Here is a 49,349-nt window from a genome sequence, read left to right on the forward strand (position 1 = left end):
TAATATTTTTACATAAAAAATAGTGACAAGCTAGTTTAGGTATAAGAAGAGGAATTGATTGTGTGGTCAGGATAGCTTCAAACAAAGAAACTGCGCAAGAGAATGCACGAAAATTTCTAAAGCTTTAGCCCCCTTTAACAATTTGTAAGGAGCATTTATATGAAAAAGAAAGCTTTAATTTTTTCTGGGGTCATAGTATTTATTGGATTTATTTGTTTCTTTTTTTTCTTAAAAAAAGATAATGATAAAAAAATTGAAATCCAGAAAAAAGAAAATAGTTACGTGACAAAGATTAACTACGGTCAGACTTATACTTATGATGCAACTAAAGATGGTTCATATGATCCATCCTATATAAAATTCATCGACAGTTCTCATTATGTAGCGGTGCCTGTATTAGATATAAAAGAAGACCCAGAAGAAGACGATGGTCCTGCGATCTATTTCATACAAGGTAAATATCGAAAAGATGAAAAAAGCAGATTTCAATTAGGAAAAAGTATTCGTAATACAACTCTAATCTTTGATAGCTACGCAGATTTTGAAAAAGGCGACTTTAAAAAGAATGAATTGAGTGAATCTCAAGCTCGAAAATTTATGTTGCCCTTTGAAGAAAACTTTGTCCAGAAAAAGGGAAAGTATTACTTCTATCGTTGGAAAACAATGCAAGGTGATTATCCCTATCATACTAGAAAAGGATTTGTGCATTTAAGAAAAGCAAAAAAGGATATTCCAACCACAGAAAAGGAATTTATTCGGAAGTACCATAAGAAGCAGTAGTAAAATCATTGCGTTTCTACACAGCCCCCTCAGAAAAACAGTATACTCAAGCTGAAAGGTATAATATTAATGGAATGTCTCCAAAAAAGGCTACAAATAACTTGAAACGTATTTTTTATAAGAGCATACCCAAGCATAAAACGATTCCTTCTTTGGACAATTATTCGATAACATGGGGAGTAGGTGATCTTTATTAAAAAGAAAAGATTTTTGTCTCTGTTGGCTGCAATTTGTGTTTTAATTGCAATTTTAACATCGTTAACAATATGGAAAACGAATAGTGTAACAAAACTCAAAACCAATCAAACATACATGTTGGACAATAAGCAAACAGGAGGAGATCCTCCTTCATATATTAAATTCCTGGATAATTCTCGATACGTGGCCATACCCCTGCAAAATTTAGATGAAGATAGTGATCAGATAGTTGGAGTCACTTTTATCCAAGGTACTTATAGTCAACGTCACAACAGGTATATCCTTGGAAATAATACAAAAGAGACTTCTTTAGTTTTTAGTAATTATCAGGATTTTGAGAAAGGTGACTACACTTTACAGCACAAAAAAGTGTCTCCTCAAGAAAAAAATTATATTTTTGTAGGTAATTATATAAAAAAAGAGCATGGTGCATTCTGTTATAAATGGGCGATAAAAATTAATAATGCAGATAAACCTGATAGGTATAAAAGCAAATTTGTGCGTCTAAAAAAATCCAAACTTGACATTCCAATCACAGAAAAGGAATTTATTCGGAAGTACCATAAGAAGCAGTAATAAAATTCGTACGAGAACTCACAGGCGCAATTGTAGACTTATGGCCTAATATTAGACGAAGAAATGATTGGAAATAAAATTCTTTTGTAGAAAGTATTATCTGCAAAATTGTGACTATTAAACGGATGAAATAAAACGGCAACAAAAAAGATGAACGCACTTTGGCAAACACAAGCAGCAACCAGCAACCAGCAACCAGCAACCAGCAACCAGCAAGTTATCTTATGATGGGCTGCAAACATTCGCTGATTTTACTAGAGGGCTAAAGTCAAACCTATTCAATAACTTGGGGAAAGTAGGTGTTTATTATTAAGTTGAAAAAATGTCTAGCTTTAACAATACTAATTTTTTTGTTGATAACAAGCGCTGTTTTCTTAATAACTTGGCAATCGGTGAGTGTTACCAAGATCAATAGAAATCAGACGTACACGTATAACGGAAAGAAAGTAAGTCCTGATGCACCATCATATATTAAGATAGTTGATGGTTCTCATTATGTGGCGATTCCAAACTTAGAAATGAGAGATGATAGTAATCAAGCCTTTGGTATTACGTTTGTCCAAGGTGTTTACACAAAAAAACACGATGATTTTAAACTTGGGAAAAATGCTCAAAAAACAGAATTATGGTTTGACAGTTATGACGATTTTAAAGATGGCAGATATACAATAAGTAAAAGCCGCCAAATCAAATTAAAGAAGACTGTTCCACCATTTGAAGAGGGCAAACTAACGAAGAAAAAAGGAATATATTATTACAAAAGCAATCGCATCAATACGTATAGTTTAAAGAAAAAATTTTTATACTTACGTCTAAGGAAGGCGAAGATAAATCTTCCAACCACAGAGAAGGAATTCATTCGGCAATACCATCAGAAGCAATGATCAGGATTGCTTCACAATAAAGGAAAACCCTTGAGCAGAATCAGGGGCAGCTAGTGTAGACTTAAACTATCAGAAAATAGAATATTTTTATTTCAAGGAAGATGATGGCCAGGAGCATAGCGAGCGGCTGTCCTCTTCCTTGTTTAGTTCTGGTTCTTAAAAAATAGAGAATTTTACTTAACCTTTCACAAAAAATCTGCGTGCTCAGTGAATGAAGTTACCTTATGTTTCAAGCTGTAAATCCATTTTATTGAATATCACCTTTCCTTTGTGTATCTTATGTCATAACTAGAATTTCCTAATGGTCAAGCTGAGCTGAATCAATTGATGCAAGAAAGTTCAGTTAGGCATATGAAACAAAATGCACAATGTAAGCGCTACAATAAAATTGGTTCTTGAGAAAGGCGGTGTCACATGCTTTATCGCGAATACAGGCTCATTAAAAAGTTTGTAAATACAAATTCATTGTTGACGATTGCTCAAATCGCTGACTTCCTGAATGTCTCTGCCAGAACAGCATATTTAACGATCAATGGCGTTAATGACTGGTTAGCCGCACATGACCTAGCTGAAATTCAAAATGTGCGGGATTGCGGCTATCATCTGGCGCCTGAGAACTACGATCAGGTCAGTCAGCTGTTAGAGTCGGAAGTTCGGCAAGCCAATGTTGATCTGCCCAGAACTGAAAGGGTCATGCTGATCGAGTTTGCCGTCCTGTGCCAGGCCGAACCGATCTCCTTGCAGTTTCTCCGGTCTTTGACTGGAGTCACCACCAGAACGGTCCAAAGCGATTTGGCAGAAGTCAGGAAAAAGTTGGTCAGCGCAAAATTAAAACTGCTTTCAGTCAAGCAGCATTTTGCAGTTCAAGGTCAAGAAGAAGAGCTGCGCAAATACACTCTGCGGTTACTAAATGAGATCCAGGACACCATCGTGCAAGATAAAATCGCAACGCTGATGCCATTTGACGAAAAGCAGCGGGCAAAAGTGGAGCGGGGCTTGCTCCATTTGGAACAGCAGACTGGTCATTATTTGACTGACGACTCACTTTTTCAGGTGAAGCAGTTCATCTACTTTTCGCTAGTCAGATACCGAAATCATTGTTATTTGACAGCCAAAGCCGACGATGTGAACGCGCAGAGGTATCATGTGGCAGAACTCTTGGCCGAGCTTGGGGTCAGTCAGGAACACCTGGCAGAAGAAAGCAGTTTGCTGGCCAAGGTGATCCGGTCCAGACAGGCTAGTTATCCCTTAAAAATTCAGGGTTCAAATGAGCTTTACTTGTTGGCGGGCCGGATCATCAAAAATTTTGTTGCTATTTCCGGAGTCAAACTGGCTAACAGCAGTTTACAAAAACAGCTTTACACGCATTTGATCGCCGCCAAGCACCGGGTCAAATACCAGATCCAGTTTCAGAATTCGGAGACGATCAAGGTGCAAAAGAAGTACCCGGAGCTTTATCTGATGACCAAGCAGTCTGTCAAAGTTTTTGAAGAATACCTGGGAGCAAAACTGACCACGGCTGAGATCGAATTGATCGCCCTCTACTTTGGCGGGGAACTTGAAAAAGTTAACTTCGTTGAGCAAAGAGCAGCTAAACATCGCGTCCTGTTAGTTTGCGGCAGCGGGATGGGGACTTCACGCTTTCTGCAGATCAGACTGGAAAAACTTTTCCCCAAGCAGCTGGAGATCCAGATCGTCACTAAGCAAAGCTATGAACAGGCTGATCAAATCGAGGCAGAACTGGTCATTACAACTTTGCCGCTGACTGAAAAGAACTTACCGGTGATCAATATTAAGGCGGATCTGACCGAGTCTGACATTCAAGAGATCCAAAAGTACTTGCCGAGTCTAGCTAATAGCGAAGTCAAACATGCTTCGCCTTACGTTAAAGCCACGCAAGTCCTGGACATTGTGAGTGAATATGCCCGCGTCGAGAACTTCCCCGGTCTGACTGCTGCTCTCCAAAGCTACTTCTTAGACGGACCTGAAAATCAGGCAAAAGCTGAACGGCAGCTGGGACTGAGCGATCTTTTGCCAACCAACCGCATTGTTTTCAAGCAGGGCAAGTATTCCTGGCAGGAAGCTGTCCAATTGAGCGGAGAGTTATTAGAAAAAGATCAGGTGACCGAAGCAAAATATACTCGACTGATGCAAAAACAGATCGAAAACTATGGCCCCTACATGGCGATCATGCCGGATGTGATGCTGTTACACGCCAAACCCGAGATCTCGCCGCAATACAAGCAGCCGGGAATGGGCTTGATATATTTTCAGCAGCCGGTGAGCTTTAATGCTCAGACTAAGGCCAGGTATATCTTCAGCCTTTATTCGCCAACGATGGATCTGCACGTCAACGCCTTAACGCAGCTGACCGAGATCTTGTCGAACAACAAGCTGGTTGGGCAGTTTAAAGATGCACAGACACCTGAAGAATTGACCCGGCTGTTCATACAGGCCACCCATAGAGGAGAGGAGAAATAGTGATGGCATTTATCCAAGCAGAATTGATCCAACTAAACGTTCAAGCAGATAACTGGAAGGATGCCATTTTGAAAGCCGGACAGCCGCTGCTGAACCAGCAGTATGTAACCAAGGATTATCTGAATGAGGTGATCAAAATTGCAGAAGAAACAGGACCGTATATTGTATTTACGCCGCATGTCGCGCTCTCCCACGCCAAAACTGAGGACGGCGCGCTTAAAGATGGGATCGGGCTGACGACTTTGAAACAGCCGCTTGCTTTTGGCAATAAAGACAATGATCCCGTCAAATATATCTTTACGCTGAGTTCAACTCAGCCCAACGGACACTTAGACCAGATGGCACAATTAGTGAACCTCCTATCCAAAAAGGATTTTTTTGAACAGATCGACCAAGCAGCGAATCCAGCTGTAGCAGCCGATTATCTCAATCAAATAGCAAAGGAATGAGTAAAAATGAAAAAAGCAGTTATTACTTGTCGAGCAGGAATGGGAACGAGCACGATGTTAACGGTTCAGGTCAAAAATGTGGCGCAAAAAAACAACTGGGACTTAGAAGTCGACCATGCCAGTGTCGATGGAATCGGCAGTTTCCAAGGCGATATTATCATTGCTTTGAGTGATGTGGCCGATGACATTCGCGCCAAAGAAAAGAATAAGGCAGTTGTTGGGATCAAGAATATGATGGATCAACAGGAAATCGAAGATAAACTCACGCCACTAATGAAAGAGTAGGTGACTGACATTGTTAGATTTTATCATTAGTTTTCTCAGCCAGCCCGCGGTGCTGTTGGGCGTGGTCGCTTTTATCGGGCTAGTTGCCCAGAAGGATAAGGACTGGTCAGATGTAACTAAAGGGACTTTCAAGACGGTGATCGGCTTTTTGATCTTTCAAGTTGGTGCCAGCACACTGACCGAAGTTCTGCAAAGCTTCAATGTGATCTTTAAGGCAGGCTTTAACTTGCATGGATTGATCGCATCACCGGAAGCAGCAACGGCCGCGGCTCAGACCAAATACGGCTTCGTGGTCGCGCTGATCTTGATTTTAGGATTTGTCATGAATATCGTCTTCGCCCGGATCACACCTTTCAAAAACATCTTCTTTACCGGCCAGCACAGCTTGTATTTTGCCTGTGTTTTAGGGCTGATCCTCAAATTTAACGGTGTGAACGATTTCTGGTCGATCCTGGTGGGCGGCTTGATCTTGGGCTTTGCAGCGAGTGCCTTGCCGTCCTTGTGCCAGCCCTTTATGCGCAAAATTACCGGCAATGACAACCAAGCAATCGGACATTACAACATGATCGGTTATGCCTTGTCCGGGGCGATCGGGCTTTTGTTCAAGAAACACAAAGACCAAACGACTGAGAACATTCACTTTCCCAAATATTTGTCGATCTTCAAGGATTTCTTGATCGGTTTGGCAATTGTGATGCTGGTCTTGTTCTATGTTTCAGTTTTAGCTGCCGGACAAAGTGTTACAACCAAACTTTCCGGTGATGTGAACTGGTTGGTTTACCCATTTATTCAAGCGCTGACCTTTACTGCCGGAATGGGTGTCTTGATGTATGGTGTCGGGATGTTCTTAGAAGAGATCACCAATGCTTTCGTAGCGATCTCATCCAAGTTTATTCCCGGTTCGCGCCCCGCATTGGATGTCCCGACAGTCTTCCCCTTTGCACCAACAGCTGTCTTACTGGGCTTTGTCAGTTCATATACGGCGGGCTTGCTGTCAATTGGTGTGATGATCTTATTCCACAGTCCAACGATCATCATTCCAGCGGCGCATATCTGTTTCTTCTCCGGCGGGACCGCGGCAATTTTCGGCAACGCAACTGGCGGTTGGCGCGGAGCCCTCGTTGGGTCATTTGTCGACGGCTTGCTGATCTCATTTCTGCCGTTGATCTTGGTTCCCGTTTTCCAAGACATGGGGATCGCCAGTTCAACCTTCCCGAATATTGATTACAACGTTGTTGGGTCCTTGCTCCACGCATTACTCAGCGCATTTCACTAGTAGGATAGACATTTAGAGAGGAAATGAGGCTATGGATATCATTGCTAATTTGCAAAATATAATGGACGACGAGCTGGCGGCTGTCAAATATGTTGAAAGTGAGATCGACGCGCACCGTGATGATTATAAAAGTGTTGTGGCAGCGATTGCCCAGTTGAAGGGTAATCTGATCATGATGGGGGTCGGTAAATCTGGCCATATCGGCAAGAAGTTATCGGCGACCTTTGCCAGCACTGGAACACCTTCGTTTTTTGTCCATGCCACAGAAGCGATGCACGGAGATCTCGGGATGATCACCAGCGATGATCTGGTCGTGATGATCTCGAATTCAGGTGAAACTAAGGAGTGCCTGGCACCCCTGAAGCCGATCCACCGTATCGGCGCGAAGATCGTTGCGTTCACGGGTGAAGAAAAATCCAGTTTGGCAGAGGATAGCGATTATCTTGTGCTGGTTAAAGTGAAACGCGAGGCTGATCGATTCAACTTGGCTCCAACGAACAGTTCAACTGCAGTGTTAGTCACCGGCGATGCCTTGGCTTTGACTGTTTCAGAAATCAAAGGTTTTTCCGAAAAAGACTTCGGCATGTTTCATCCAGGCGGCTCTTTGGGCAAACGACTGTTGCAGGAAGGCATTCTCAAGTGAAGAGGATTCATCGGTTGGTTTTTAGGCAAAAGACCAACCGAAAGAGAAGCAATTGGTTGGTCTTTAAGCCAAAGACCAACCGAAAGAGAAGCAATTGGTTGGTCTTTAAGGCAAAGACCAACCGAAAGAGGAGTAATTGGTTGGTCTTTATGCCAAAGACCAACCAAAAGAGAAGCAACTGGGAGCATTCTTTCAATAATTTGGTTGAACTACTGGAGTCGCAAATCTATACCAATTTGCCAAAGCCAATAACAATTAGAGGTTATCATTTAGTGTCCGAAAAAGTAAGCAACAATAGGCACTAAAACTTGGTTTAAAAGATAATGGTTAATTTCATAATACGAGGAGAGATAAGATGTTTAAAGGCATTATTACGCCAATCGTGACACCTTTTAACAGAGATGAGGCACAATCGATCAACTATGAGGCAACTAAGGAACACATTGAGCGTTTGCTGGCTGCAGGGGTCCAAGGAATTTTTGCCTTAGGCAGCAATGGCGAGTTTCACGTCCTGACTCATGCAGAGAAGACGGCTTTTGTCGAGAAAGTCGTGGGGTTCGTTGACCACCGGGTGCCAGTTTTTGCCGGTGCAGGAGCCTGTTCCACTAGGGAGACAGTTTCATTAGCCCAAGAGATGGAGCAGTCGGGCGCAGATGCACTCTCAGTTGTTGCTCCCTACTTTATCAAACCAACAGATGCTGAGCTGGTGGAACATTACCAAACGATTGCTGCGAGCGTCAACTTGCCGGTCATTTTGTACAACATCCCGAAAAATACTGGTTACAGTTTGCCGCCAGCGGTCGTAGAGCAGCTGGCTCAAGTCGAAAATATCGTTGGCATCAAGGATAGCAGCGGTGATTTGGAACTGTTGCAGGCATACACTGACATTGCTGCTGCCAATGATTTCCAAGTTCTGATCGGTTCGGATTCCAAAATTTCGGTTGCTTATCAGATGGGCGCAAAAGCAGCAATTGCTGGGACCAGTAATTTGCTCCCAAAGACGCTGGTGGCTCTGGATCAAGCTTTGGCAGCAGGAGAGTATGAAACAGCCAACCAACTGCAGGGCAGCATTGATGTTTTGCGAAAAGCACTGAAGTTGGGCACTGTTCCGGCAATTCTCAAGCGTTCGATCGAACTATCCGGACTGGCTCAAGTCGGTCCAGCACGAAAACCAGTGACTGAACCAAATCAGCAAACGGATGAAGAAATAGTCAAGATGTTGGAATTTTATCGTTAGGTAAAATCCTCAACAAAATAGATAGGAAAAAGGACCTTTGCACCCTCAGTTTAATGAGGCGGCACAGGTCCTTTTTGATGTCTGCTTTGGGAAAAGAAATTTGTTGAGTAAGTAACGCAAGAAGAACTGGTAAACTCCTCCAAGTCAGCCGAAGTAGGAGGAGAATAGGAGCCAAACTCCTCCAAGTCTGTTGAAGTAAGAGGAGAAAGAGAGTCAAACTCCTCCAAGTCGGTTGAAGTAAGAGGAGAAAAGGAGCTAAACTCCTCCAAGTCAAAGTAACGCGAGAATAGTAGTTAAACTCGCTTAAGTTTGCCAAAGTAACGCGAGTTTAGGAGCTAAACTCACGTAAGTCGGTCAAAGTAACGCGAGTTTATCAAAATAATTGTCCAAAAAGATGGTGAGATTAACGCTTAAACTACACCTGTTTTGCCAAAAGAAGGTGAGATTAGCGCCTAAACTCCACCTGTTTCGCCAAAAGAAGGTGAGATTAGCGCCTAAACTCCACCTGTTTCGCCAAAAGAAGGTGAGATTAACGACTAAGCTACACCTGTTTTGCCAAAAGATGGTGAGATTAGCGCTTAAACTACACCTGTTTCGCCAGAAGAAGCAGCCGCACGCATCTCAACGAAGAAACCTTACTGGTACGCTCCGAAGCTGACCTTGTCGTTGACGACTCGTGCTTTGCCGGCCAAATCTTTAATGCCCAGCCCCGACTGTAGTTTGGCGGTATTCTTCGCTGGCGACCCTTGCTCAAGGCGGAAATCACCATCCTGTGGCGCGACGAAATGCGGCTTGCCGGTATAATTTGGTTTCTGTTTGATCTTCCCCAGTTTGCCAGTAAACTGTTTTCCGTCGGCAAAGATGTTGTTTTGGATCACATTGAAGCTGTCTTGAGCATAGTGCTGCACCAGAATCTGGGTTGGATTATTGACTAAGGTGTTGTTCAAGATCCGAATGCTGCGCGCTTTACCTCTTTTTTTGTCATAGCCGCCAAATGAGATCCCGGCGATTGGCCTGCAATCGACTACCAAATTGTTGCGAATCACTATTTTTTTGGTTGTCCTGCCATGATGTTCGCTGGCCGCCTCGATCCCAATATCTGCCTTGTGGATCTTGTTGCGCTGAATCTTGATGTTGCGAGCGCCATCGGCGTATATCGCCGCAGAAGAGGGTGCCTGATAAGCTGGATTATCCTTGGTTGAAATATTCCAAATCTCATTTTGGGTCACGACTCCATCACGTGCGTAGTCGTGCTTGGCGGCTGTCCTTTCGTAGCCGATCAGATCAATGCCGATGTTGTCATTATCGTGGATCCGATTTTTGCTGATCTTGAACTGGCGGACGTTTCCATTGACGGCGACTGTTTCACTGGAACCTAGCCGATTATGGTCGATTTCATTGCCAATCAGCGTAATTTTTTGCAGGGGCTTTTTACTGCTAGTCCCATAAATCGCGATCGCATGTGCGTTGGCCTGCGCCGTATCTTTGGTCAAAGCTGCAATGTTTCCGACATGGCAATCTTTAATTGAGATCCCCTTGCTAGTCCCTGTGATCAAGATCCCGGCAGGAACTTGTTGATTGCGGGAAGTAAAGTTTTGCACTGTCAAACCTTGGACCTTGAGGTAACGGCGGTTTCTGATCGTCAGCAAGCCTTCCATGTCGCCGGCCACATGCAGCTTGCTCCCATCGACCACAACTTTGTCAGACTGAAAATTGCACAAGGTGATTGGCAAGCCATTCCTCCCAGAGTGGGGAAAATGAATTTTTTCGTGGTAGGTCCCGCCATGCACCACAACTTTGTCGCCAGCCCGAGCTTTTTTCAGCGCCGAATTGATCGCTTTAAACGGCTGGGCAGCCGAGCCAGTGCCAGCTTGCGTCGCGGCGAGAGAAACGTGGATCGTTTGGGCATTGGCACTAGGTAATTTAAACAACAAAGCTAAGCTTAAGGCGAGGATAAACTTAAGAATGTTTCTCATGGTTGGTCTCCATTTCTGTTCGGATTATACCGACTATCTGCTTATTCATGGTGTCCCAATCTTTCCAAATATTCGCCAAATCCTTCATCTTCTTCGATAATGCCGGTCTCTTTTGCTTCATACCAGTTGATTTTGTCGTTCAAAATTTGGAGATGATGTTGAATTTCTGCAAATTGCTCTAAAAAATTGCTTTTGGTGGTTCTTAAAAGCTGGAGTCGCTGGGGAATGGTGCTGTCTCCTTGTTCACGCCAGATAATATATTGCTTGAGTTCTTTGATACTCATGCCCGTTCCTTTTAAGTGGTTTAAGAACTTCAACCAGCTGACATCTTCTGCCGTATAGCAGCGCCGTCCATGAGGATCTCTTTGCGGTTTGATCAAGCCTTCGCTTTCATAGTATCTTAAGGTGGAAGCCGGCAAATCAAACTTCCGGCTGAATTCCCCGATATTATATTTTCGAGCCATTTTATTTCTCCTTAAAGTTAACTTCATTAAATATTATACAAAAATAGGCTGAAAAGCAAAAATCAGCGTATCTATTGACTTAAAGTATACTTGAAGGAGTATGCTCTTTTCAAATGGAAGGAATGGAGGTCAGTCAATGGCTAAACAGTGGACAAAAGAACAATTGAATCAATTCACGGATGCTGATGACATGTATGTTTCGCCTTTCTACGCAGACGGGAAAACCTTTGGCACGCCAACGTGGATCTGGTCAGTCGTGGTAGGGCAAAATTTATATGTGCGAGCCTATAATGGTCAAAATTCGCGCTGGTACCAGTCAGCGATGACACAACAAGCCGGCAAGATCAAACTGGCAGGGCAAGAATTTGCAGCCGAATTTATTGATGCAGCCGGAGACCAGGAGCTGGATGCAAAAATCAACGCTGCCTATCAAGCAAAGTACCAGGACAGTCCGTACTTACCGCCGATGTTAAAAACAGGTCCCGTCAGTGCCACTGTTAAAATTTTGCCAAGATAAGTCTTGAAGGAGGAATTTTGTATGGCCAAGAAACAAACAGCCGGGCAAGAACAATTAGGTGCTTTTGCCCCACAATTTGCCCATTTGAATGATGACGTGTTATTCGGAGAGGTCTGGAGTAAAGAAAACGAGTTATCTGCCCACGACCGTTCATTGATCACGATCGCGGCGCTGATCGCGATGGGGAGCACTGAGCAGTTATCCGCCCACTTGCAAATTGGCAAAAATAACGGCATTACTCAAGAAGAAATCAGCGCTGAAATTACTCATTTAGCCTTTTATGCCGGCTGGCCCAAAGCTTGGTCAGCTTTTAACCGAGCAAAAGAAATTTGGCAGGAAAAGTAATTTGTCTTAAGTAAGGAGAAAAAAATGACAGCGAAAAAAGTTGAACAGCCTGGAGTCTTTGCGACTGGACCCAAAAACGATGCCTATGCTCAATACTTCATTGGCCAGAGTTATAACTAGACCTTAGTTATTCCTGAAAAAGACGTGAGTGTTCCGGTCGGAAATGTCACCTTTGAACCGGGGTGCCGGAATAACTGGCACATCCATCATGGCGGCAGTCAAATTTTACTGGTGACGGGCGGTGAAGGCTGGTATCAAGAAGCAGGGCGACCAGCTCAACGCTTAAAGCCGGGCGATGTTGTGATCGCACATGACGGCGTCAAACATTGGCATGGGGCAGCTAAGGATTCCTGGTTTAGTCATCTTGCCATTACCACAGGGACTTCGGAATGGCTTGAACCGGTGACAGATCAAGAATATTTCGCGTTATCAGAGGAGGCTGAAAATGACAATTCTCACTGAAAATTACACCTTAAATAATGGAGTCAAAATCCCGAAATTAGGTTTTGGAACCTGGCTGATCGGAAATGACCAAGCGGCTAAAGCGGTCCAACAGGCTGCCCAAGTCGGGTATCGTCACTTTGATACCGCACAAGCTTATGGAAATGAGGAGGGTGTTGGTGCCGGTTTAAAGGCAACTGGCCTGAAGCGCGCTGAATTGTTTGTGACCACGAAGGTCCAAGCTGAATTCAAAGACTATTTGACGGCAAAAAAATCAGTTGACGGATCGTTGCAAAAACTCGGTTTAGACTATGTGGACCTCTTGTTGATCCATGCGCCTGAACCGTGGGCAGAATTTCACGGCGAAAACCATTACCTCGAAGAGAACGTGGAAGTGTGGCGCGCGATGGAAGAAGCGCTGCAAGCGGGCAAGGTCCGGGCGATCGGGGTCTCTAATTTCTTGCAAACGGACTTAACTAATATCCTAGAAAATGGTTCAGTTAAACCAGCTGTGAATCAATTGTTGACCCACGTTGGGCATACTTCCTTTGATCTGCTGGAACAAGCACAGCGAAATGATATTTTGGTTGAAGCCTATTCACCCGTAGCCCACGGCGAGATCTTGCAAAACGAGCAAATCAAGCAAATGGCACACAAATATCAAGTGACAGTCCCGCAATTGGCCATTCGTTATTGTTTGGAATTAGGGACCTTGCCTTTGCCCAAGAGTGCCAACCCAGAGCATATTGCCAATAACGCGGACGTTGATTTTAAAATAGCCGCAGAAGATATGCAGGTCTTGGAAAAATTACCCCAAATTAAAGATTATGGTAATTCAAGTGATTTTCCGGTCTTTAGCGGAAAGTAATTTGTCTGTGAAATCTTGCGTGGGAAGTGGATGACTAGACAGTAAAGTTTAAAATCAAAAAGTCTTTTTGGTGAAGTTTTGCTTTACCGGAGAGACTTTTTGCTTGAGTTGAATGATCCAAATTCTTGATGCAGAGGTTGAAAAATTTTAGTGGGCTGTTTGTGGTTGCTAGTTCAATTGACTTTGATCCAGACTGCAACAAATCGGATTAATCTTTTCCCGACATTGAGCCAGCTTCCAAAGCAACTAGATAATAATCCAAGCCTCTGTACGTTATAACTTGCAACCTTTAGTTCGTAAATTCGATCCTAATTGTTTTGCCCGTGGCGTGCGCAATTTCTGCCAAATTATCGAAGGCCATGCTCAATGCGAGCGATGGTAGATTGAGGTACTCCCGCTCTTTTTGGCTAAATCTTCTTGGGTTAAACCAGCTTCTTCACGTGCATAATATAAGGCAAGATCACTGGCAGAACGTTCCTTTTCAGCACGGTAATTTTTGGCAAATTCTGGATCTTTTAACTCACGTTTTAGAATATCATTGATTTTAATTTTGATCTCACCATTCCTTTCTTAGTGCAGGGGCGTGCTTTATCTAGAATAGAAATCGTAATTATTGTCTCGTTTGGCGCCTGTTGGCTTGCATCACTGCTGGTGCCTTCAGTCGTAGTTTTCAATCTTAGTTCTGTCACTACGTTAATTATTATGAACATCGCCCATGCTGTGGGTGTTTTCTTCTGGGGCAAAAGTAAAAACTAGGATAAACTATCCGTAGCCGTGTTCGTTAATGCGAATACGGTTTTTTTCGGTTTCTTTTGATCAAAAAGGAAACACATTACGAGATTGATCAAAGATAATAAAAATATTTTTCCAACTTAGTATACAAAAACTAACTAGACAAAACGAAACTATCAGCCTATAATATTAATTTGTAAACCGATTTCAAAAATGAACGGAGAAACTAAATGAACGAAAAGATAAATAATAAGCTATGGAGCATAGCCAACAAGTTACGGGGTTCAGGAGTCAGCCCAGAGCAGTTCCTACATGTGATCTGCATGGTGCTATATGTCGGGCATGAAGATAAGGAAGTCTTGCGCAAATTAATGTTGGCAGATAAGGAAGAGCTATTGACTGCAATTGCCAAGGTGCAAGTCGACCAGCCAACAAAAATTATTGGGCTTGCTGACGAGGATCTGCTGGCAGCAATTCCGACTAATGTTTTGGTCGAAGTTTATGACCTTGTTAAGTACCTGGATCCGCAAGAGGATGCTGAATTTTTAGAAGAACTGATGAGTCAGATGCAGCAGAATGCTGGCAAGCGGGGCAGTATTTTGGATGATTTCCCACAAACGGGAAAATTGATGATGGAACTAGCGGCACCAACTCCACAAGAAAAAATTTATGATCCGTATTTCAGGACAGGGATCAGGTACAGCGAGTTATTAGCAGCCAACCCTGATCAGCAAATCTATGCTCAAGAACCAAACCAGTTAGCATATGTAGCAGGGCAAGTGAGGTCATATCTGCGGCAGGCAGGTAATGTACAAGTTCTCCACCAAGATGTTTTACAGGAAAAACTGAGTCCAAAAATTAATGGCGTTGTGGATCTGACTTTGGCTTCACCGCCAATGCATCGCCGCATGAGACCAGAGGATCTGGATAAAGAGCGGTACCGTTTTGGCAAGCCGTCAAGCATAGTTGATTGGGCTTATGTGATGAGCGGCCTCGATGTATTAAACGACACTGGACGCGCAATCTTTAATCTCAGTAATTCGGCTGTCTTTCGGGGCAACATCGACGCTGAGATCAGGGAAAAAATCGTGTCAGCTGATTTGATTGAAGCAGTGATCGCCCTGCCGGATGAACGCAAAGTTGCCAGTGGAGTTCCTCGGGTCCTTGTCTTGTTTAGGATGCATAAAACAAGCCACCAGGGTCAAGTGTTGATGATCAATGCCCGGCATTTGTCCAAGAAAAAATTTGATTTTAGCCAAGCAGTACACCAGCAGATCAAGCAAATTCTTGAGCAAGGACAGGAAAAAGAGGGTGTTTCCGCTTGGGTGAACAACGAAACGATCACGAAAAATAACGGGATCTTGGTGCCTGACCAGTATATCGAGCAGGATGTCTTTAAACTCAGCCCAGACCTAAAAATTAGGTTAAACCGGGAGAAAATCGGCCAGGTGCCAATGCTTGAGTTAGGACAAGTCGCCGAGCTCTACCGTGGCTTTAACGTCACCAGCAGTGATGAAGAACCAGATGGCAGCTATGGATTGATCAAGATTTCAGACCTCGCTGGAGGAAAAATTAATTATGCGCAGTTGGCGCGGACGAATGGCAAGGCTAACACTCGCGTTGAAAATTATCAGGTTCAAAAAGGCGATGTTCTTTTGCCAATCAGGGGCGAGCTCAGAGCTGCCGTTGTAGTGACAGAGGCTCACCCGAATGTCTTGTTGACACAAAACATCATTGGAGTCAGACCGATTGAAGGAAAGCTGGATAGCCAGTGGTTGGTTGAATATCTGAACAGCCCAGTTGGTCGCGCATTGTTGAGCGGCATTAGTGTTGGAACCATGATCAAGCAAATCCCACTGCAGCAACTGAAAAAGCTGGCGATCTTGCCGAATCAAACACAAGCAGTGGCTGACTATCGTGAAAAGAAGGATGGCTTGGAGGAGCAGTTGAGGCAGATCCAGCTGCAAATGGAGCAGGCTAAGAATGAGTTCTATCAAGCGAGCGGGATTGGAGAATTGTTTGAAAAAAGTAACTAATTTTTTCAAACGGATCTCAAAATAATTTGATTTTGTCCGATATTATCTATAGAAAGCTTTATAATAAAAATAGTTAAAAAGTCGATAGTTGAAGTCCGGAGAAAATTAGAGCTATTCAATTATTAAATAAGATTATCAGATGAATTGCCGCAAAGCTTGCAGCTTTTTAAAGCCTATGTTGAAGCCGGCTACGTAATTAAATTGTAATAAAAATCCCCCATAGAGTGAGGATACGTTTTATGATCAGGAGGCAAACTATTGGACGAGAAACCTTTAATGAAATCCAAAGAACGCGTTAGACAGCACGGTGAAGTATTTACTCCTAAATGGATCGTTGACAAAATGTTAGATCAGCCTGGAATAAAAGAAGCAACTGAAAACTTAAGGGCGACTTTTTTAGAACCTTCCGCTGGTGAGGGTGCATTTCTAGTCGAGATTTTAAATCGACGCTTAAATTTGGCTTATCAGCAAAGTAATTCTTTACGAGAGTATGAAGAAAATGCACTGATAGGTCTATCTACTCTCTACGGAATTGAGTTGCTGGAAGATAACGTTGAAATGTTGGTCATGAACCTTATGAGTGAATTTGAAATGCATTATTATGATGCAATTCATAAGTATTCTGGAAACTATAGTAACAAAGTCTTTCAAAGTGCCAAGGTGATTATTTCAGCTAATATGGTTCAAGGAAATGCCTTAACTCATCTAACACAAGAAAACACACCAATTATTTTTAGTGAATGGAAAATTTTACCGAAAAAATATGGTAAACATAAAGTTGAAAGAATTGAATCTACTTTCGAAGATATTATTGAGCAAAATGAAAGCAACGGTTCAGCTTCAACAGCGCATCAAGATGAACAACTTGACTTATTTGCTCTTGATGAGGAGCAAGAAGAAGACACTGAAGAAGTACCAAAACTGCGGTACAAAGTTGTTGATTTGCTTGATATTGGTCAACAGATAGTCGAAGAAATTGCATAAACAATAGACAGAGTATGGGCTGTAACAGAATCCTTAAATTAGGGGGACGAGTAGATGCAGAGCAATTTTGAATTTTTAAAACTAAATGTAGACGAGGACTTGCAGGAGTTATACCCATTAGCGGTTCAAGTTGAAAAAAGTTATGTTAATGAAATGTTCACACCGGCTTTAATTGCGATCCGAACATCCTTGGAGCATGCTGCACGGATGATAGCCGATCAACATTTTTTAGACTTGCCTTTTAATAGTACCTTTAATGATGTTTTGAGACAGTTAAAAAGGGAACGTTTGGTGCCTCAGCAATTTTTAGATATTTTTTATAATTTGAAAAACAAGGGCAATGAAGCAGCACATGAGGCTTTAACTCAATTTTCAAAGCAAGAAGTATTGAATGCACTGAATGAGTTTTATGAAACTTTGGTCTGGTTGGTTAATACCGAGTACGACCAGAAAGTACAGTTGAACTTTAAAGAGCCAGTTAAAGAACAACTATATCAGACAATGGCAGAACGGAAGCTAGTTTATGTCCAGACTGCAAATAATTCAGATGGAATGTGGCCAGCATATGAAGGTTTAGAAAAAATTGGTGAGGCTTCATCTCCTGAGTATGAGATGGAGGCAGACTGGAGTCCAAATAGTAATTATTTGCGTCAGGTCGCTGACAAGCGAATAAATCAATACATGAGAACTTCAGGGGTCCCATATGTGCTTGAGTGGACTGAACTTGCTTGGAATAAAAAAAAGCATGAATGGTTCCATGATTATGATGTTCATGAAGTCTTACAGAGATCTCACTACGATAAATCCGATAAGGTTACTGGTGCAGAGTGGTTCCAGATTGATTTAGAAACTGCTAAGAAGGCAATCGCCGCTGTTAAAGAAGGAAAATCAGCGATTGATGGCCCTCAGCAAGAAAATCAAATTATATTGCGTCCTGAACAAGAAAAAGCAGTTGAACAAACGCAAAAAATCTTCAAAAAGCCAGGTAAAATGCTCTGGAACGCCAAGATGCGTTTTGGCAAGACGGTTGCTGCCTTACAATTGATCAAAGAAGAAAAATACAAAAAAGTTTTAATAATGACACATCGGCCAGTGGTTTCTGATAGTTGGTTTACAGACTTCGGGAAAATGGAAATGAGTAAGGCGGGGTATCGGTACGGCTCAAAAAACAAGGGAGAACAGCTTGGCTATCTCGTTGAGTCTGAAAATCCTTTCATTTACTTTGCAAGTATTCAAGATTTGAGAGGTTCCACCGAGGCTGGTGGCAAACAAGGCGATAAAAATGAGTTGATTTTTTCAACTCAGTGGGATTTGGTTATTATCGATGAAGCACATGAAGGAACACAAACAGACCTTGCCCATAACGTTTTGGACCTTGTTACAAATGATCAGACTCGGACTTTAGAGCTTTCAGGAACTCCCTTCAATTTAATCGATGACTATGATGAAGAGCATGTTTTTACTTGGGATTACGTTATGGAGCAAGAAGCCAAGACAAAATGGCAGGTGGAACATCCTAACGAGAAGAACCCGTACGAAAAGCTGCCAAAAGTATCCATGTATACATTTGCGATGAAAAATCGTGATTATTTGGATGAGCAAAAATCATTCAACTTCAAAGAGTTTTTCCGAACTGAAGAGGATGGAAGTTTTGCACATGAACAGGACGTTAATAACTTCTTAAATGAAATTACTACTCAAGATGAGAAGACTAACTATCCGTATTCGACTCAAACATATCGTGATGAACTGCGCCATACTTTATGGTTGGTTCCAGGCGTGAAGGAAGCGAAAGCTCTAACTGATCTGTTAAGAAAACACCCTGTTTTCGGAAAAGAATACAAAATTATTAATGTTGTTGACAATGATAAGAGTGACACGGTCGAAAGTGTTGAAGATGATGATCGCGGCCAAAGTGACGTTGAGCGGGTACGCAAAGTAATCACTGACAAGGCATATCAAACTAAAACAATTACCATTTCCGTGCGTCGCCTGACAACGGGTGTCAATGTGCCTGAATGGACAGCAATTATGTTTCTAAACAATACTACGAGTGCGATGCAATACTTGCAAGCAGCATTTCGTGCCCAGACACCGTATTCTGATGAAAAAGGAATGAAGGAGAACTGTTATATCTTTGACTTTGCTCCTGATCGTGCCTTGACTGTCATGGCAGAATCGACCAGTCTAAATACCGGTGCTGGTAAGTTAGTCTCTGGTGAGCAAAAAGAGGCTATGAAAAAGCTCTTGAATTTCTTGCCTATTATCGGAATGCATGGAAATGAGATGAAAGAGTACCATGTTGACAAGTTACTAACTCAAATCAAACGTGTTTATGCGGAAAAAGCAGTGAGAAGTGGTTTCGATGATGATTCCTTATATAGTGATGAACTTTTAAAACTTGCCGAGGCAGACTTGTCTGATTTCAAGAACTTACAGGCAATTGTCGGTTCGACTAAGAAAACAAAGCTTGAAAACAAAGTTGCTATAAATGATCAAGGACTCTCAGATGAAGAGTACGATACAGCAGAGCGAGGCAGGAAAAAGAAGAAAAAGGAACGCACTCCTGAAGAGCAAGAAGCAATTGATAAGATGAACGCTCTAAAAAAGCAAAAGAAAACGATGGTTTCTGTACTACGTGGAATTTCGATTCGAATTCCCCTTATGATTTACGGAATGAAAGCTGATTTAGCAGATGACATTACTTTAGATAAGTTCATTAAGTTGGTAGATCAACAGTCTTGGGAAGAATTTATGCCCAAAGGAATTACTAAAGGTGAATTTGCTAAATTCAAAAAGTATTATGACCCTGAGGTTTTCATCGAAGCAGGTCGAATCATTCGGAGGAAAGTTAAACAACTTGATGCTTTAGAACCAATTCAACGAGCAGAAGAATTGGCAATAATTTTTGGGACTTTTAAAAATCCAGATAAAGAAACAGTTCTAACTCCTTGGAATGTAGTTAATCGTCATATGGCAAGTACAATTGGTGGATTATCATTTTTTGATGATAATTTTGAAACTATGCGTGATGGTAATGTTCCTTTAAACCATTGGGTAGAAACGACTGAGACAGCTGAAGCTTTCAAGCCTGATACTAAGATATTGGAAATTAATTCTAAAACGGGTCTGTATCCTTTATATGCAGCAGTTAGTCTTTATTGGAAGGCTTTTGCTAAATTGAATTCGGACCAAGCAGGTAAGTTTACCGCGCAGGACGAGGATAATTTATGGCAAAAGGTTTTAACCGAAAATGTTTATGTGTTGGCGAAAACACCAATGGCAAAAACAATCGCTGAAAGGACTTTAGCTGGATATCGTGATTTTAAAACCAATGTTCAGTATATCGATGGAATTGTTGAGATTGCCAAGGATAATATTGATAATGCAACCGAGAAGGTAAAGGAGGCTTTTGGTAATATGAAATTTGATGTTGTAATTGGAAATCCTCCATATCAAGAAAGCGATGGTGGAGCTCGGGCGAGCGCAACGCCTGTATATCAACATTTTGTTCGTCTAGCAAAAAAATTATCCACTTCATATGTAACATTGATAATTCCAGCGCGTTGGTTTGTTGGTGGTAAAGGATTGGATGATTTTCGCGATGAAATGCTGACGGATAACCACCTTAAGCAATTGTATGATTTTAAAAATCCAGAAGATCTTTTTCCAAAAACTAATATTCGAGGTGGGATAAGTATTTTCTTAAGAGATGATAGCTATGTTAATTCAAAGAAAGGTGTTCGGGTCATTACGGTCGAGCATAATCAAGTGAAGTCAGATATTTATCGTCCGTTAAAAACCAACGATATAGATATCTTTATTCGTGATATAGAAGCGCTAGAAATTTTGAATAAAATATCATATAAAAACGGGAGTATTGAAGAAATTGCATCACCTCGTAAACCTTTTGGTTTTGGCGGATCATTTATAAACGATAAGCGATTTTTCTCAAACGAATTTAAATTAAAAGACCCTATCAAAGTTTATGGAAAATCAAAATCCGGGTTTGTTGAACGCAAGGAAATTAAATCACATTTAGAATGGGTCGATCAATACAAAGTGTTTACAGCACGAGCAAATAACATTGGCACTGAATTAAACGACGATAATTTAAATACGATTGTTGGAAAACCTAAAGAAATTGTTACTGAAACATATATTGTTATTGGTGGTGATATAAATCTTGATAATAACACAGCCAGAAATCTAGCTAAATATCTACGCACGAAATTTGTACGTTATTTAGTTAGTTTAGCTAAGTCCAGTCAAGATGCTGCACGTAGTACTTACAGATTTGTTCCAATCCAAAATTTTAATAACGATGAAATTGATTGGTCCAAAACACTAAGAGAAATTGATGAACAATTATTTAACAAATATAAATTGAATAAGACTGAACGAAATAAAATTGAAACTTCGATTCAAGATTTGACCAGTGGTGAGAAATGAATATTACCATTCTTTTTGTTCTTCTTTGCTGAATAACAGAAGTAGTTTTAAACTCTAAATTTGATAGCATGACCATCTCATCAATAAAAAATGGGATGATTTTTTGAACTGAAAAAATGAATCGGAGTAAATAAATGAAGCTACCAGTTCCACTAATGAAAAGGTAGCTTGATCAAGCTACACTTTTATGCTGCAGTCACGGGATAGAATACACAGTTTACGTTTGAAGCCCTCAGACAAAACAAATTATTATTATTTGCAGTTAAAGGGTAATAAACCACACTCTTCTTTTATTGATGAAAGTATATACAATCTTGTGAAGCAAAAAGAGCAAGTTATGCTGGATGCTATTGACGGGCAATATCTTGCGCCGATGATCACGGATGATTATCTGGAAGATGTGAAGAATATTATAAGCGGTTAGTGAAGGTTTTTAACTCAAAATTGCAGGGGGTGTCGTTGTGAATTCGACGAGTAATATGGCATTAAAGCACATTAACGAGGCTGCAAGAAATAACTCTTTAATACTTTTTGTTGGTGCAGGTGTATCAAAAAATTCAGGCCTTCCAAGTTGGAGCGAATTGATTAACGTTTTTAAAGAGGAAATGGATTTACAGGACGAAGATGATTACTTAAAAGTTGCTCAATATTATTATGATTCTGTAGGACAACAAAAGTATTTTCAGAAAATCCAAGAGGTACTGCAAAATGATATAAACATTAATCCCAATGAAATTCACAATCAGATTTTAAGAATCCGGCCAAGACATATAATCACAACAAATTATGACTCATTAATTGAGGATAAGATAGACTCAAGCATTGAGAAGTATGAGGTTATTAAACAAGATTCTGATATTCCATATGCTCAATCTGGTCGTTATCTGATAAAAATGCATGGTGATTTGGCTTTAAAAAACATCGTCCTTAAAGAGGATGATTATTTAGACTATGAGAAGAACTTTTTCATGGTTTCTACATTGATCAAATCCTTGATTATGAATAATACAGTCCTTTTTATTGGGTACTCCTTGAATGATTCTACCTTTAATTCCATTTTTCGGATAATCCAAGATAGTTTTGGGGAAAATGCCAAAAAAGCTTATTTTTATACTGCCGATAGGCAAAATTCAGCTAAAGAAGAGTACTATAAACACAAAGGAATTACTGTAATTTCCGATGAAACAACAAGCTCTGATTGCCTCGGAGAAGCTACGATTGATTTTTTAAAAAATATCCTCTCATTTGAAAATGTTATTCCAAAAAGCTCCACAGAACTGTGGGATAATGTTAATTTTTTAGACAATTTGCCTTTTGTACAAACAACTGATGTTGTGAGTGTTTCTAATTTGAAATCGAAAGCTCTTTTGTATAGACCAGATTTGTTAAGTTGGACAGATAAAGAAAATGAAGATTCTAAATTTTTTAAAAAAGGTAACGAGGATAAACTAATAAAATTTATAGATGAGAAAACATTCTTTCATTCTTTCTTAGGCTATCAGAGCAAGGAAGACGTGAATGTTTTAAAGAATCAGGTATTACACGATGCATATGAGCTGTATCTAAACCATAAGTACGAGGAAGCTAGGCTAAAATTTAGAGAGATTGCGAACTATTCATTTAAAAATAAAGATTACTGGAATTATTTACTTGCAGAGTTCAACGTTAATCATATTGGAGTTTTTTCTAGTTTTGAAGGGACACTGCAGGCGTTACCTGAACCAATAACAGGAATTAACGATCCAAACAAAATAATTGAATCATTGAAAAATAATGGTAATGAACGAACAAAAAAACTTTGTCAATTTTTTCAAGACAATATTGAGAACTTTGGATTTATTACGAAAAAATTCAGTAAAATGAATAGATTACTTGACAAACTTAGGAATGAACGAAATAACTACAAAGAAGGAGGGATTTCTTGGAACTCAAATTTACCTCTCGCCAAGTTTGAGTTCCAAGAATTATTAACATTTATTACAGCAAATTGTATAACCGTTTTTCAATATAGGAAATTTAAAGATGTTGTTAACAGATACTTTGAATGTCTTTTAATCGCATATGATAATTCACAACAAAAAGCTAAGAATGATTTTTCAGAAACATCTTCCATCATGAAAAGATTTCAGCTAGATGATATAAAAAATATTATTCCCTACATGGATATAAAAAATATTCCCGCATTGTTTGAAAGTTATGGGATAAAAGATCTAGAAGTTGATGATGATGTTCTTGAATATATTTTTACTAAGATTTCAAGTTTATCAAAAGAAATACATGATAATTATGACCAGGACAAAAATAGCCAGCTGAAAATATATATAAAATTCTTATCGTATTTAAAGATAGAAAGCGTTAATAAAATAGTTGACTTATTAAAAGAAATACCTATCAATTTTCATACTCATGGTGATGTTGCCAATCTATTACGCATAATTGTTAATTTAAAAGATAAAATTTCCGAAGACCAATATGTCGATTTGGTGGCAGCTCTTAATGATATTTTGAATCAAATACTTTTGTTTGAAGATACCAGCGCTACTAAAGAATTTTACGAAAAAAAATATTTTTTATATGTTCAATTAATTGATTTGGTTTTTAAAAAAAGTCCAGAACTTATTGTTAAACCTGAAAGCCTTCAAAAAAGCCTTGAATTAATCAATTATGTACCTGAAGAGTTAACTGAAATAACACGATATGAAAATTTTATAGTGAACTTTTACGAGTATTTAAGCACAAAACAACAAAAATTGTTACAACAAATTTTCACAAAATATGAGAAAGTCAATGAGAATGAATTAAACATTGGTTTTGTAACTGAAATAGCCATACACAAGATTTATGGATTTAATTCAAAAAAAGATATTATACTAGGTTTTGTGGTTGAAAAATTGAATTCGAATAATGAACCCTTAGCAAGAATTATACCTAATCCTAAAGAGGAAGGGGTTCGTATGTTGTTTAACTTTATTCAAAATGGTTACTTCACTTTGGAACAGGTGAAAAGCAAAGTAGATTTTGACGATTTAAAGGGCGTCTTGCCTGAATTTGATTGGAAGTTTTTAAATATATATTCAGATGAAGTGATTTTTAAGCTCGTTGAAAAATATAACGACTTTAATTGGGTAAAAAAGTTTTATGGTAAAACGGACGAAGAAGCAAAAATACTTGACGAATGGCTTATCGATCAAGCGATGAAAGGTAAGATAGAGTTCAAAGAATGATAGGTAAGCAATGCTTAACGGACCTATTTAAAGAGAAAATTAGATTTAATGAATCTGCCATATCAAATGCGATTTTAGAGGTACTAGCATTATGTAGCTAAGGATGGTGAAAAGTTTTGAATTACTTAAACACGCCATTTGGTAATTTCTGGCTTGAATTTAACGGCATCAAAATCAGGCTTGAAAAGATGGATCTGACCAAAAACTTTAATAATGATAACACTAAATATTCCATCGATTCAGCGGTAGTGCTTAAACCACACATACCACGAGGAATAAAACGAGGGATTATTAGCTTAAAATCAGACGTTGATTTGCATACTTCTGTTATGCCTGTGGATCGTGTATCGGATGAACGTTATGACGGATTTGAGTGGCATAACGAAGAATGGAATTTTGCTGGCGGAATTTTTTTGCCAATGCAAAATCTTGAGAGTTACTATTCGGTTTCTGAACTTGAACTTCCTTCAATTGAACTGGGTGATAAGGTATTGCCAGATGATGTCCTGTTTGAAGTTTCATACAAGAATCGAAGGAAACTCTCCAAAGGTAACGATCTATCTTTGTATTTCTCGATGGATTTAATGGATATCGCAAGCTCCAGATTTGGTAATAATGACTAAATTTTGATTTTTACGTTCTGTGTGGTTAGCTTCTTTTAGAAGTTTGGGCAAGTAAAGAGAGTAGGTGTATTTTGTGAAAAAGTTAAGCACTCCATTTGGTAATTTCTGGCTAGAGCTGGATGGAACCACGATAGATTTTTCGCCAATTGATGTGACTGCAGATTTTAACCGTAATTCAAAAGATGGTGAGAGTGTTAGTGCGGGAATGATCATCATACCCCATTTGCCGTATTTCTCTAGGTCCGGGGATTTGACAGTTCAGACGGATGCTGATTTTACAATAGATTATTATCGCATCAACCATAGTCAAGAATGGGCTTGGTGTGTTGGAATGGGGCTTGATGTTGAAGACACAGAAGACGCTGAAATAAAAACCTCTCAGAACTTACTGGGTTTTAAAATTGAGTTTATTCAGGGAAGTGGAATCGTCTTCTCGCTGTCTTATAAGAAGTTAGAAGAATCTCCTCGGGTGGATCAATCCTTGCAACACTCTACCCGAGAAATAGCACGTGTGGATTATATAGAATGGCCAACTAATAATTGTTTACTTGGTGGTGCACTAGGTGATGCACTTGGTTACCCAGTTGAGTTTTCGAGCTTGGAAGAGATCCAGAAAAAATATGGTGATTCTGGGATCAGTTTTGCTAATTTTCAAGGAGTACCGTTGATTTCAGACGATACGCAGTTAACTTTGTTTACTGCCAATGGTCTCTTGCTTTCGAGCAAAGGAAATGACAAAGTCTGGGCTTGTTACCAAGACTGGCTAGATACTCAGTTTAAAGCGGACAAAGCTGAGATGAGTCATGAGCCGGTTTCTTGGCTGGTTGATTTTCCTGAAATGTTCGCTAGTCGAGAACCGGGACGAACTTGTTTAATGACCATCATGCGTGATCAGCCAGGAAAGTTGGACCAGCCAATCAATCAAAGTAAAGGCTGCGGAGCTTTGATGCGGATTGCTCCCATTGGTTTGATGTCTGGTCAGCAGGATTTACATCAAGTTGCTTTAGCGGCTGCTCAAAATAGTGCGTTGACCCATGGTCACGAGATGAGTACGCTGGCTTCTGCAACTTTAGCAGTCTTGTTGAAACTGGAATTAGATTTGCACATTGAAGAACGTCCGCAACTATCCAAGTGTCTCCAAGAAGCCCTGCAAGTTGTGCAGGAACAGTTTGCAGATTATGCAAGTTTGGCTGATTTTGTGGCTTTGATCAAACGAGCGGTCAGCTTAGCGCAAAACTCTGAGTCTGATCAAAAAAATATTGAAAGTTTAGGTCAGGGCTGGGTGGCCGAAGAGACTTTGGCCATAGCTATTTACTGTACTGCTAGATACTTAAATCAGCCCATCAAAGCAATTGAAGCAGCCGTTAACCATGATGGTGATTCTGATTCCACTGGGGCTGTTGCAGGGCAAATCGTGGGGATCTGTCAGCCTGAGAATTACTGGTGGCCGCAAGAGTTTGTTGAACAACTAGCCGAGAGAGATGTCATTGCTAAAATGGCATGCAAAATGGTCGTTAATGAGGTAAATCAACAGTATTTGTCTTGGGTTTTAGGATAAAAAAAGAGCGAAATGCTGTTTTGCATTTCGCTTTTGTGAGCCTAAAACCGATTTCTAGCTAGAAGGACTTACGACTTAACTGCCTCCACACATCAACTCACTGGCAAGTCCCGAGATAGTAATAATAAAATTACGATCTACAAATCCTAAGACTACTTGCTTTACCACAATTAAGATCATAACACACCTGCTTCGTTTCTGATGAAAGTTTGCTTTGCCGCGACTATTCAAGGAATTAGTAATTTTTAGATTTGCATGTTTTTAGTGTTGATGAGTAAAATCGTCAGCACTTTTTTTAGGTTCATAATAATTGACTTTATCAGCTTATTCTAATAAGTTTAGAGAGTGAATATAAATTCATTAGAAAGCTGTGATGCTATGTATGGGTTGATTGGTACCTGGTCGATGGCACTGAAGGGTGTAAAGAGTGCGGTGCCACGATTAAAGAACGGTGATAACTGCGGTGATGTGGTGGAACAAGCCGTTAGCACGGTGGAGGATTATCCCTATTTTAAGTCTGTGGGTTATGGTGGCTTGCCGAATTCTGCCGGTGAATTGGAAATGGATTCTGCCTTCATGAACGGCGACAACTTCCAAATTGGCGCGATTGCTGGAGTCAAAGACATTGCCAACCCGATCCAAGTCAGTCGGCGTTTGAGTCAGGAGCGAGTCAATAATTTTTTGGTTGCTCAAGGTGCTGAAAAATATGCCGAAGAACAGGGATTTGCACGCAAGAAAATGTTGACTCCGCGTGCGACTGGGCTGTGGGAAAAGCGGCAAGAAGAAGTCGCCAAAACTGGCAGGTTAACGCCTTATGACGGGCATGACACTGTTTGTTTTGTTTCTCTTGATCAGCAAGGCAGTATGGCAGTTGGAACTTCCACTTCTGGTTTATTCATGAAACATCCCGGCCGGGTGGGTGATTCGCCCCAAGCTGGCAATGGTTTTTACGTTGATAGTGAGCTTGGCGGGGTGGCTGCGACTGGTCTTGGCGAAGATATGATGAAACGCCCAATTTGTTTTGAAACTTTGCATCTAATGCAGGCTGGTTACAACGTCCAGGAGGCTTTGAATAAGGCAGTCTATGGTTTTGTCGATCTTCTGGGCCAGCGTAATGGACAAGTGGGAGAATTCTCCTATATTGCTTTGGACAAAAACGGGAATTACGCCTGTGCGACCAATGTCGATTTCCAATTTGCAGTTGCCACTGAAAAGGAAGAGCCGACTCTTTACTTGGCGCAGCCGCAAGCAAATCATCAAGTTGCTATTAGCCAAGCGTCAGCAGAGTGGATCAAAGATTATTATGCCAGGATCCAAAAATAAGATCAGGTGAGGTGGTCTAAATCAATGGAACGTGTGGAACAAGAAATCGCGGATAATTTGCAGCACTATCAGGAATTGCTGGGACAAGTCATCCAGATCCCCAGCGTGAAGGGTGCTCCAACTGCTCAGGCACCATATGGAGCCGGTCCAAAGGCGGCCTTAGAGCAAGCTTTGGAAATTGCCAGGCAGTTGGGATTAAAGACTGGACAAGTTGCTAACAAAGTTGGCTGGGCCCAACTAGATGGGCAAGATGATGAATATATTGCAGTCTTGGGCCATTTGGATGTGGTTCAGGCGGGTGAAAACTGGACGACTCCTCCGTACCAACTAACGGTCAAAGATGGCTATATGTATGGTCGCGGTGTCCTAGACAACAAAGGACCGATCTTAGGAGCATTATTTGCCTTATCTCTGTTGAAAAAGCACCAGGTTAGTTTGAAACACAGCATTCGCGTAATTTTTGGCACCGATGAAGAATCTGGCAGCGCGGATATTCCAGCTTATTTGCAAGCAGAGAAACCGCCGTTGGGGGGATTTACGCCTGATGGCAAGTACCCGGTGGTCTATGCCGAGCGGGGCATGCTTCGGCTGCAAGTTGACCTGCCGTTTGCTGAAGAAATCGCTTGGGATAAAATCAGCGGTAATTTTGCGGCCAGTTACATTCCAGATGCAGCAGAAGTCCATTTGAAAGATGGATCAGTCCAAGATTACGTCGGGAAAAAATCCCCCAGTAACGCACCAGAATTAGGCGACAATGTTATTCGAAAAATCGCGCTGGATGGGCAGAAGCTGCCTGGTCAGTTTGGCAAATATCTGGCCTGGATCAGTCAGATCAGTGCAGATACGACTGGTGAAAATTTAGGGGTGGCCTATCAGGATGAGTCGGGCGAGTTACAACTCAGTCTCTGGGGAATGGAGCTGTCGGCCGGTCTTTTACAGTTAAGCCTGACGATTCGGTACCCTGTTACTTTGCAGAAAGAAGATTTGTTGCAGAAGTTAAAGCAAAATTTGCCAGCAGGAGCACAGTTAAAGGTCGTCAGTGAAGTCGCACCGTTGTTAGTTGACCGCAAGCAGCCGATGATCCAAATCATGCAAGACGTTTATGAACAAGTCACGCACACAGATGGCAGCCCAGTGACAACGACTGGAGTTACATATGCACGCTCGCTGCCTAACATCGTGGCCTTTGGTCCGTCCTTTCCCGGACAACGCGGGATCGCGCACAAGGAAAATGAATGGCTCAAAGTTTCAGATTGGCAAAAGATGATTCAAATCGATTATTTGGCAATGAAAAAATTGGCTCAAGAGCTCTAACTTAAAATTTGATAGCGAGGTGCTTTGATAATGAAAAGCTTAAAAAGATGGTTATTACCGGTTGTTGCTGTGTGTAGTGCCTTAGTGCTCACGGCTTGCGGCAACTCGAAGGATTCGAGTAACAAGCAGACCATGAATTTATCGGTCAACAGTGACATTGCATCAATGGATCCGTCCCTGGCTTCAGACACGACCAGCATGCAGCTGCTAGAAAATACGGGCGAAGGTTTCTTGCAGATCGGCAAAAATAATAAGATCGAAAAGGAACTGGCTCAAAAGATCGCAGTTTCCAAAGATGGTAAAACATATACCTTTACGTTAAGAAAAGACGGCAAATGGAGCAATGGCGATCCAGTCACGGCGCAGGACTTTGTCTATGGCTGGCGCCGGACCGTTGACCCGAAGACAACCTCGGCTTATGCCTACTTATATTCCGGAGTGGAAAATGCCGATGACATCATCGCCAATAAGAAGAAACCAGAGACTCTGGGGATCAAAGCTTTAGGCAAGTACAAGGTGCAAGTCAAGCTGGACCACCCGATCGCTTACTTTAAACTCTTGTTGGCAATGCCGGTCTTCTACCCGCAAAACCAAAACGTGGTTGAAAAATACGGCAAGAAGTATGGCACGAATGCCAGCCGGACGGTCGCTAATGGTCCGTTCAAAATTGTTGGTTGGAATGGCACCAATTCTAAGTGGAAACTCGTCAAAAACACCAAATACTGGGACAAGAAAAACGTCCACTTGGATGCCGTTAATTTCCAAACCGTTAAATCACCTTCAACTGGTTTGAACCTGTATCAGACCAAGAAGCTGGACCAAACGATGCTGATGGGCAATCAAGTGGCCAATAAAAAGAGCTCGAAGGATTATGTGAAGACGAAGACTGCAACTTCGCTTTATTTGCAATTCAACCGGAGCTCGCCGTCTTCCGAGACTTTAAAGAAAGCCTTTAATAACATTAACATTCGCAAAGCCTTGTCCCTGTCACTGAATCGGAAATCATTGACCGGCAAGGTTTTGACAGACGGGTCTGATCCTGCCAAAGGGTTCGTGACTGCCAACCTCGCCAAAAATCCCAAAACAGGGGAAGACTTCGCCTCTGAAGCTTATGTCAAGGAAGGCGTTGCTTACAATAAAAAGCTCGCTCAAGAGTATTGGAAGAAAGGTTTAAAAGAGATCGGCCAAACAGGCTTAAACGTGAAGCTGCTCAGTGACGACGATGACACAAATAAGCAGACCGCTGAATTTGTCCAAAGTGCTTGGGAAAATAACCTGCCGGGGATGAAGGTCGATATTAACAGCGTGCCGAAGACGATCAGGATCTCCCGTTCTGAAAAACGCAACTTTGATATTGTGATTTCTGGTTGGGGCGCAGACTTCTCTGACCCGATCACGTTCTTGAACCTTTACCAAAAGGGCAACTCTGGGGATGCAGGTGATTACGATAATGCAGCCTTCAACAAGCTGATCGATGAGATCAACAATAATCCGTCCAATGACCAGCAAGTGCGCTGGAATAACATGGTCAAGGCTGAAAAGCTCTTGCTGAATGATCAAGCAACGATCCCGCTTTATCAGAAAGCTTACTCTTATCTGAGAAATCCTAAGGTCAAAGGCTTGATCGAAAATTCTGCCGGCCCAGCACATAACTACAAGGGTGTGTCGATTTCCAAATGATGGGAGAAGATAAGAAAAACTTTTTGGCGATTGACATTGGCGGGACCTTTATCAAAACTGCCTTGGTAGATGAGCAAGGGTTGGTGACTGACAGACAGGAAATTGAAAATAAGTTTGCTGATAAAGAGAGCTTTTTGGAAGGCTTAACTCAGATCATCGAGCAAAATGTCCACCAAATTAGTGGCGTGGGCTTGAGTATCCCGGGTGTAGTGGATGTTAAGCGGCAGGTGATCGTTTCATCGGCGCGGTTGGCTTATCTCGAGAACGTCGAATTTCTGGACGAGTTAGCGGGAAAATACCAGGTCCCGTTTGTCATCGAAAATGATGGTAATTGTGCAGCTCTGGCTGAAAAGAGATGCGGGAATTTAAAAGGAGTCGCTAATGGGGCGATGATCGTTCTAGGGACTGGCCTGGGTGCCGCGGTTTTTGTCCAGGATCAATTGGTGCACGGAGCACATTTTGTCGCTGGGGAACCAAGCTTTATGGTCTTGGATGATTCTGCAACAGGGAGAGCGAAGACTGCTGCAGACTTATCGGTCACAGAAATGGTTAAGCAGATTTCACTCCACTTGCAACTGCCAGAACCTTATACCGGGCAAGCAGTTTTCAAGCAGATCCAGGAAGGCGAACCATTTGCCGTGGGAGAATTTAACCACTTTTGTCGACACGTGGCTACGATCATCTATAATATCCAAACGATCCTAGATTTGGAGCAGGTTGTGATCGGCGGCGGCATTAGTCGCCAGCCTTTGTTGATCGAAAAGATAAATGAGAGTTTGCTGGAGTACTTTGAAAGTGACCCGCTTGCCCACAGGACAATGACCATGCCTTTAGTGGTTGCCGCTCGTTTGTATAACGATGCCAATTTGGTTGGGGCAGTTGTGCCGCTGATCTGATTAAATGCATAAAAAGGAGCAGAACCTGTTTTGATTTTTGAATCAAGACAAGGCGCTGCCTTTTTTTGTGCTGACCCAGCCAGTGAAACTTTGGCAGCAGCCGGATTCCAAGCTTTTGCTAGTTCTTCATGCGTACAAAAGGCATGGCTAAGAGGCCAACCACTGCGCCCCACACAAGATTAGTCACGATGACACTTACCAGTGCGAAGGGGTTCGTGATCGGTCCCTGCAAGCTGCCAGTTAATAGTGGCGATAAAACTACACTTAAAATGATTGCCCAGATGGCATAAACTAGACCGGAAGCCGCTAATACGATGACCGGATGATCAACTCGTTTAAAGAGCACAGCTCCAAGCCAGATGACTGAGATCAAAATCGTCAAAATGATGCTGCCCACTCTATCCGTTGGGAAAAGGTGGATCAACCCCGTGATTTTAGTTAAGGGACGCAATGCAGCGATAGTTCCTAGAGTCAGAATTAGTAATTTGTTTTGTTTAATTGTGTTTTTCAACATGGGTAGGTTCGCTCCTATAATGTATTATATTATACAATATATAGTATTGTTTTAGAAAAAGCAAGAAGGAAAAATGTAACTTTTTTGGCAACTAGGACACAAAAAACCTGCAAGGTAACACTTTCTGACGTGTTAGCTTGCAGGTTTTCGACTATGACTGAATCTTTTTGAAGGTCATTTGAATCAGCCTGAGTGCATCTGATAGGTTTATCCAAGGAGGTTAATACGGGTGTAGTTGCTGTAACTAGCGCCGTATTCTTCGTCTAAGTCTAGGGCTACAGAAGCGGTGCAGAGATTATTTAAGCGAATATTTTGGTGCTTAGAGAGCTGCTTGTCCGCCATCAACAGAAATAACGGCTGCTGTCGTAAATTTAGAGACATCAGAACATAAGAACAATACCATGTTCGCAACATCGATTGGTTTTCCAGCAGTATTCATAGGGTTAAGTCCTGTCATTTCTGCCCATTTTTCGGGGGTATCTTTGTAACCCTCTATCATTTCAGTTTCAATTAGTCCGGGAGCAATTGTGTTTACTCTGATGCCTTCTTTGGCATGATCGAAAGCCGCAGCTCTTGTCATTCCAATTACCGCATGCTTGGCTGCGATATATGGCAGCATGTTGTCAGGCTTGGCACTCAGACCGGAGATTGAAGAAGTATTTACAATTGCACCACCATTATGTTTACGCATATAGTCTAGTTCATATTTCATACATAAGAAGACACCTTTAGCGTCAACATTCATGGCTTTATCATATTCTTCTTCTGGCATATCAGAGGCCTTGCCTGGCAGATTTGCCATGCCGGCATTATTAAATGCTGCATCAACTCCACCATATGTTTGAATAGCTTGGTCGACTAGTTTTTTAACGGAGGATGAATCGGCTACATCTGTCTTAATAAAGATTGCTTTTCCACCAGCATCCTTAATTTCTTGCGCTATATTTTGCCCGTTGGGATCAATGTCGCCAATAAGGACATTGGCGCCGCTTTGACCAAAGAGTTTAGCTGTCGCTGCCCCAATTCCACCAGCAGCACCAGTTACAATGGCTGTTTTACCAGAAAAATCAAATTTAACCATAACTTTTTCCTCCTCAAAAATATGCTTGTAAAATAATTCACAAACTTATTATAGCATTTTTTCTATATGATTCACTTTGAAAGGAACATTTATTTAAATTAAAAATTTCGTTTAAAAAACGTTCAAAGATCATCTTATACAAAAAAATAAACTCGCTTTGAGGAGACGTGTAATCAGTCAATCAGATAAATTAGTTTGCAATCAATTTGCTCAGCTTAGGGGAAATCAATATGAATGTAAACAAAAAAATAGTTTGAAAGCTCTGGTCAAAGTTTTGATGGCCAGTAGGGAGTGTCAAGAAGGTTGGATTGTAGCGAAAACGTTAAAGATAGATATGATGGCTTTAAGAAATAAATTAATTGTTGATAAGTTTTATATATTTCCAGAATATGTATTATTATCCACAAAAACTGTGCAATTTATATTCTGTTGGGAGGGTTAGGATAGGCAAAATGTAGATGTCTTAACTTTCTTTTTGTTTACTGGAAAAGAGTTAAATTCGTACTTGGATAGGGTGGTTTATGAGATTTAATGAATAATCTGCTTTAGTTTACGAATAAAGATACCTTAATGTTGAATTTAGCCACATTGCCTATGTGAAAAATAAAACATACAATTATGGTGAAAACAATAATGATGGAATTATTGAGTTAGATGGTCTTACTTGTAACATCTGAATAATAAAAGGAGTTGAGATCGAATGCACCGAGAAAAACGATTAGACTTGATTAAGAAGATCGTAGACTCAAAGAAAATTGCAACTCAAGAGGATTTACTCGCAGCACTAAAAAACGAAGGCGTCGTTGCCACTCAAGCTACGGTTTCTAGGGACATTAAAACTCTGGGGCTTTTCAAAAGTGTCAAAGCTGATGGTACAAAGTGTTATGTAACACCTTATGAACAAAAGAAAGAGAAAAAACTCAATAAAATTCATGAGGCAATTCGTAGTAATGTTACAGGTGTTGAAAGAATTGCATGGCTAAATATTGTCAGAATGCCATTAAATTCAAATTATGCTAACGCCTTAGGGTCTCTTTTTGACACGAGTAACATGCCTGAAATCGTTGGGACACTTGCAGGAAATGATACATTAGTCATCATCAGTAGAAGTGAAGATGATGCGATTAAGATGAAACAATTTATTTTGGAGAGCATCAATAAATAGTCGTTTGTTTTTTTAGAAAGCTATTTAAGAAGTTCTCTTAATTCAGGAATTTATTATTGACCACTTTGGAAAAAGAGACGAGGACAGATAATTTGTGCTACGGTTTTATTAAGCTTTGAAGAGTGTGTAGGAATATGGCAGGTTGCATGCAAGTGAGTTTTACAAGGAACTTCTGAAACATTTGTACAAATTTGAAGAGCAATGGGAAGTAACAGGACCAAAGATGGTTGTAGTTGCTTTCCATTTTTATTTATGACGATCATTGCGTTTTTCAGCTCTAAAAAGGCATGTTTTTTGACAATCCTCGGATTCTAATTACAAACTTCACAAAGAATAATAATTAATATTTTATTCTCACTTTATTCAAAATAATAACATTCATGCATTGAACCTCCGTAAAAATGTATAAACCATCGTCCAAATTTCATCTTTATTTAAGCAAAAATAAAACAAAAAAGCATTGATAAATCAACGTTTGACAGCAATTTTACAGTGAAGTACACTCAAGATGTCAAAAGGAAATAAATACTAAGGAGTGAGTTTTATGCATAATTCAACAGGGGTTATTATACCTGAATCTCATGCAAATGATGTTAAAAATTTTGGATTTAGTAGCCCAATTCACATAACTTCGGAAATTGGAAAATTACGCTCTGTAATTTTAAAACGTCCGGGCAGAGAAATCGAAAACTTAACACCAGATACCATGTCGCGATTGTTATTCGATGATATTCCGTATTTGCCAATTGCCCAAAAGGAACATGATTATTTTGCTCAGACTCTTAAGGATAACGGAGCTGAGGTACTGTATCTCGAAAATTTAGCAGCAGATTCTTTGAATGAAGGGGAGATCAAAAATGAATTCGTTGAACGAATGCTGCAAGAATCAGGTTTTAAGGATGGTTTGACTTATTCAGCTTTAAAGGAATATTTATTAGCCATGGAACCATTGCAGATGGTCAATACTATTATGGAGGGTATTCGTAAGACTGATATTGATTTGAATTGCAAAGACTTGCGACTCCTTTCAGAGGATGCTGATTACCCATTCTTACTCGATCCGATGCCTAACTTGTATTTCACTAGAGATCCAGCAGCTGCAATAGGTGAAGGTTTATCAATCAATCACATGACATATGCAGCCAGAAGGCGTGAATCATTATTCATGGAATATATCATCAATCATAATCCACGTTTTGCTAACCAAGGTGTGCAGGTTTGGCGAAACAGAAATCATGCCACACGAATCGAGGGTGGTGATGAATTAGTTTTAAGCGATCATGTTATGGCAATTGGAATTTCACAGCGGACGTCTGCTGATGCTTTAGAAGATATTGCCCGTAATCTTTTTTCCAATTCGAACTATGATACAGTCGTAGGAATTAAAATCCCACATAACCATGCGATGATGCATCTGGATACGGTCTTTACAATGATTAACTACAATCAATTCACTGTTCATCCACAAATAATGAATGGCGGCAAGATCGATATGTGGATACTTCATCCTGGTCAAGACGGTCGAATTACTAGTGAACACCGGACTGATTTGCTTGAGGTTTTGAAAGAGGTCTTGCATCAGTCTGAACTAGATTTGATCCCGACAGGCAACAGTGATCCAATCGTTGCACCTCGTGAGCAATGGAATGATGGTTCCAATACTTTGGCGATTGCTCCTGGAGAAGTTGTAACGTATGACAGAAACTATGTTTCAAATGAAATGCTAAGAGAACATGGGATTTTAGTTCATGAAGTTATTTCAAGTGAGCTTTCTCGTGGTCGTGGCGGCCCACGGTGCATGTCTATGCCGATTATTAGGGAAGACTTGGAAACTAATTAATAGCTAGATCCTGACTTTTTAGATGAGCAGTTTAGACTAATGAAACAAGAAAATCGGGCGAACACTGAAGTGAAAATTTAATTTTGAGGTGGATGATCACATGGAAAATAAATTTGTTGGTAAAGAGAATAGTGTTTTTCAAGGACGGAGTATTTTATCGGAAACATCGATGACTCCCGCAGAAATGGAATATTTGATTGATTTTGGACTTCATTTAAAGTTTATGCAAAAACACAATATTCCGCATCGTTATCTAGAAGGCAAAAACATTGCTTTGTTATTTGAGAAAGCATCAACAAGAACAAGATCTTCATTCGTGACGGCTGCAGTTGAATTAGGTGCACATCCTGATTACTTAGGCAAAGACGATATTCATCTAGGGAAGAAGGAAAGCGTTGAGGATACTGCTAAGATTTTAGGTTCAATGTTCGATGGAATAGAGTTTCGCGGTTTTAAACAAGAAACAGTTGATGGTTTAGCGAAGTATTCCGGCGTACCAGTATGGAATGGCTTGACAGATGAATGGCACCCGACGCAGACCATACCTGACTTAATGACAATGAAGGAAAACTTTGGTTATTTAAAGGGTCTGACGCTAACTTACATCGGTGATGGTAGAAATAACGTCGCAAATTCTCTTTTGGTAGGCGGATCGATGGTCGGGGTCAATGTTCATATTGTGACGCCAAAAGCTTTGTATCCTTCTGAAAAGCATGTTTCTATCGCCAAAGAGTATGCGACAAAGAGCGGTGCCCAGATCATGGTAACTGACAATATTGATGAGGGTGTTAAAGGTTCTAATGCCATCTATACTGATGTTTGGGTTTCAATGGGTGAGAGCGATTGGGAAGAGCGTGTCAAATTACTTAAGCCATACCAAGTCAATATGGACTTAATGAGGAAAACAGGGACTCCAGACGACCAATTGATCTTCATGCATTGTTTGCCAGCGTTTCATGATACGAAGACATCATATGGACAAGATGTCTATGAGAAATATGGAATAAGTGAAATGGAAGTCACTGACGAAGTCTTCCGTAGTAAATATTCACGTGTTTTTGAGGAAGGAGAAAATCGTAAGCACGGGATCAAGGCAATCATGGCGGCTACGCTGGGCAATTTGTTCATCCCATCGGTCTAGAATCTTTGATTCAACATCTCATGAGGAGCGCGAAGAAGGATGCCCAAAAAATCTTGTACTGCTTTAGTTAGTAGGTAACTAAAGATGGTTCAGCAGTGTCACTAGTGGTTAGACAGTTATTACTTCGTTGAAAAACGTTTCTCATTTATTTGTGGTTGCATTGGCATGTTAATCACTAATTGATCCATCTAGGATAGTCCTACAGATGGGCCCAAGGAGAGCCTGAGCATAGGTGCTATGCCAGGCCCTTTTTTCTAGGTGTTTTAAATCAGATGACCACTGATGGTTACTAATTTAACTTGAAGGGAATGAACCTAATGAAAAATAATGCAAGAGGAATTGGCGTTGGAGAATTGGTTGCTTTAATAATCAGCTCTTCAATCGGAACAGGAATATTTGGCATTATGAACGACTTGGCTAATGCAGCTGCGGCAGGGCCAGCGTTACTTGCGTGGGTTTTTGTAGGAGTGGGGATTCTTGCCTTAGTTCTTTCTTTAAATAATTTGTCAGTAAAACGGCCAGAACTTGATGCTGGAATATTTAGTTATGCTGGGGCACAGTTTGGCCCTTTAGGCGAATTTATTTCCGGTTGGGCATATTGGTTATCAGCTTGGTTAGGTAATATTGCGTTTGCGACAATGCTAATGAGTTCATTTGGAACCTTTTTTAAAGTGTTCAAAGGAGGTCAAAATTTAGCATCTATTTTTGGAGCAATTATTATTATGTGGCTGTTGACGTTTTTAGTAAATAATGGTGTTGAAAGTGCATCTTTTATTAACACTATTGTTACCATTTGCAAATTAATACCAATATTTGCCTTTGTGGTGATCATGTTCATCAGCTTTAAAGTCGGAATCTTTACAGCTGATTTTTGGGGCAACGTTGCCAATAATGTCTTACACAATGGCAAAACTGTTTCCTTATTTGAACAAATGAAAGGTTCCATCATGGTTATGATGTGGGTCTTCATTGGTATCGAAGGTGCTTCGGTTTTAGGCAACCGTGCTAAACAAAAATCTGATGCACAGAAAGCGACGATTTATGGACTGATCTCGTTATTGATAATTTATATTTTAGTATCCTTGTTACCTTATGGAGTAATGACCCAGGCGAAAATTGCCACATTGCAGCAGCCAGCTATGGGTGAGATTTTGAGACATGTCGTTGGTTCATGGGGTTCGGTTATGATTAACCTTGGCTTGATTATTTCTACACTTGGCGCTTGGATCTCATGGACGATGCTGCCAGCTGAGACAACAATGCTGATGGCGAAGGATAAGACATTGCCCAAATCATGGGGGAAGGTTAACAAGAAAAATGCACCAACATATTCATTAATGATCACAGGTGTCATGCAGACTATTTTCTTATTTTCACTGCTCTTTACTGAATACGCATACAACTTCGCTTATAGTCTATGTACAGCTGCGATTTTGATTTCATATTTAATGGTTGGAACTTACCAAATGCAGTTTTCATACAAAAAGAAAGAGTGGGGACAATTTGTAATCGGGGTTATTGCAGCTGCGTTTCAATTAACAGCAATGGTTTTAGCCGGTTGGCAACAAGTCTTGATGGTTACGATTCTCTATATCCCTGGATTTATCTTCTATTATTTGTCTAGTAAAGAAAACGCCCGTGCTATCAATAAAAATGAAAAGTTTACAATAGGAGCCATCTTGTTGATTGCCGTCATTGCAATCGTCATGATTTCTACTGGAGCAATTAAAGTTGGCTAAAGTAAAGCAAAAAAATTTTTTAAAATACAAAGTTTATTATTGGAGGAATTACTATGGCAAAAGTTGTTGTAGCTCTGGGTGGGAATGCGATCCTCTCGGAAAATCCATCTGCTAAAGCGCAAAAACAAGCTGTTAGTCAAACAGCAAAAGAGCTGGTCAATTTTGTGAAAAATGGAGATCAATTAATTATCACACACGGTAATGGACCACAGGTTGGGAATCTTCTCCTACAGCAAAGCAGTGCGGATAGTCCAGAAAACCCGGCTATGCCCTTGGATACTTGTGGTGCAATGACCCAAGGCAGTATCGGTTATTGGTTCCAGAATGCCATGCGTGAAGAATTGCTTAAGAACGGCATCGATAAAGACGTAATGACGATTATTACGCAAACGGTCGTTTCAGGAGACGATCCGGCATTCCACGATCCATCCAAACCAATTGGACCATTTTATCAAGAAAGCCAAGTTGAAACTGTAAAACAAGAACACCCAGATTGGCAGCTAATGGAAGATGCTGGCCGAGGCTATCGCAGGGTAGTACCTTCACCAAAGCCACTTCAGATCAATGAGTACCGGGCAATACAACAAGTCGTTGACGCCGGAATAGTACCGATTGTATCTGGCGGCGGCGGAATCCCTGTAATTAAAAAAGGTGATCAGTTAGTTGGAACAGAAGCCGTAATTGATAAGGATTTTAGTGCTTCGAAGATTGCACAACTAATTAATGCAGATAAGCTTATCATCTTAACTTCTGCGGGTGGAGTTTATTATAATTTTGGAAAGCAGGAACAAGCAGAGCTGAAAAAAGTTGGCGTTCCAGAAATTCAAGAGCATATTGATGCAGTAGAATTTTCAAAAGGAAGCATGATGCCTAAAGTTCAGGCTGCAGTTGATTTTGTTCGTCAAACTGGAAATCCTGCTGTTATCGGAGATTTAAAAGATGCTAAGGAAATCATTGCAGGAACTCAGGGGACAACGATCGTGAACGAAAATGTCCAGACTGAGTACAGAAAAAGCAAGGTTTTGAGTAGTTAGATTTCAAGCTATCATGCAGAGAGAGGTGAGGAGATTAAATTCTTCTCGCTTCTTTTGTTTTCTTCGCAAGTTAATCCTATGAATAAAGTTATAGAGTGTACAGTAACTATTTATCCATGTTAGGTTGGCTTTAAAATAAATATGGTTTTTAGTTAACGCCAAAAAAAGGCTACCATCCTTATACATGTGAGTACTAGGAGACATGAAAAGGGTATAATAGTTTTGTGAATGGTATGAAAAGCTGATTAGGCAATTATTGCCTAATCTTTAATAACGAGGATTGTTAAGCTTTTTATGGCATATTAAATTGTATTGTTTTTTTGAAAAATTTAAAAAACAACTGAGGTGAAATTAGATTGGAAGCAAACCCTAAGAAATTATTAGACGAATTTATTCCAGAAGCAATGGGCAAGCAATTTGTAATTCCGGTATATCAGCGAAAGTATACCTGGACAGTAAAAAAACAGTTGGTCCAGTTCATTTCTGATTTAGTGGAATTAATTAACGATCAAAACTTAGATAAGCAGCATTTTTTAGGCACAATTGTTTATTTGGAAAAGATAATTGACTATAAAACTGAGCGTTTAATAGTAGATGGGCAGCAAAGATTAGTGACTATGTTTTTAATAGCACATGCCATGAAAGCTATCGCTGATACTGAGTTTAAGAAGTACGAAATCGAAAGCACTTACTTGTTTAACAAAGCGGAATCTCCGGAAAGTAGATACTATCAAAGACTATTTCCAGCTGTAGCAGATGGCAATGATTATCGTGCTATTTCCCAAGGAAAATTTGAAGAGGTAAAACAAAATAAGAGTAATATCGTCAAGAATTTTGTGTATTTGACGAATGAACTAAAAAAATTGGTTGATGAATATAGTTTTGAACGTGTTTTATTTGGCCTGAAACGTTTCTCTATTGTGTATATTAAGCTAGATGATAGAGATGATGCTCAGCAAATTTTTGAGAGCATTAACTCAACAGGTGAGAGGTTGACAGCATCCGATTTAATTCGAAATTTTGTCATGATGAATAAGTCCAACAAGGAACAAACTAGAATTTATGATAATTATTGGCGTAAGCTTGAAGGAATTTTCGATAACTCAAAAAGTATGGAGGACTTCTTTCGCAGTTACCTGGCAGCAATTGACGGAAAATACTCGGAAAAGAGCTACCTTTATCAGGCATTTAAAAATTATTGGGCAAAGGAAATGAAGGTTTCCCCTGAGAATAATATTTTAGAAAAGCTTGTCAGATATGCCACCTACTATCAACATCTTTATTTTGAAAAACCAGTGGGTCAATATGCGATGATTTTGGATGATTTTCAACAAATGGGAGGAACGATACTTTCTCCAATTGTTATGGAATTTTCTGAATGGTTTAAAGAGGAGCATAAAATTTCAGAAAAGCAGTTTTATAATACCTTAAAAATTCTCAATACTTACCAAATTCGAAGAACATTTAATGGTGATGAAGTAGGAAAGGTGTCTAAAGCATTTCCAACATACTTAAAGCCTATCAAGAAATATGCTGAAACATATGGTTATCAATACTTCGAAGATATTTTAAAGTTTTGCTTGATAACTCGCAACCAATCAAGAAATATGGCATTGCCTACCGATAAGTCTTTGAGAGCCAATATGGAAATACAGAATGCATATGCGATGCGTCAGACACGTTGGCTGCTGGCAAAAATTGAGAATCATGAAAATTATGCACCGGTTGATTTAAACAGTCTGTCAATTGAACATATAATGCCCCAGACAATTAATGATTATTGGAAGAAAAAAGCAGGAGTAGATGGGGAAGACTACACTGATTTGGTCAATACTCTTGGAAATTTAACTTTAGTTTCAAAAGTAGATAATTCTAAGGCAGGAAATAAAAATTTTCAAACTAAGAAAAAAATCTTTGAAGATACACTTCATATTCAAATGAACAAGGATCTTTATAGGATGGAGGAGTGGAATAATAAGACAATTAGTGAACGGGGCAATAGGATGGTTAGTGACTTAATTGAAATGTATCCTTATCTCTATTCGGAAGGCGATTATGAGCAGGAAAAGGACCACAAAGTTTATCTGGATATAAATGGAGTTAAAGCTGAAGGAAGCTTAAGCAAGAATGAAACTTTAACAATTTTCGCTGGTTCTCAAATAAATCCAAAAGCAAGTGAGGTAAGTTCAGATAAATTAGACAACCTTCGAAAAAAATTAATCGATGATGGAATTATTGCAGACAGTGGTTCGGGAATGTATTTCGTTCATGATTATGTACCGTCTTCCGTATCCAATGGAGCTGAACTGGTTCTTGGGGGCAGTAGGAATGGTTGGCAATGTTGGAAAGACTCCGCTGGTATGCTCATTAACGACTCGTTGAGGAATAAGTCATTGAATCAAAAAGGCAATGAAGATTGAAAAATAGTTTAATGGGAAAACGAGCCAATTTGACATCCATAATTTAAAGTTTATCTGAAATGCATTCAATATTTCTTGTTGTAATATATAAAAAAGGATGGTTCTCTCATGACTATTCAACAGCTCTACTACCTGGTCGTGGTGGCAGATCAAGGCTTGATTTCTAAGGCAGCCTACAAATTAAACATCAGTCAGTCTGGTTTGTCCCAAGCAATCAATAGTATTGAACAAAAAGTTGGTTTTCCGATTTTTATGCGCTCCAATGCCGGCATCTCAGTCACCAGCAATGGGCAGCCGATCATTGATCACGCGCGTGAGGTTCTGCGTGAGTATGATAAGTTAACAGAGGAGATCGACCAGATCAAAGAAAAAAGAAGGGAAGTCTTCCGAGTCGCGGTCAGTGATGAGATTTTCTTGCCCTTCATCGATGCTTTATTGTTGATTCAAGAAAAATATCCTGATTTCAAGGTCGAACTGGTAGAAACTACTCCTGACCTCGCTGTGGATGGTGTCAAAAGTAAAAAGTATGATGTGGCTTTTGTGACTTATAGTGCAGCTAACCATAGCGACCTCCAGGGTTTGCTCGTGCATAATTGTTTGGCTGGCAAACCACGGATCTATACCACGCAAGACCATTATTTATACCAGCACAAGAGACCAGTTCCACTCGATTTATTGTTGGAGCAGGAGTTCGTTTTATATAACGATGATCAGCTGTTGGCTGAAGCCGAAAAGTTTCAAAAGAAGTGTGGTAAGGTCAACATTTCTTTGATCACGGATAATTTAAATGTGATTTATGAGTTTCTGGCTAAGTTTCAAGCAGTGACTTTGCTCAGAGATTTTCAATTGAAAAATAGTTTGTACCGCGATAAAAAATCTAAATTTTATCCGCTGGAAATCGAAGGGTATAATTTTGCTGAAAACCACTATGCTTGGATAACCCGGCCAGACATGAGCTTAGCGGAAACTGAAGAAGAATTCATACAGCAGGTAGAGAAGTTCTTCATGCGAGTATAAGTCCGTCTTATACTGATATTTGCAGAGCTTCTTTTTATTTTGTCCAAATATGTGATAAAGTTCACATAAAGAACTAAAGAAATTTAGCAGGAGGCAATGTAAATGAGTTTGCAAGATGGTACTTATGCTGGAGTCTCTCAAGGCTTTGGCGGCGAGACGAAAGTCACTGTCACGATCAAAGAAGGACAGATCGCAAATGTAGTTGTGGACGAAACTAATGATACAGCAGCCGTTTCACAACAAGCAGTTAAAAAGATCCCAGAAATGATCGTGGCGGCGAAAAACTACGACGTTGACATCGTTTCTGGTGCTTCGAAGAGTTCCCAGGGGATCATGGATGCCGTGAAAAATGCTTTGGAGCAAGCAGGCGATATCTCTCAGTTAGCCGCGAAGAAAGTTGCGCCTCACTCAAACACTGTAGAAGAGGAGATTGCTGATCCGGCTGGGCAATACGCTAAATTTGACCAAGAGATCAGCACTGAACTGGTGATTATTGGATCAGGTATTTCCGGACTTTCGGCAGCCGTCCAAGCGGGACAAGACGGCGTCAAGTCGATCGTGATCGAGAAGCTAGCCGCAACTGGCGGCAACGGCGGCGGAGTCGAGGGCCAATTTGCCATCAACTCTGCGCGCCAACAAGGATTAGGGATCAATATTACGCCTAATGAGATCATGACCGCCGAGCACCAAATGGGACAATACCGGGCTAACGGTGCGATCTGGTTAGACTTCATCAACTCATCAGCCGCCAACATCGCTTGGTGTCAGGAAAACGGCGTTGAATATTCCGGGCAGGTCGATAATTACTATACCGGTTTATTCAATACCTTCCACTGGTTCAATGGCGGCCATGCTTCGCAAGGTTATGTTCCGCAAATGACCGCCAAGGCGCAAAGTTATGGGGTAGATTTCATCTTTAACACGGCGGCTAAACACCTGATTTATCAGGATAACAAGGTCACCGGCTTGATTGCTGAAGATGAAGACGGCCAGATCATCAAGATCAACGCGCAAGCAGTCATCGTGGCAACTGGCGGGATCGGCGGCAGCCGGGAGCTGGTTGGCCAACAAGGCTGGAATACTGAGCACATGCTTTTGACAGGGATGCCATCGAGTGCGGGCGACGGTTATCGCATGACTAAAGAAGTAGGTTCTAAGGACATGCTCCATGAATCAGCACAATTAGTTATGAACTATGTCCAAGCTTTCCCGACAGATGCACCTTTGCTGTACATGGACCCGATCAACGGGATCAAGGGCTTTACGACCGGCGGCGAAGTGATTTTTGTCAATGAAGAGGGCGACCGGTTCGTCAATGAAAACATCTATACCTTCAACATGATGCTGCAATCGATGGCGATGAAGCAAAATAAGGCTAGTTATGCGATCTTTACCCGTAAAATGTTCCTTGATTTTGCTCAGAAGGTTGGGGTTGAAAACGGGGCTAAAATTCTAGATCAGTCGGTCCAAGAAAATGCAGGCCAGACTTTATTTGAAAGTGAAACGATTGCAGGGCTAGCTGATGCCTTTAATTTGCCAAAAGAAAACCTGCTGCAGACGATCGAACATTACAATGAGCTGTGCCAGCAAAGAGAAGACACCGACTTTAACAAGGATGCCGACGTTTTAACAGCCCTGGAAGACGGACCATTTTACATTGCCCAGGTCGCTCAGAACTACTTGGTCGGGATCGGGGGAATCGGCACGAACAAGCGCTTCGAGGTCATCGATGACAAACACGAGGCTATCCCTGGCTTGTATGCGACTGGGATGGATGGTGTCATGCTTTACAAAAATGTTTACACCATGAACATGCCCGGGACTGCCTGCGGCTTCTCGGTTCATAGTGGACGCAATGCCGTTAAGAATGCTGAAAAAACCTTTTAATTTAAAGATAGGAGAGTAATGAACATGGCTCAGAAATTTGAAAACGAAGTTGTTTTGATCACTGGTGCCGCAACGGGAATTGGAAAAGAAACTGCCCTGCAATTTGCTAACGAGGGAGCTAAAATCGTGATCGGTGACGTCAATGACGCAGCAGCTGACGTGGCACAAAGCATCAATGACAATGGCGAGGAAGCGACCTATGTTAAGACGGATGTGACCAATGAAGATGACGTCAAAGCTTTGGTCGAAGCTGTCATCAGCAAGTATGGTCGACTCGACCATGTCTTCAATAATGCAGGCTTTTTGACACCGCCAGCTAAACTGGCAGACATCGAGACTGCGATTTTCGACAAGACGATAGCCGTTGATGTCAGAGGAGTCTTCTTGTGCATGAAATATGAGATTCCAGAAATGTTGAAGAAACACGCTGGGACGATCGTGAACACCGCGTCTGTGGCCGGCTTGGTCGCCGATCCTGTGATGTCACCATACGTAGCAGCTAAGCACGCCGTAGTTGGCTTGACCGAGGCTGCGGGGCTAGATTACGGCAAAGACGGGATCCGGGTCAATGCCTTGGCACCAGGTTTAACAGATACGCCAATGACCAAGGGCTGGAAAGATGAACCCGCAGTCTGGCAGGAAAAACTGGACAATATTCCAACAGGGACAGCCGGCATGCCAGAAGATCAAGCGGCGATGGTGCTCTTCTTGTCTTCACCAGAGGCTAAGTTCTGTAACATGCAGACGTTTACGGTCGATGGCGGTCAGACAAAACACTGAGGGATGATTAGAAGCTATAAGGAATTTGCAGAAAAATATACGGCCTGAGTCAATGGTTTAGGCTGTTTGGATAAAAGAGCAGTTGTCTTTTTTGAAAGACAGCTGTTTTTTTTCGAAAAAAAATTGGATTTTTTTGCGTATTTATAAGTAGAGGGGAGGCGATAATTTGCGCAGTAAATCAAATGAATTCCAGTATTTGGAAGTGCTGAATGAGCGGACTAAATTAACGGTGCGGGAACGTGACGCATTGAATGCTTGTCAAAAAGGATACGGCGGGGAAGTTTATTTGGATCAAGCCGTGCAGTTGGTTGCGCAGGGAGCCGATTCTGTTTGGGATGATTTGAATTTGAACTATCTCGGTCAACGGATCCAGATCGATAAGTTGCTGCAAATCGGCTCAACGCTGTATTTGATTGACGTCAAAAACTATCATGGCCACTACACTTATCGTGACCGGACTTGGTATTGCAATGGCAAACCCACGACGCACAGCATCTTCAATCAGATCGATCGGGCACATGATGTACTGGCACGCATCTTATTTGAACAGCACGTTAATTTGCAAATCGTCAAAGTTTTAGTATTTCTGGACTCAACTGCAACGATCGATGTTCAAGAGCAGACGGGAATAGTGACGAAATATCTCTGGGATTTCTGTGACTGGATCCAAAAAATTCTCCGGGAGAACAGGGATCAGCTGCAGTTTTTGGGAAACTGGCAAAAGGTGCTCCAGCCCTACGTTGCTGAACCCTACCGCCAGCCGGAAGATTTCACAGCCAATCCGCAGCGCCCTTTGCGCCAAGGGATAGTTTGTCCGAAGTGCTTCGGAAATCAATGGAATGCTAAACGTTACTTTTATGCTTGCCAACGCTGCGGTTTTTGCCAAACTAAAGAAGAAGCTTATGTCCGCACTATTTGCGACTATGGAACGTTGTATTTTAAGAAGGAACTTTGTCAGCGAGACTTGCAGGCTTTTTTAGGTGATGAATACAGCAGCAAGTATTTGAGAAAGATTCTTTGTCGGCACTTTGAGTGGTTCCATGAAACAGGGTGGAATTCCTATTATTTGAACAAGGGTGTTAGGTTCGAAGATTGGTTTGATGAAAAGATGGGCTACTTTCAGGATGTTAGGAGAAGAATAGAATGGAAAAGTTCTCCAAACTAAGGTTTTTATAAGTTTGAGCAAAAAAACAATTTATTAGCTGAAGACTCGAGCCCAAAGTTCAGAGAAGAAGGGGCCCGAGATTAGAAGTCGAGCCCCAAGTTCAGAGAAGAAGGGGCCCGAGATTAAAAGTCGAGCCCCAAGTTCAAAGAAGAAGGGGCCCGAGATTAGAAGTCGAGCCCCAAGTTCAGAGAAGAAGGGGCTCAAGATTAGAAGTCGAGCCCCAAGTTTAAAGAAGAAGGGGCTCGAGAATCAGTTGTATTTATCCCAAGACACTAAACTAATAAAAATCTGTCCAGCATTTTAAAAAGTTTGTCAGGCAGATTTTATCTTATTGGCCTTAGGTCGCTCCTAATGTTAAAAGCTCAGTGATATGGCATGGTCGTACACCCTTCAACAATTTCAAATCACCGAGGCGAGGACTATGCTAATTAGGATAAGATTGGGGGCTAGGTTATTAAACTAGCACTCTTTATTGCAGCTTTGGCGCAGCTGGTTCTCAGTTGTGCTAAAGCATACGCGATAATAAAAAAAGCTAACCATAAAGATTAGCTTTTACCCTATCATCCAAATCACGCTTGGGGCTATCGACTCGCACTCGGTAGCCCCTTTTCATTAACAATGATAGCCTGTTAAAGGCAAAAAAGCAAGCTGAGAATACTCAACAGGCTGCTCGTTTGGTTGTACAAATTACGCATACGATGCTATAATCAAATCATAAAGAAAGAGACCATGCGTCAACATGGTCTCCATCTACGATCCGCTTTAAGTGCGGTGACTAGTTTTTATGACAACAATAAAAAAGCTGCCTTATAACCGGTCAAAGTTATGTGTGGGACGGCTTTTTTTATTTTCGATCGATGTAGTCCAGCAACGCTAATAAAAGCGTGCAGGACAATACAACCAAAGAGAGTGCTTCGAAAACACTCACCGACTGTGGACCTTTCGTTCAGAATATTTCCTATAACCATAGGATCACCTCCAGATGGTGTGACAGTCACCGCCCATAAAACTTTATCGCTATTCTATTATAGCATATGAGAATCATGCTAAGTTGAAAAAGGACAGTTAATTAAATGGATTTGTCTATTGTACTTTTTTCTGCTGTTTTGATTTGAACTTGGGAGCCCCTTTTCAATAGCAAAAATGGTCTGTTTGAGATGAAAAAGCCAGGTGAGAGTACGCAGTAAGTTGTTTGTTTGGTTGTACAAATTGCGGATACGATGCTATAATCAAAGCATAAAGAAAGAGACCATGGGTCAACATGATCTCTAACTACGATCCGCTTTAAGAGCGGTGACAAGTTCTTAAGATAACAGCAAAAAAG

General features: G+C 40.9%; 36 protein-coding genes and 1 pseudogene. 33 read left to right on the top strand and 4 right to left on the bottom strand.

Annotated elements, in window-relative coordinates:
- Positions 1–159: 159 nt before the first annotated feature.
- From LFYK43_RS02340 to dapA, 9 genes are all read left to right on the top strand, one after another.
- The gene (locus tag LFYK43_RS02340) at positions 160–780 is read left to right on the top strand and encodes a hypothetical protein (protein WP_124975049.1); all 621 of its coding nucleotides are present in this window, start codon (positions 160–162) and stop codon (positions 778–780) included.
- Between the two features lie 183 nt (positions 781–963).
- Positions 964–1,554, top strand: a complete 591-nt coding sequence (locus tag LFYK43_RS02345; RefSeq protein ID WP_124975050.1) for a hypothetical protein — start codon at positions 964–966, stop codon at positions 1,552–1,554.
- Between the two features lie 299 nt (positions 1,555–1,853).
- Complete coding sequence (locus LFYK43_RS02350; RefSeq protein ID WP_124975052.1) at positions 1,854–2,438, top strand: hypothetical protein; 585 nt, start codon at positions 1,854–1,856, stop codon at positions 2,436–2,438.
- Between the two features lie 465 nt (positions 2,439–2,903).
- Positions 2,904–4,919 (top strand): BglG family transcription antiterminator, encoded by a 2,016-nt coding sequence (locus LFYK43_RS02355; protein ID WP_229717896.1) that lies wholly within the window; start codon positions 2,904–2,906, stop codon positions 4,917–4,919.
- 2 nt (positions 4,920–4,921) lie between these two features.
- Entirely contained in the window at positions 4,922–5,368 is a 447-nt protein-coding gene (locus tag LFYK43_RS02360; RefSeq protein ID WP_124975056.1) for a PTS sugar transporter subunit IIA, read from the top strand.
- A gap of 6 nt (positions 5,369–5,374) precedes the next feature.
- The gene (locus LFYK43_RS02365) at positions 5,375–5,653 is read left to right on the top strand and encodes a PTS sugar transporter subunit IIB (protein ID WP_124975058.1); all 279 of its coding nucleotides are present in this window, start codon (positions 5,375–5,377) and stop codon (positions 5,651–5,653) included.
- A 10-nt stretch (positions 5,654–5,663) separates the two neighbouring features.
- The gene (gene ulaA, locus LFYK43_RS02370) at positions 5,664–6,929 is read left to right on the top strand and encodes a PTS ascorbate transporter subunit IIC (protein ID WP_124975060.1); all 1,266 of its coding nucleotides are present in this window, start codon (positions 5,664–5,666) and stop codon (positions 6,927–6,929) included.
- A 31-nt stretch (positions 6,930–6,960) separates the two neighbouring features.
- Positions 6,961–7,572 (top strand): KpsF/GutQ family sugar-phosphate isomerase, encoded by a 612-nt coding sequence (locus tag LFYK43_RS02375; RefSeq protein WP_124975062.1) that lies wholly within the window; start codon positions 6,961–6,963, stop codon positions 7,570–7,572.
- A gap of 355 nt (positions 7,573–7,927) precedes the next feature.
- Entirely contained in the window at positions 7,928–8,809 is an 882-nt protein-coding gene (dapA, locus tag LFYK43_RS02380; protein WP_124975064.1) for a 4-hydroxy-tetrahydrodipicolinate synthase, read from the top strand.
- Positions 8,810–9,444: 635 nt separating this feature from the next.
- Here dapA and LFYK43_RS02385 read toward each other — a convergent pair.
- On the bottom strand, positions 9,445–10,785 hold the full coding sequence (locus tag LFYK43_RS02385; RefSeq protein WP_124975066.1) for a right-handed parallel beta-helix repeat-containing protein: 1,341 nt from the start codon (positions 10,783–10,785) through the stop codon (positions 9,445–9,447).
- A gap of 41 nt (positions 10,786–10,826) precedes the next feature.
- Positions 10,827–11,249: a MerR family transcriptional regulator gene (locus tag LFYK43_RS02390; RefSeq protein ID WP_124975068.1), complete on the bottom strand. Its 423-nt coding sequence runs from the start codon at positions 11,247–11,249 to the stop codon at positions 10,827–10,829.
- Between the two features lie 136 nt (positions 11,250–11,385).
- Here LFYK43_RS02390 and LFYK43_RS02395 point away from each other — a divergent pair, with 136 nt between their 5' ends.
- From LFYK43_RS02395 to LFYK43_RS02465, 14 genes and pseudogenes are all read left to right on the top strand, one after another.
- Complete coding sequence (locus LFYK43_RS02395) at positions 11,386–11,766, top strand: DUF2255 family protein (protein WP_124975070.1); 381 nt, start codon at positions 11,386–11,388, stop codon at positions 11,764–11,766.
- Positions 11,767–11,787: 21 nt separating this feature from the next.
- Positions 11,788–12,111 carry a carboxymuconolactone decarboxylase family protein gene (locus LFYK43_RS02400; RefSeq protein ID WP_124975072.1) on the top strand — a complete coding sequence of 108 codons (324 nt, stop codon included), beginning with the start codon at positions 11,788–11,790 and terminating at the stop codon, positions 12,109–12,111.
- Between the two features lie 24 nt (positions 12,112–12,135).
- Positions 12,136–12,573, top strand: a pseudogene (locus LFYK43_RS02405) (cupin domain-containing protein).
- Complete coding sequence (locus LFYK43_RS02410; protein ID WP_124975074.1) at positions 12,557–13,420, top strand: aldo/keto reductase; 864 nt, start codon at positions 12,557–12,559, stop codon at positions 13,418–13,420. Before LFYK43_RS02405 ends, LFYK43_RS02410 begins: the two are co-directional and overlap by 17 nt.
- A gap of 962 nt (positions 13,421–14,382) precedes the next feature.
- Positions 14,383–16,188: an N-6 DNA methylase gene (locus LFYK43_RS02420; protein ID WP_124975076.1), complete on the top strand. Its 1,806-nt coding sequence runs from the start codon at positions 14,383–14,385 to the stop codon at positions 16,186–16,188.
- A gap of 258 nt (positions 16,189–16,446) precedes the next feature.
- Positions 16,447–17,172 carry a DNA methyltransferase family protein gene (locus LFYK43_RS02425; protein WP_124975078.1) on the top strand — a complete coding sequence of 242 codons (726 nt, stop codon included), beginning with the start codon at positions 16,447–16,449 and terminating at the stop codon, positions 17,170–17,172.
- A gap of 54 nt (positions 17,173–17,226) precedes the next feature.
- Positions 17,227–21,624: an Eco57I restriction-modification methylase domain-containing protein gene (locus LFYK43_RS02430; protein WP_124975080.1), complete on the top strand. Its 4,398-nt coding sequence runs from the start codon at positions 17,227–17,229 to the stop codon at positions 21,622–21,624.
- Positions 21,625–22,085: 461 nt separating this feature from the next.
- The gene (locus LFYK43_RS02435; protein WP_124975082.1) at positions 22,086–24,848 is read left to right on the top strand and encodes an SIR2 family protein; all 2,763 of its coding nucleotides are present in this window, start codon (positions 22,086–22,088) and stop codon (positions 24,846–24,848) included.
- Between the two features lie 116 nt (positions 24,849–24,964).
- The gene (locus tag LFYK43_RS02440) at positions 24,965–25,471 is read left to right on the top strand and encodes a hypothetical protein (protein ID WP_124975084.1); all 507 of its coding nucleotides are present in this window, start codon (positions 24,965–24,967) and stop codon (positions 25,469–25,471) included.
- Between the two features lie 73 nt (positions 25,472–25,544).
- A complete protein-coding gene (locus LFYK43_RS02445) occupies positions 25,545–27,029 on the top strand; it encodes an ADP-ribosylglycohydrolase family protein (protein ID WP_229717900.1) in 1,485 nt (494 codons plus the stop codon).
- Positions 27,030–27,407: 378 nt separating this feature from the next.
- Positions 27,408–28,352 (top strand): glycosylasparaginase, encoded by a 945-nt coding sequence (locus tag LFYK43_RS02450; RefSeq protein WP_124975086.1) that lies wholly within the window; start codon positions 27,408–27,410, stop codon positions 28,350–28,352.
- Between the two features lie 24 nt (positions 28,353–28,376).
- A complete protein-coding gene (locus tag LFYK43_RS02455) occupies positions 28,377–29,666 on the top strand; it encodes a Sapep family Mn(2+)-dependent dipeptidase (protein WP_124975088.1) in 1,290 nt (429 codons plus the stop codon).
- A 30-nt stretch (positions 29,667–29,696) separates the two neighbouring features.
- Complete coding sequence (locus LFYK43_RS02460) at positions 29,697–31,346, top strand: peptide ABC transporter substrate-binding protein (RefSeq protein ID WP_124975090.1); 1,650 nt, start codon at positions 29,697–29,699, stop codon at positions 31,344–31,346.
- Positions 31,343–32,242, top strand: coding sequence for an ROK family protein (locus LFYK43_RS02465; protein WP_124975092.1), 900 nt, complete (start codon positions 31,343–31,345; stop codon positions 32,240–32,242). Before LFYK43_RS02460 ends, LFYK43_RS02465 begins: the two co-directional genes overlap by 4 nt.
- A 118-nt stretch (positions 32,243–32,360) precedes the next feature.
- Here LFYK43_RS02465 and LFYK43_RS02470 read toward each other — a convergent pair whose 3' ends face one another.
- Positions 32,361–32,756, bottom strand: coding sequence for a hypothetical protein (locus LFYK43_RS02470; protein WP_124975094.1), 396 nt, complete (start codon positions 32,754–32,756; stop codon positions 32,361–32,363).
- A 319-nt stretch (positions 32,757–33,075) separates the two neighbouring features.
- Positions 33,076–33,837, bottom strand: coding sequence for an SDR family oxidoreductase (locus tag LFYK43_RS02475; protein WP_124975096.1), 762 nt, complete (start codon positions 33,835–33,837; stop codon positions 33,076–33,078).
- A 700-nt stretch (positions 33,838–34,537) separates the two neighbouring features.
- Here LFYK43_RS02475 and LFYK43_RS02480 point away from each other — a divergent pair.
- The 10 genes from LFYK43_RS02480 to LFYK43_RS02525 all read left to right on the top strand — a co-directional run bounded on the left by LFYK43_RS02480 (position 34,538) and on the right by LFYK43_RS02525 (position 48,025).
- On the top strand, positions 34,538–35,002 hold the full coding sequence (locus LFYK43_RS02480; RefSeq protein ID WP_124975098.1) for an arginine repressor: 465 nt from the start codon (positions 34,538–34,540) through the stop codon (positions 35,000–35,002).
- Between the two features lie 544 nt (positions 35,003–35,546).
- The gene (gene arcA / locus LFYK43_RS02485) at positions 35,547–36,842 is read left to right on the top strand and encodes an arginine deiminase (RefSeq protein ID WP_229717902.1); all 1,296 of its coding nucleotides are present in this window, start codon (positions 35,547–35,549) and stop codon (positions 36,840–36,842) included.
- A 100-nt stretch (positions 36,843–36,942) separates the two neighbouring features.
- A complete protein-coding gene (gene argF / locus LFYK43_RS02490; RefSeq protein WP_124975100.1) occupies positions 36,943–37,983 on the top strand; it encodes an ornithine carbamoyltransferase in 1,041 nt (346 codons plus the stop codon).
- A gap of 317 nt (positions 37,984–38,300) precedes the next feature.
- The gene (locus LFYK43_RS02495; RefSeq protein WP_124975102.1) at positions 38,301–39,722 is read left to right on the top strand and encodes a basic amino acid/polyamine antiporter; all 1,422 of its coding nucleotides are present in this window, start codon (positions 38,301–38,303) and stop codon (positions 39,720–39,722) included.
- 53 nt (positions 39,723–39,775) lie between these two features.
- The gene (arcC, locus tag LFYK43_RS02500) at positions 39,776–40,756 is read left to right on the top strand and encodes a carbamate kinase (protein ID WP_124975104.1); all 981 of its coding nucleotides are present in this window, start codon (positions 39,776–39,778) and stop codon (positions 40,754–40,756) included.
- A gap of 356 nt (positions 40,757–41,112) precedes the next feature.
- Positions 41,113–43,176, top strand: a complete 2,064-nt coding sequence (locus LFYK43_RS02505; RefSeq protein WP_124975106.1) for a DUF4357 domain-containing protein — start codon at positions 41,113–41,115, stop codon at positions 43,174–43,176.
- A 108-nt stretch (positions 43,177–43,284) separates the two neighbouring features.
- Entirely contained in the window at positions 43,285–44,193 is a 909-nt protein-coding gene (locus LFYK43_RS02510; protein ID WP_124975108.1) for a LysR family transcriptional regulator, read from the top strand.
- A gap of 102 nt (positions 44,194–44,295) precedes the next feature.
- The gene (locus LFYK43_RS02515) at positions 44,296–46,080 is read left to right on the top strand and encodes an FAD-dependent oxidoreductase (RefSeq protein ID WP_124975110.1); all 1,785 of its coding nucleotides are present in this window, start codon (positions 44,296–44,298) and stop codon (positions 46,078–46,080) included.
- Positions 46,081–46,104: 24 nt separating this feature from the next.
- Positions 46,105–46,860, top strand: a complete 756-nt coding sequence (locus LFYK43_RS02520) for an SDR family NAD(P)-dependent oxidoreductase (protein WP_229717904.1) — start codon at positions 46,105–46,107, stop codon at positions 46,858–46,860.
- Positions 46,861–47,026: 166 nt separating this feature from the next.
- A complete protein-coding gene (locus LFYK43_RS02525; protein ID WP_124975114.1) occupies positions 47,027–48,025 on the top strand; it encodes a nuclease-related domain-containing protein in 999 nt (332 codons plus the stop codon).
- The last annotated feature ends 1,324 nt before the right edge of the window (positions 48,026–49,349 follow it).

It is taken from the genome of Ligilactobacillus salitolerans, from assembly GCF_003864415.1.
GTDB classification, from domain to species: domain Bacteria; phylum Bacillota; class Bacilli; order Lactobacillales; family Lactobacillaceae; genus Ligilactobacillus; species Ligilactobacillus salitolerans.

Bases quoted from the DNA above. Each gene is read 5' to 3' on its own strand.
- LFYK43_RS02510 (WP_124975108.1), top strand. From the start codon at position 43,285: ATGACTATTCAACAGCTCTACTACCTGGTCGTGGTGGCAGATCAAGGC.
- LFYK43_RS02340 (WP_124975049.1), top strand. From the start codon at position 160: ATGAAAAAGAAAGCTTTAATTTTTTCTGGGGTCATAGTATTTATTGGA.
- LFYK43_RS02475 (WP_124975096.1), bottom strand. From the start codon at position 33,837: ATGGTTAAATTTGATTTTTCTGGTAAAACAGCCATTGTAACTGGTGCT.
- LFYK43_RS02390 (WP_124975068.1), bottom strand. From the start codon at position 11,249: ATGGCTCGAAAATATAATATCGGGGAATTCAGCCGGAAGTTTGATTTG.
- arcC (WP_124975104.1), top strand. From the start codon at position 39,776: ATGGCAAAAGTTGTTGTAGCTCTGGGTGGGAATGCGATCCTCTCGGAA.
- argF (WP_124975100.1), top strand. From the start codon at position 36,943: ATGGAAAATAAATTTGTTGGTAAAGAGAATAGTGTTTTTCAAGGACGG.
- LFYK43_RS02470 (WP_124975094.1), bottom strand. From the start codon at position 32,756: ATGTTGAAAAACACAATTAAACAAAACAAATTACTAATTCTGACTCTA.
- LFYK43_RS02455 (WP_124975088.1), top strand. From the start codon at position 28,377: ATGGAACGTGTGGAACAAGAAATCGCGGATAATTTGCAGCACTATCAG.
- dapA (WP_124975064.1), top strand. From the start codon at position 7,928: ATGTTTAAAGGCATTATTACGCCAATCGTGACACCTTTTAACAGAGAT.
- LFYK43_RS02420 (WP_124975076.1), top strand. From the start codon at position 14,383: ATGAACGAAAAGATAAATAATAAGCTATGGAGCATAGCCAACAAGTTA.
- LFYK43_RS02410 (WP_124975074.1), top strand. From the start codon at position 12,557: ATGACAATTCTCACTGAAAATTACACCTTAAATAATGGAGTCAAAATC.
- LFYK43_RS02465 (WP_124975092.1), top strand. From the start codon at position 31,343: ATGATGGGAGAAGATAAGAAAAACTTTTTGGCGATTGACATTGGCGGG.
- LFYK43_RS02385 (WP_124975066.1), bottom strand. From the start codon at position 10,785: ATGAGAAACATTCTTAAGTTTATCCTCGCCTTAAGCTTAGCTTTGTTG.
- LFYK43_RS02430 (WP_124975080.1), top strand. From the start codon at position 17,227: ATGCAGAGCAATTTTGAATTTTTAAAACTAAATGTAGACGAGGACTTG.
- LFYK43_RS02460 (WP_124975090.1), top strand. From the start codon at position 29,697: ATGAAAAGCTTAAAAAGATGGTTATTACCGGTTGTTGCTGTGTGTAGT.
- LFYK43_RS02515 (WP_124975110.1), top strand. From the start codon at position 44,296: ATGAGTTTGCAAGATGGTACTTATGCTGGAGTCTCTCAAGGCTTTGGC.
- LFYK43_RS02375 (WP_124975062.1), top strand. From the start codon at position 6,961: ATGGATATCATTGCTAATTTGCAAAATATAATGGACGACGAGCTGGCG.
- LFYK43_RS02395 (WP_124975070.1), top strand. From the start codon at position 11,386: ATGGCTAAACAGTGGACAAAAGAACAATTGAATCAATTCACGGATGCT.
- LFYK43_RS02400 (WP_124975072.1), top strand. From the start codon at position 11,788: ATGGCCAAGAAACAAACAGCCGGGCAAGAACAATTAGGTGCTTTTGCC.
- LFYK43_RS02365 (WP_124975058.1), top strand. From the start codon at position 5,375: ATGAAAAAAGCAGTTATTACTTGTCGAGCAGGAATGGGAACGAGCACG.
- LFYK43_RS02495 (WP_124975102.1), top strand. From the start codon at position 38,301: ATGAAAAATAATGCAAGAGGAATTGGCGTTGGAGAATTGGTTGCTTTA.
- arcA (WP_229717902.1), top strand. From the start codon at position 35,547: ATGCATAATTCAACAGGGGTTATTATACCTGAATCTCATGCAAATGAT.
- LFYK43_RS02520 (WP_229717904.1), top strand. From the start codon at position 46,105: ATGGCTCAGAAATTTGAAAACGAAGTTGTTTTGATCACTGGTGCCGCA.
- LFYK43_RS02480 (WP_124975098.1), top strand. From the start codon at position 34,538: ATGCACCGAGAAAAACGATTAGACTTGATTAAGAAGATCGTAGACTCA.
- LFYK43_RS02360 (WP_124975056.1), top strand. From the start codon at position 4,922: ATGGCATTTATCCAAGCAGAATTGATCCAACTAAACGTTCAAGCAGAT.
- LFYK43_RS02450 (WP_124975086.1), top strand. From the start codon at position 27,408: ATGTATGGGTTGATTGGTACCTGGTCGATGGCACTGAAGGGTGTAAAG.